General features: G+C 72.1%; 49 protein-coding genes, 2 pseudogenes and 1 riboswitch (2 of these 52 cut by a window edge). Of the genes and pseudogenes, 40 read left to right on the plus strand and 11 right to left on the minus strand.

All coding sequences use genetic code 11. The features are described 5' to 3' along the window. From GTY67_RS25145 to GTY67_RS25180, 8 genes and pseudogenes are all read left to right on the plus strand, one after another. Positions 1-2,441, plus strand: partial view of a DUF11 domain-containing protein gene (locus tag GTY67_RS25145; RefSeq protein WP_202462343.1) — the 3' portion only. Its footprint begins 790 nt before the window's first position; 2,441 of the gene's 3,231 nt are visible here — the last part of the coding sequence; its start codon lies beyond the left edge, outside the window; it ends in the stop codon at positions 2,439-2,441. Beyond that, positions 2,438-3,145: a DUF4255 domain-containing protein gene (locus tag GTY67_RS25150; RefSeq protein ID WP_161280377.1), complete on the plus strand. Its 708-nt coding sequence runs from the start codon at positions 2,438-2,440 to the stop codon at positions 3,143-3,145. Before GTY67_RS25145 ends, GTY67_RS25150 begins: the two co-directional genes overlap by 4 nt. Next, the gene (locus GTY67_RS25155) at positions 3,142-5,262 is read left to right on the plus strand and encodes an ATP-binding protein (protein ID WP_161280378.1); all 2,121 of its coding nucleotides are present in this window, start codon (positions 3,142-3,144) and stop codon (positions 5,260-5,262) included. Before GTY67_RS25150 ends, GTY67_RS25155 begins: the two co-directional genes overlap by 4 nt. Before the next feature lie 385 nt (positions 5,263-5,647). After that, positions 5,648-5,938 (plus strand): annotated as a pseudogene (locus GTY67_RS25160) (SDR family oxidoreductase); the annotation flags it as partial. Positions 5,939-6,069: 131 nt separating this feature from the next. Beyond that, positions 6,070-6,375, plus strand: a pseudogene (locus GTY67_RS25165) (helix-turn-helix domain-containing protein); the annotation flags it as partial. A gap of 160 nt (positions 6,376-6,535) precedes the next feature. Next, complete coding sequence (locus tag GTY67_RS25170) at positions 6,536-6,955, plus strand: TOBE domain-containing protein (protein ID WP_161280379.1); 420 nt, start codon at positions 6,536-6,538, stop codon at positions 6,953-6,955. Positions 6,956-7,128: 173 nt separating this feature from the next. Further along, positions 7,129-7,953: a hypothetical protein gene (locus GTY67_RS25175; protein ID WP_161280380.1), complete on the plus strand. Its 825-nt coding sequence runs from the start codon at positions 7,129-7,131 to the stop codon at positions 7,951-7,953. 67 nt (positions 7,954-8,020) lie between these two features. Continuing rightward, positions 8,021-8,701 carry a class F sortase gene (locus GTY67_RS25180; protein WP_161280381.1) on the plus strand — a complete coding sequence of 227 codons (681 nt, stop codon included), beginning with the start codon at positions 8,021-8,023 and terminating at the stop codon, positions 8,699-8,701. An 18-nt stretch (positions 8,702-8,719) separates the two neighbouring features. Here the strand turns inward: GTY67_RS25180 and GTY67_RS25185 are convergent, their stop codons facing one another. The 4 genes from GTY67_RS25185 to gcvT form a co-directional block, all read right to left on the minus strand. Next, the gene (locus GTY67_RS25185) at positions 8,720-10,105 is read right to left on the minus strand and encodes an L-serine ammonia-lyase (protein ID WP_093692526.1); all 1,386 of its coding nucleotides are present in this window, start codon (positions 10,103-10,105) and stop codon (positions 8,720-8,722) included. Between the two features lie 173 nt (positions 10,106-10,278). Next, positions 10,279-11,538 (minus strand): serine hydroxymethyltransferase, encoded by a 1,260-nt coding sequence (glyA, locus tag GTY67_RS25190; protein WP_093692527.1) that lies wholly within the window; start codon positions 11,536-11,538, stop codon positions 10,279-10,281. A gap of 19 nt (positions 11,539-11,557) precedes the next feature. After that, positions 11,558-11,935 (minus strand): glycine cleavage system protein GcvH, encoded by a 378-nt coding sequence (gene gcvH, locus GTY67_RS25195; RefSeq protein WP_018509777.1) that lies wholly within the window; start codon positions 11,933-11,935, stop codon positions 11,558-11,560. 133 nt (positions 11,936-12,068) lie between these two features. After that, the gene (gcvT, locus tag GTY67_RS25200) at positions 12,069-13,184 is read right to left on the minus strand and encodes a glycine cleavage system aminomethyltransferase GcvT (RefSeq protein WP_161280382.1); all 1,116 of its coding nucleotides are present in this window, start codon (positions 13,182-13,184) and stop codon (positions 12,069-12,071) included. Between the two features lie 163 nt (positions 13,185-13,347). Then, positions 13,348-13,445: riboswitch (glycine riboswitch) on the minus strand. Positions 13,446-13,608: 163 nt separating this feature from the next. Here gcvT and GTY67_RS25205 point away from each other — a divergent pair. The 10 genes from GTY67_RS25205 (at position 13,609) to GTY67_RS25250 (ending at position 23,982) form a co-directional block, all read left to right on the plus strand. After that, positions 13,609-14,307 (plus strand): AAA family ATPase, encoded by a 699-nt coding sequence (locus GTY67_RS25205; protein ID WP_161280383.1) that lies wholly within the window; start codon positions 13,609-13,611, stop codon positions 14,305-14,307. 44 nt (positions 14,308-14,351) lie between these two features. Next, positions 14,352-15,122 (plus strand): enhanced serine sensitivity protein SseB, encoded by a 771-nt coding sequence (locus GTY67_RS25210; RefSeq protein ID WP_093692530.1) that lies wholly within the window; start codon positions 14,352-14,354, stop codon positions 15,120-15,122. A gap of 204 nt (positions 15,123-15,326) precedes the next feature. Next, on the plus strand, positions 15,327-16,118 hold the full coding sequence (locus GTY67_RS25215; protein ID WP_161280384.1) for an enhanced serine sensitivity protein SseB C-terminal domain-containing protein: 792 nt from the start codon (positions 15,327-15,329) through the stop codon (positions 16,116-16,118). A 277-nt stretch (positions 16,119-16,395) separates the two neighbouring features. Next, positions 16,396-18,066, plus strand: coding sequence for an ABC transporter substrate-binding protein (locus GTY67_RS25220; RefSeq protein ID WP_093692532.1), 1,671 nt, complete (start codon positions 16,396-16,398; stop codon positions 18,064-18,066). An 85-nt stretch (positions 18,067-18,151) separates the two neighbouring features. After that, a complete protein-coding gene (locus tag GTY67_RS25225) occupies positions 18,152-19,156 on the plus strand; it encodes an ABC transporter permease (protein WP_093692533.1) in 1,005 nt (334 codons plus the stop codon). A gap of 1 nt (position 19,157) precedes the next feature. Further along, positions 19,158-20,120 (plus strand): ABC transporter permease, encoded by a 963-nt coding sequence (locus GTY67_RS25230; protein WP_093692534.1) that lies wholly within the window; start codon positions 19,158-19,160, stop codon positions 20,118-20,120. A gap of 6 nt (positions 20,121-20,126) precedes the next feature. After that, the gene (locus GTY67_RS25235) at positions 20,127-21,119 is read left to right on the plus strand and encodes an ABC transporter ATP-binding protein (RefSeq protein WP_093692535.1); all 993 of its coding nucleotides are present in this window, start codon (positions 20,127-20,129) and stop codon (positions 21,117-21,119) included. After that, complete coding sequence (locus GTY67_RS25240) at positions 21,116-22,369, plus strand: oligopeptide/dipeptide ABC transporter ATP-binding protein (protein ID WP_161280385.1); 1,254 nt, start codon at positions 21,116-21,118, stop codon at positions 22,367-22,369. The genes GTY67_RS25235 and GTY67_RS25240 overlap by 4 nt, the downstream gene beginning before the upstream one ends. Before the next feature lie 18 nt (positions 22,370-22,387). Then, the gene (locus GTY67_RS25245; RefSeq protein WP_093692537.1) at positions 22,388-23,047 is read left to right on the plus strand and encodes a trimeric intracellular cation channel family protein; all 660 of its coding nucleotides are present in this window, start codon (positions 22,388-22,390) and stop codon (positions 23,045-23,047) included. Positions 23,048-23,109: 62 nt separating this feature from the next. Continuing rightward, the gene (locus GTY67_RS25250) at positions 23,110-23,982 is read left to right on the plus strand and encodes a thioesterase family protein (RefSeq protein ID WP_202462345.1); all 873 of its coding nucleotides are present in this window, start codon (positions 23,110-23,112) and stop codon (positions 23,980-23,982) included. Between the two features lie 99 nt (positions 23,983-24,081). Here GTY67_RS25250 and GTY67_RS25255 read toward each other — a convergent pair whose 3' ends face one another. Then, complete coding sequence (locus GTY67_RS25255) at positions 24,082-24,717, minus strand: TetR family transcriptional regulator (protein ID WP_161280387.1); 636 nt, start codon at positions 24,715-24,717, stop codon at positions 24,082-24,084. A 122-nt stretch (positions 24,718-24,839) separates the two neighbouring features. Between GTY67_RS25255 and GTY67_RS34680 the strand changes: the two genes are divergently transcribed. From GTY67_RS34680 to GTY67_RS25265, 3 genes are all read left to right on the plus strand, one after another. Next, positions 24,840-24,995 (plus strand): hypothetical protein, encoded by a 156-nt coding sequence (locus GTY67_RS34680; protein ID WP_093692540.1) that lies wholly within the window; start codon positions 24,840-24,842, stop codon positions 24,993-24,995. A gap of 102 nt (positions 24,996-25,097) precedes the next feature. Next, entirely contained in the window at positions 25,098-25,463 is a 366-nt protein-coding gene (locus GTY67_RS25260) for a hypothetical protein (protein WP_161280388.1), read from the plus strand. Between the two features lie 153 nt (positions 25,464-25,616). Beyond that, positions 25,617-26,786, plus strand: a complete 1,170-nt coding sequence (locus GTY67_RS25265; protein ID WP_093692542.1) for a cysteine desulfurase family protein — start codon at positions 25,617-25,619, stop codon at positions 26,784-26,786. Positions 26,787-26,795: 9 nt separating this feature from the next. Here the strand turns inward: GTY67_RS25265 and GTY67_RS25270 are convergent, their stop codons facing one another. Beyond that, positions 26,796-27,539 (minus strand): peptidoglycan recognition family protein, encoded by a 744-nt coding sequence (locus tag GTY67_RS25270; RefSeq protein ID WP_161280389.1) that lies wholly within the window; start codon positions 27,537-27,539, stop codon positions 26,796-26,798. Positions 27,540-27,600: 61 nt separating this feature from the next. Between GTY67_RS25270 and mnmA the strand changes: the two genes are divergently transcribed. Continuing rightward, the gene (gene mnmA, locus GTY67_RS25275; protein WP_093692544.1) at positions 27,601-28,734 is read left to right on the plus strand and encodes a tRNA 2-thiouridine(34) synthase MnmA; all 1,134 of its coding nucleotides are present in this window, start codon (positions 27,601-27,603) and stop codon (positions 28,732-28,734) included. 9 nt (positions 28,735-28,743) lie between these two features. Here mnmA and GTY67_RS25280 read toward each other — a convergent pair whose 3' ends face one another. After that, positions 28,744-29,553, minus strand: a complete 810-nt coding sequence (locus GTY67_RS25280; protein WP_161280390.1) for an alpha/beta fold hydrolase — start codon at positions 29,551-29,553, stop codon at positions 28,744-28,746. 77 nt (positions 29,554-29,630) lie between these two features. Continuing rightward, entirely contained in the window at positions 29,631-29,966 is a 336-nt protein-coding gene (locus tag GTY67_RS25285; RefSeq protein ID WP_161280391.1) for a DUF427 domain-containing protein, read from the minus strand. Between the two features lie 106 nt (positions 29,967-30,072). Between GTY67_RS25285 and GTY67_RS25290 the strand changes: the two genes are divergently transcribed. The 15 genes from GTY67_RS25290 to GTY67_RS25360 all read left to right on the plus strand — a co-directional run bounded on the left by GTY67_RS25290 (position 30,073) and on the right by GTY67_RS25360 (position 48,794). Further along, positions 30,073-30,612 (plus strand): TIGR00730 family Rossman fold protein, encoded by a 540-nt coding sequence (locus GTY67_RS25290; RefSeq protein WP_093692547.1) that lies wholly within the window; start codon positions 30,073-30,075, stop codon positions 30,610-30,612. 134 nt (positions 30,613-30,746) lie between these two features. Next, positions 30,747-31,436: an SDR family oxidoreductase gene (locus GTY67_RS25295; protein WP_161280392.1), complete on the plus strand. Its 690-nt coding sequence runs from the start codon at positions 30,747-30,749 to the stop codon at positions 31,434-31,436. A 117-nt stretch (positions 31,437-31,553) separates the two neighbouring features. Then, positions 31,554-32,582: a methionine synthase gene (locus GTY67_RS25300; RefSeq protein WP_161280393.1), complete on the plus strand. Its 1,029-nt coding sequence runs from the start codon at positions 31,554-31,556 to the stop codon at positions 32,580-32,582. A 32-nt stretch (positions 32,583-32,614) separates the two neighbouring features. Further along, the gene (ligA, locus tag GTY67_RS25305; RefSeq protein ID WP_161280394.1) at positions 32,615-34,840 is read left to right on the plus strand and encodes an NAD-dependent DNA ligase LigA; all 2,226 of its coding nucleotides are present in this window, start codon (positions 32,615-32,617) and stop codon (positions 34,838-34,840) included. A 415-nt stretch (positions 34,841-35,255) separates the two neighbouring features. Beyond that, positions 35,256-37,409 (plus strand): bifunctional diguanylate cyclase/phosphodiesterase, encoded by a 2,154-nt coding sequence (locus GTY67_RS25310; RefSeq protein ID WP_161280395.1) that lies wholly within the window; start codon positions 35,256-35,258, stop codon positions 37,407-37,409. A 188-nt stretch (positions 37,410-37,597) separates the two neighbouring features. Then, on the plus strand, positions 37,598-37,894 hold the full coding sequence (gene gatC / locus GTY67_RS25315) for an Asp-tRNA(Asn)/Glu-tRNA(Gln) amidotransferase subunit GatC (protein ID WP_003966094.1): 297 nt from the start codon (positions 37,598-37,600) through the stop codon (positions 37,892-37,894). 5 nt (positions 37,895-37,899) lie between these two features. After that, positions 37,900-39,402 (plus strand): Asp-tRNA(Asn)/Glu-tRNA(Gln) amidotransferase subunit GatA, encoded by a 1,503-nt coding sequence (gene gatA / locus GTY67_RS25320; RefSeq protein WP_093692552.1) that lies wholly within the window; start codon positions 37,900-37,902, stop codon positions 39,400-39,402. Positions 39,403-39,407: 5 nt separating this feature from the next. Further along, complete coding sequence (locus GTY67_RS25325) at positions 39,408-39,641, plus strand: hypothetical protein (protein WP_176727541.1); 234 nt, start codon at positions 39,408-39,410, stop codon at positions 39,639-39,641. 16 nt (positions 39,642-39,657) lie between these two features. After that, positions 39,658-41,166: an Asp-tRNA(Asn)/Glu-tRNA(Gln) amidotransferase subunit GatB gene (gene gatB, locus GTY67_RS25330; RefSeq protein WP_093692554.1), complete on the plus strand. Its 1,509-nt coding sequence runs from the start codon at positions 39,658-39,660 to the stop codon at positions 41,164-41,166. 78 nt (positions 41,167-41,244) lie between these two features. After that, positions 41,245-42,504 carry an arsenic transporter gene (locus GTY67_RS25335; RefSeq protein ID WP_161281596.1) on the plus strand — a complete coding sequence of 420 codons (1,260 nt, stop codon included), beginning with the start codon at positions 41,245-41,247 and terminating at the stop codon, positions 42,502-42,504. A gap of 122 nt (positions 42,505-42,626) precedes the next feature. Further along, complete coding sequence (locus GTY67_RS25340) at positions 42,627-44,738, plus strand: phospholipase C, phosphocholine-specific (protein ID WP_161280396.1); 2,112 nt, start codon at positions 42,627-42,629, stop codon at positions 44,736-44,738. A gap of 189 nt (positions 44,739-44,927) precedes the next feature. After that, positions 44,928-47,168: an MMPL family transporter gene (locus GTY67_RS25345; RefSeq protein ID WP_161280397.1), complete on the plus strand. Its 2,241-nt coding sequence runs from the start codon at positions 44,928-44,930 to the stop codon at positions 47,166-47,168. Further along, the gene (locus tag GTY67_RS25350) at positions 47,146-47,715 is read left to right on the plus strand and encodes a GNAT family protein (protein WP_093692558.1); all 570 of its coding nucleotides are present in this window, start codon (positions 47,146-47,148) and stop codon (positions 47,713-47,715) included. The genes GTY67_RS25345 and GTY67_RS25350 overlap by 23 nt, the downstream gene beginning before the upstream one ends. A 72-nt stretch (positions 47,716-47,787) precedes the next feature. Continuing rightward, positions 47,788-48,420, plus strand: coding sequence for a hypothetical protein (locus GTY67_RS25355; RefSeq protein ID WP_161280398.1), 633 nt, complete (start codon positions 47,788-47,790; stop codon positions 48,418-48,420). 191 nt (positions 48,421-48,611) lie between these two features. Beyond that, positions 48,612-48,794, plus strand: a complete 183-nt coding sequence (locus GTY67_RS25360) for a hypothetical protein (RefSeq protein ID WP_093692560.1) — start codon at positions 48,612-48,614, stop codon at positions 48,792-48,794. Between the two features lie 41 nt (positions 48,795-48,835). On the opposite strand, the gene GTY67_RS25365 is transcribed toward GTY67_RS25360, so the two are convergent. From GTY67_RS25365 to GTY67_RS25375, 3 genes are all read right to left on the minus strand, one after another. Next, the gene (locus tag GTY67_RS25365) at positions 48,836-49,153 is read right to left on the minus strand and encodes a DUF6191 domain-containing protein (protein ID WP_161280399.1); all 318 of its coding nucleotides are present in this window, start codon (positions 49,151-49,153) and stop codon (positions 48,836-48,838) included. Between the two features lie 46 nt (positions 49,154-49,199). Further along, positions 49,200-50,408, minus strand: coding sequence for a PQQ-dependent sugar dehydrogenase (locus GTY67_RS25370; protein ID WP_161280400.1), 1,209 nt, complete (start codon positions 50,406-50,408; stop codon positions 49,200-49,202). Positions 50,409-50,530: 122 nt separating this feature from the next. Then, on the minus strand, positions 50,531-51,487 hold the full coding sequence (locus GTY67_RS25375; RefSeq protein ID WP_176727543.1) for an aldo/keto reductase: 957 nt from the start codon (positions 51,485-51,487) through the stop codon (positions 50,531-50,533). 238 nt (positions 51,488-51,725) lie between these two features. Between GTY67_RS25375 and GTY67_RS25380 the strand changes: the two genes are divergently transcribed. The 3 genes from GTY67_RS25380 to GTY67_RS25390 form a co-directional block, all read left to right on the plus strand. Beyond that, positions 51,726-52,688 (plus strand): 2-hydroxyacid dehydrogenase, encoded by a 963-nt coding sequence (locus GTY67_RS25380; protein ID WP_161280401.1) that lies wholly within the window; start codon positions 51,726-51,728, stop codon positions 52,686-52,688. Positions 52,689-53,012: 324 nt separating this feature from the next. Beyond that, positions 53,013-55,832 (plus strand): EAL domain-containing protein, encoded by a 2,820-nt coding sequence (locus tag GTY67_RS25385; RefSeq protein WP_161280402.1) that lies wholly within the window; start codon positions 53,013-53,015, stop codon positions 55,830-55,832. A 232-nt stretch (positions 55,833-56,064) separates the two neighbouring features. After that, positions 56,065-57,671 carry the 5' portion of an acetolactate synthase large subunit gene (locus GTY67_RS25390; RefSeq protein ID WP_161280403.1) on the plus strand. Its footprint extends 250 nt past the window's final position, so the window shows 1,607 of its 1,857 coding nt (coding positions 1-1,607); it begins with the start codon at positions 56,065-56,067; its stop codon lies beyond the right edge, outside the window.

Here is a 57,671-nt window from a genome sequence, read left to right on the forward strand (position 1 = left end):
ACTCGGTCTCCTGGCTGCCCGACGGCGACGACGTCCTCTTCCTCAGCCCCTTCCACGTCTGCGGCTGCGACGACTTCGACCACGTCTACCGGGGGCCCGCGTTCAGCGAGGAGTCCCCGCAGCAGCTGCTCACCGAGAACCGCGGCGTCGCCTCGCCCACCTGGACCGGCACCGACAGCGGCTCCGGGGACGTCATCGTCTCCCGGATCAGCTCCTCGGCGGCGAACGTCGTGACGCTCCAGGACGTACGGCAGGACGGCTCCGACCCCCGCGACCTCGGGTTCACCATCCTCGACGAGGACCCGGCGGCCCGCACCAACACCGACCCGGCGATCGACCCGCTGTTCAACCCGGCGGCCGGGTACGACCCGTGGACCGAGCGGCAGAACTACACCCCCGACGGGCGGCGCATCGTCGTGACCCGCTTCGAGGGCCCCGCCGACGCCCGCATCCAGCGCATCTGGATGGTCGACGCCGACGGCACCAACGGCGCCGCCCTGCCGCTCGCCGGACGCGGCGACCGCGACTGGGACACCGACCCCACCTTCTCGCCCGACGGCACCAAGCTGGCCTTCACCCGGACCTCGCCCGGCGGCGTCGGCGAGGCGGCGGGGCCGGGCCGCATCCTCATCGCCGACGTGGCCACCGGCGCCATCCTCGACGAGATCCGCCCGCCCGAGGGCCAGCAGCAGGGCGGCGACGCCCAGCCGACCTGGTCCTCCGACGGCATCAACCTCGCCTTCACCCGCAACCACACGATCAACGGCCACGGCGGCAACAAGCACATCTGGACCGTCCCGGTCAGCAGCCTCGACCAGCAGCGGGACCTCAGCGCCACCATCTGCCCCGGCGACTGCGAAGTCATCGACGACAGCCCGGCGTTCTCCCCCGACGGTACGAGGGTGGCCTTCAACCGCAAGGACGGCGGCGGCCGGATCAACGAGCGCAACGGCATCATCGTCAAGCCGCTCAGCGGCGGCGGCTGCCGGGTCGTGCTCCCCTCCTCCGAGCGGGACAACCCCGACGGCTGCGACCAGGAGATCCCCGACACCGCCGGCACCGGCCCCTTCCAGCCCCGCGACGCGGCCTGGTCGCCGGACGGCAGCCGGATCGTGCTGACCTCCCGCCGCGAGGTGGCCCCCAACTCGATGGAGCAGCTCTCCGTCCTCGACCTCGCCTCCGGTGAGCTGACGCCCCTGGACAACGACCACGCCGGACGCCAGAAGGAGCCCAGCTACCAGCAGTCGGTCGACCTCGCCGTGACGGCCCCGCCCACCGGGCCCGCCGTGGAGGTCGGCTCCTCGGCCGAGGTGAAGGTCACCGTGGTCAACCGCGGCCCCTCGCCCTCGCCCGGCACCACGTTCACGGCCGACCCCCCGCCCGGCGTACGGCTGGAGGAGCTGACCACCGACGCGGGTAGCTGCGGAGCCGGCTCGCCGCAGTGCGACCTCGGCGTGGTCCCGCCCGGCACGAGCGTGGAGGTCACCGCCCGGCTGACCGGCGTCACCCGGGGCGACCAGCCGGTCGGCTGGTCCGTCACCGGCGCCGTGCTGGACCCGAACCCGACGGACAACGCCACGGGCACCCTCGTACCCGTCCAGGACGTGCCCCCGCCGACCCCGACGCCCACACCGCCGACCCCCACCCCCACGCCTCCCACCCCGACCCCGACGCCTCCCACGCCTACGCCTCCCACCCCGACGCCCACGACCACCGCACCCACCCCGCCGCGCCCCGCACCCCCGGCCCCGCGCCCGCCTGCCGCCCGCCCCCCGGCCCCGCTGCCGCCCGCACCCCTGGCCGGCCCAGGCGTCGTCGTACGGGCCCAGCCCAGCCCCGGCTACGTCGGCGGCAAGGTGGTCGTCACGTACACCGTGCGCAACGGCCGCAACGCCTCCGCCACCGGACTGCGGCTCCAGCTCGGCCTGCCCGGGAACATCCCGTCCGGCCCGCTCCCGGCAGGCTGCACGGCCGGCCTGTGCACGCTGCCCGACCTGGGACCGGGTGCCTCCACCGTCGTACGCGTCGTCCTCTCCCCGGACCGCGCGCTGCGTACGAGCATCACCGCGACGCTCACCACGACCGGCACGGACGCGAACCGGAACGACAACCGCTCCCGCATCCCGCTGCGCATCCTCCAGCCCAAGATCGTCGCGGTGCCCGCCGTCGGCAAGCCCGGCTTCGTCACCTCGGTGCGCGGCAAGGACTTCCCGCCCGGCGCGCCCGTGAAGCTCAGCTGGGACCCGGGGATCACGGCGGCTGCCGCGCCGACCCTGCCCAACCCGGACGGCACGTTCATCGCCCAGCTGCTCATCCTGGCGAAGGACCGGACCGGGCCGCGCACCATCACGGCGAAGGGCCCCGGCTTCTCCCCGGTCACGACGGACTTCCTCGTGGTGCTCGGCACCATCACCCCGCCGGACGAGGTGATCCGCCGATGATCCACGAAGTCGACGAAGGACTCCGGCTGTTGCTGGTCGACGCCGGACTCCAGGAGAGCGGGGTCGACCTGGTCTTCGACGCCCCGACGAAGGACTGGTCGGCCCGGCGCAACGCGCCCACCATCAGCGTCTTCCTGCACGGCATCCGCGAGGACGCGGGCAGGCGGCGCACCGGCACGGCCGAGGAGCACGACGAGAACGGCGTGATCGTGGGCTGGCGGACCCCGCCGCGCTGGTTCGAGCTGACCTATCTGGTCACCGCTTGGACCAACCGCCCGCAGGACGAACACCGCCTGCTCTCCGAGGTGTTGCGCTGCCTGATGCGCCACGACACGCTGCCCGCACCGATGCTCACCGGCAGCCTCGCCGAACTCGGCCTCACCGTGGAGCTGGAGGCGGCGGGCCCGCGCACCGAGGGCCCGTCCGCCTCCGACGTGTGGTCCGCGCTCGGCGGCGAGCTGAAGGCCGCGATCGACCTGCGCGTCCTCGCCCCGCTCGCCGGTGAACGGGCCCCGGCCGGGCCTCCGGTCACCGAAGGACTCGTGATGAAGGCCGCCCCCGCCGTGGACGGCACGGCCGCCGACGACCCGGGCCGCCGCCTGCGGTACGAGGGCGCGGCCGACCTGGACGCGGAGGGCTTCGCCGCCGAACGGGAACGGCGGCTGCCGCCCGGCCGGCGCCGACGGGGGAGTGCGGCACGATGACGGTGACGGAGAGCGCACCCGGCCTCCCGGCGGTGGTGGACGTCGAGGTGCTGTGGGAGCGGCTGGCCCGCGTGGAGGAGCGGGTCCGGCACGCGGTGGCGGCCCGCCGCGCCACCGACCCGGAGCCGGACGACCCGTACCGGGGGCAGTACCTCACCCCCGAGGCGGTGGAACGAATCCTGGAGACGCGGGACGCGTTCGCCCCCGCACCCGCGTACGGTCCTTCGTACGGTGCGGAGTACGCGCCCCCGGGCAGCAGACTGCACCGACTGGCCGACAGCTTCGGCCTCGTCCCTCTCGACGTGGAACTCCTCCTGGTCGCGATGGCGCCGGACATCGACGCCCGGTTCGAGCGCCTCTACGGCTACCTCAACGACGACCTCACCCGCCGCCGCCCCGCCATCGGCCTGGCGCTGGAACTCTGCGGACTCCCCGCCGCAGGCTCCGGCCGCTTCCGCTTCCAGCCGTCCGCCCCGCTCGTCGCGGGCGGCCTCCTGGAGATCGGCGACCCCGAACGCCCGCTGCTCTCCCGGGCCTTGAGAGTCCCGGACCGGGTCACCGCCCACCTCCTCGGTGACGACGCGCCGGACGGGCGGCTGCGCGGCTTCGTGCACGTGCCCGCCCCGGGCGCTGAGCCCGACGACCACCTGGAGGCCCACCGGATCGCCGCCGCCCTCGCCACCGGCAGCGGCCTGGTGCACCTGCTGGACCGAGGCGGCGACCCCGCCGGGCTGGCCGTCGACGCGCTCACCGCCGCAGGTCGCCGCCCCCTCGTGGTGGACATCGCGGCCCTCGCCGCCGCCGCCGGTGACCGGACGGCCGAGCTGGTACGGACCCTGGCGGCCGAGGCCCGCCTCTCCCACGGCGGTGTCGTGCTCGGCCCGCTCGAAGTGCTCGCACCCGAACGCCCGGAGGGGGCCCGCCTGCTGGCCTCCCTCTGTGCGGCGGTGAGCGGCACGCCCCTGATCGCGTACGGGAAGAAGAACTGGGACCCGCTGTGGACCCGGGACAGCCCGGTGCCGGTCGCCGTTCCGCCCCCGGGCCCGACGGGCGCGGCGCGCCGGTGGCGGCAGGCGCTCGCCGAGGCGGCCGGTTCGGTCGGGCTGCCGGACGCACAGGCACCGGCCGACGACCGGCTGATCGAGGCCACCGCCTCCTACCGCCTCGACTCCGACCAGCTGCGGAAGGCCGCCACCGTCGCCTCCCGCCTCGCCCTCCTGGAGCAGCGCCCGGTCCACCCGGACGACCTGCGCGCGGCGGTCCGCGCCCAGAACGGCGCCGGGCTGGAGCGGCTCGCCCGCCGCATCGAACCCGCCGTCGGCTGGGACGACCTGGTGCTGCCCCCGGCCACCCGCACCCAGCTCACCGAACTCGCCCTCCGCGCCCGCCACCGCGAACAGGTGCTGGGGGAGTGGGGGATGCGGCCGGGCGGCGGCCGGGGCCGTGGGGTCATCGCCATGTTCGCGGGCGAGTCCGGCACCGGGAAGACCATGTCGGCCGAGGTGATCGCCCGCGAACTGGGCATGGAGCTCTACGTGGTGGACCTCTCCACCGTGGTCGACAAGTACATCGGCGAGACCGAGAAGAACCTGGAGCGGATCTTCGTCGAGGCCTCCGACGTCAACGGCATCCTGCTCTTCGACGAGGCCGACGCGATCTTCGGCAAGCGCTCGCAGGTCAAGGACGCCCACGACAAGCACGCCAACGTGGAGTCCGCGTACCTCCTCCAGCGCATGGAGTCCTTCGACGGGATCGCCGTGCTCACCACCAACCTCCGGGCCAACCTGGACGAGGCGTTCACCCGCCGCCTGGACGTGATCGCGGAGTTCCCGATGCCGGACGCCGAGCAGCGCCTCGCCCTCTGGGACCGCTGCCTGGGCACCTCGATCCCGCGCGATCCGGCGCTGGACCTGGAGTTCTGCGCGGCCCGCTTCGAGCTGGCGGGCGGATCGATCCGGGCCTGCGCGGTGACCGCCGCCTACCTCGCGGCGGAGTCGGAAGCGCCGCTGACCATGGACCAGCTCGTCACGGCGGTGCTCCAGGAGTACCGCAAACTGGGGCGGCTGGTGCTGGAGAGCGAGTTCGGGCCCTGGCTGGCGAAGGAGCGGGGCAGGTAGGCCGCGGCCTCGCATGGCCCGCAACCACCCGGACCGGCGGCGATGTGGGGGCGGACGCCATCGCCGTGCACCGTCCTCCGTTCCTGGTCTCGTGCGCGGTCGATGCGGCGGGAGGGCTGACGGATGAGTGGGGACAAGGTGGCCGCCGACCCGGCGGACGCGGTCGCGGACGTGGCGGGCGGGGCGGACCCGGCGAAGCTGCTCACGTACTGCCCGCCGAACGGTTAGACAGTGGTGGCGGCCACCACACCGGCCGCCCCCACTGCGGCGATCCGTCCCATGGGATGTCCGACCGGGTGTCTCTGGCGTTTCCGGCCATGACGAGCCAATTTCACGCAGCGCCCGGCCCCTCGGCGGCGCAGGGTGCCGGAGCCGTGGACCTCAACTGAGCAAGGTGGCCGCCCTGGAGGGCGCCCCGCACGGGGTGACCAGCAACTGCGTCAGCCCCGGTTACGTACGGACACCGCTCGTCGAGGGCCAGATCGCCGCCCAGGCCGCCGCGCACGGCATCCCGTCCGACGAGGTTGTCGCCGATGTCCTGCTGAACCGGTCCGCGATCAAGCGGCTGATCGAACCCGAGGAGGTGGCCGCCGTCTGCGTCTGGCTCCGCGGCCCCCACACCTCGTACATCACCGGGGCCTCCCTCCCGGTCGACGGAGGCTGGGGCGCCCGCTGACCCCATGCCCCCACCCACCCGTCTCCGGCCCCACCGAAACCGGGCGCACGACCCGCACCACCCCCGTACCACCGCACGACCCCCGTACGACCGCACCATCCCCGTACCACCGCCCCACCCCGTACCTCCGCCTGGGGTTCATCGGCGTACTCCTGGGCGACCAGGCCGACCTGGGCGGTTACGTACGCAGGACACTCGGCCCGGTCCTGGACTACGACACGGCGCGCTCCATGGACCTGATCACCACCCTGGACACGTACTTCGCCCAGGGCGCGAGCCTCACCCGCACCAAGACCCTGCTCCACGTCCACGTGAACACGGTGGTGCAGCGCCTGGAACGCATCGGCCGCCTCCTCGGCCCGGACTGGAACGAACCGCCGCGCACGCCGGAGATCCAGTTGGCGCTGCGCCTGCACCGGCTGACGCGGGGCCTGTGAGGGAGAGGGCGGCTCCGCTTCTGCGATGCCGTACCGGTGATCGCCCTGGCAGACGCGATGCGGTCACAACGGTGTGTTTCATGACGTATTAGCCTCGGGGCGACCGCCGCGACGGCGGTCCGGTCCATCCGCACCTTCCGTACACCTGTGAGGCACCTCCATGGCTCTGAGCATCCGCAACCAGCTCTCCGGCAGCGTCACTTCCGTCACCCCGGGGGAGGCCATGGCCACCGTCCAGGTCCGCCTCGCGGGCGGCCAGGACATCACCGCCGCGATCACCCTGGAGGCGGTGAAGGACCTCGGGCTCGGGGAGGGCAGCGAGGTGGGGATCCTGGTGAAGTCGACCGAGGTGTCGCTGGCGACCGGTCCGGTGGAGGGCCTGTCCATCCGCAACCGCCTGCCCGGCACGGTCACGGACATCGCGACGGGCGGGGCGATGGCCTCGGTCAAGGTCGCGGTGGAGTGCGGACAGCTGACGGCCGCGATCACGAAGGACGCGGTGGACGACCTGGGCCTCGCGGCGGGCACGCCCGTAACCGCGCTGGTCAAGTCCACGGAGGTCTCGCTGACCACCGGCTGAGTCCCCCTCGTACGGCACGAAGGCGGGGACGGCGGGCCTCGCGGGAACGCACGGTCGACGAACTTTGTCGTGCCACGACCAATCAATCCCGCGACCGGCTCCGAATAGACGACATCAGCAACCGAATGAAGTTCCGGCTCCGCGCCGGAACTTCCGGAAGGGGATGCGTCTTCGTGATAGCCCGCCGTACAACCCGCCTCGCCGCACTGCTCGTCCTGCCCGCCGCCCTCACCCTCGGGGTGGCCGTGCCGGCCCTGGCCCACGAGGGGCACCCCGCCGGCACCACCAAGGCGGTCGACGGCGACACGTACCAGATCGACCTGGAGCAGCTGAACGACTCCGGTGCCAGCGGCGCCGCCCTGGTCAGCCTGGAGGGCGACCAGCTGACCGTGAAGATCGACGCGCAGGGCCTGGTCCCCGGCCAGCCGCACGCCCAGCACATACACGGCTCCACCGACGGCCACGACTTCCGCTGCCCGGACAAGAGCGCCGACAAGGACGGCGACGGCATCGTCACCACCGCCGAGGGCCTGCCCATGTACGGGGACATCAACATCTCCCTGACCACCAAGGGTGACACGTCCAAGGACAGCGGCCTCGCGGTGGACCGGATGCCCGTCGCGGACAAGGACGGCAAGCTGACCTACTCCCGCACGATCACCGTCTCCAAGGACGTGGCGGACCACATCAAGGACCTCCACGTCGTGCAGCACGGCATCGACCGGAACGGCGACGGCAAGTACGACTTCGGCGCGGGCAAGAGCGAACTCGACCCGAAGCTGCCCCAGGAGGCCACCGCCCCCGCCAACTGCGGCATGGTCAAGGGCGCCGCGGTCGGCTCCGTACCTGCGGGCGGCGTCGAGACCGGCGGCGGGACCACCCAGGGCGTGGAGTCCTCGGGCCTGCTCGCCGCCGGAGGCGCGGCCGTCCTCGCGGCAGGCGGACTGTTCGCCGTACGCCGCCGGACCCGGACCTCGGACACCGGTCACAACGCCTGACCCCAGGCTCCGCACCTGATCGACGACCCGTCACGGCCGAGCACAGGGAACAGGGAAAGGTGAAGCGATGGACAGGGCACCCGACGAGGACCCGCCCCGCAGTTCGCCCTGGCGGCGTCGGGCCCCTCTCGCCGCCATCGTCGCCCTGCTCCTGACGGGCGGGCTGCTGCTGGCGCTGGGAACCACCCGGCAACAGCCCGCCCCGCCCCCCGCGGCCGACCAGGGCGCCCCACCCGCCACCGCCCCACGCTCACCCACCCCTTCCGCCGAGCCGCGGACGACAGCCCTCCCGCCCTCCCGCCCGGTCAGCATCACGATCCCGTCCCTCAAGGTCACCTCGGACCTCGAACAGCTCGGGCTGGGCAAGAACCGTGCGATGGACACACCGAAGGACCCGGCGAAGGCCGGCTGGTACCGCCCCGGAGCCACCCCCGGCGCGATCGGCCCCTCCGTGATCGCCGGACACGTCACGTGGGACGGAGTGCCGGCCGTCTTCTTCAAGCTCACCGAACTGAAACCGGGTGACCGCATAGACGTCAGCCGAGCGGACGGCACGACGGCGATCTTCACGGTCGACCGGACCGCCTCGTACCCCAAGGACGACTTCCCCACGGTCGAGGTCTACCGCAACCTCGACCACGCCGGCCTCCGCCTGATCACCTGCGGCGGCGACTACTCCCGGGAGGACAGCCGCTACGCGGACAACGTGGTGGTCTACGCGAGCCTGACGGGACGCGGGGGCGGCTGACAGGGCCCCTGCCCCCCCTCAGCACTCGATGATGTTCACCGCAAGCCCGCCCCGAGCCGTCTCCTTGTACTTGACGCTCATGTCGGCCCCCGTCTCCTTCATGGTCTTGATGACCTTGTCCAGGGAGACCTTGTGGCTGCCGTCCCCCCGCAGCGCCATCTTCGCCGCCGTGACCGCCTTCACCGCCGCCATGCCGTTGCGCTCGATGCAGGGGATCTGGACGAGGCCGCCGACCGGGTCGCAGGTGAGGCCCAGGTTGTGTTCCATGCCGATCTCGGCGGCGTTCTCCACCTGCTCGGGGGAGCCGCCCAAGACCTCGGCGAGGGCGCCGGCCGCCATGGAGCAGGCGGAGCCGACCTCGCCCTGGCAGCCGACCTCGGCGCCGGAGATGGAGGCGTTCTCCTTGAAGAGGAGGCCGATGGCGCCGGCGGCGAGGAGGAAGCGGACGACGCTGTCCTCCTTCTCCGTCTCGGTGCAGCCGCCGGACGCGAAGTTCATGTAGTAGTGCAGGACGGCCGGGATGATGCCCGCCGCGCCGTTGGTGGGGGCGGTGACCACGCGGCCGCCCGCCGCGTTCTCCTCGTTGACCGCCATCGCGTAGAGCGTGATCCACTCCATCGCGTGGGCCTGCGGGTCGCCCTCGGCGCGCAGCTGGCGGGCCGAGTTGGCGGCGCGGCGGCGGACCTTGAGGCCGCCGGGGAGGATGCCCTCGCGGGACATGCCGCGTGAGACGCAGGCCTGCATGACCCGCCAGATGTCCAGGAGGCCGGAGCGGATCTCCGCTTCGGTGCGCCAGGCCAGCTCGTTCTCCAGCATCATCTGGGAGATGGAGAGGCCGGTCTCGCGGGCCAGGCGCAGCAGCTCGTCGCCGGTGCGGAAGGGGTGCCGCAGGGCCGTGTCGTCGGGGACGATCGGGTTCTCGCCCGCCACCGCGTCCTCGTCCACGACGAAGCCGCCGCCGACCGAGTAGTACGTCTTCTCCAGGACCGGGGCGCCCTCGGTGTCGTACGCGAAGATCGTCATGCCGTTGGCGTGGTACGGGAGCGCCTTGCGGCGGTGCAGGACCAGGTCGTCGTCGAAGGCGAACGCGATCTCGTGCATGCCGAGCAGGTTGATCCGGCCCGAGGAGCGGATCTCGTCGACCCGGGCGTCGGCGCTCTCCACGTCGACCGTCTGGGGGGACTCGCCCTCCAGGCCGAGCAGGACCGCTTTCGGGGTGCCGTGGCCGTGGCCGGTCGCGCCGAGGGAGCCGTACAGCTCGGCCCGTATCGAGGTCGTGTGCGCGAGCAGGCCCTCGTTCTTCAGGCGGCGCGCGAACATCCGGGCGGCCCGCATCGGGCCCACCGTGTGGGAGCTGGACGGGCCGATGCCGACCGAGAAGAGGTCGAAGACCGAGATGGCCACGGGAGGACTCCTTGGGGGGTTGGAAGACGCCGTTGTCTGCCTGGGCGGTGCGGGGACAAGCGGGATGAGCGGGGACGATACGGATCACCAGGGGCAAGGAACGGGGCACCGCGCTCACTTTCGTCCAGTGTGCGCGGTGCCCCGTCCGGATGCGCGGAACCGCAGGCCAGGTGCTACTTCAGGCCGGGGTACAGCGGGAACTTCTCGGCCAGCGCCACCACGCGGGCCTTGAGGTCGTCCGCGTCGTAGGACGGCTTGAGGGCGGAGGCGATGATCTCCGCGACCTCGGTGAAGTCCTCGGTGCCGAAGCCGCGGGTGGCCAGGGCCGGGGTGCCGATCCGCAGGCCCGAGGTGACCATCGGGGGGCGCGGGTCGTTCGGGACGGCGTTGCGGTTGACCGTGATGCCCAGCTCGTGCAGCCGGTCCTCGGCCTGCTGGCCGTCCAGCTCGGAGTTGCGCAGGTCGACCAGGACCAGGTGCACGTCGGTGCCGCCGGAGAGGACGGAAACGCCCACCTCGGTGACGTCCGGCTGGACCAGGCGCTCGGCCAGGATGCGGGCGCCGTCCAGGGTGCGCTGCTGGCGCTCCTTGAACTCCTCGCCCGCCGCGATCTTGAACGAGACCGCCTTGGCCGCGATCACGTGCTCCAGCGGGCCGCCCTGCTGGCCCGGGAAGACCGCCGAGTTGATCTTCTTGGCCAGCTCCTGGGTGGAGAGGATCACGCCACCGCGCGGACCGCCGAGGGTCTTGTGCGTGGTGGTGGTGACGACGTGGGCGTGCGGCACCGGGTTGGGGTGCAGCCCGGCCGCGACCAGGCCCGCGAAGTGCGCCATGTCGACCATCAGGTACGCGCCGACCTCGTCCGCGATGCGGCGGAAGGCGGCGAAGTCCAGCTGGCGCGGGTAGGCGGACCAGCCGGCCACGATCAGCTTCGGCTGGGACTCCTTGGCGAGGCGCTCGACCTCCTCCATGTCCACCAGGCCGCTCTCGTCGACGTGGTAGGGGACCACGTTGTAGAGCTTGCCGGAGAAGTTGATCTTCATGCCGTGGGTCAGGTGACCGCCGTGGGCCAGGTTCAGGCCCATGATCGTGTCGCCCGGCTTCAGCAGCGCGAACATCGCGGCGGCGTTCGCCTGCGCACCGGAGTGCGGCTGGACGTTCGCGGCCTCGGCGCCGAACAGGGCCTTGATCCGGTCGATCGCGATCTGCTCGACCACGTCGACGTGCTCACAGCCGCCGTAGTAGCGGCGGCCGGGGTAGCCCTCGGCGTACTTGTTGGTGAGGACGGAGCCCTGCGCCTCCATGACCGCGACCGGAGCGAAGTTCTCCGAGGCGATCATTTCGAGGGTGGACTGCTGACGGTGGAGCTCGGCGTCGACGGCGGCGGCGACGTCCGGGTCCAGCTCGTGGAGGGAGGAGTTCAGAAGCGACATCAGGGGGTCCCTTAAGGTCTCAGTTGCCGGAGAACGCGGTGTACTCGTCGGCGGAGAGCAGGTCGGCCGGCTCCTCCGTGACGCGCACCTTGAACAGCCAGCCGCCCTCGAAGGGAGCGGAGTTCACCAGCGAGGGGTCGTCCACGACGTCCTGGTTGGCCGCCGTCACCTCACCGGTCACCGGCGAGTACAGATCGCTGACGGACTTGGTCGACTCCAGCTCACCGCAGGTCTCGCCCGCGGTCACCGTGTCACCGACCTCCGGAAGCTGGGCGTAGACGACGTCACCGAGCGCGTTGGCCGCGTACTCCGTGATGCCGATCGTGGCCACGCCGTCCTCGACGGCCGACAGCCACTCGTGCTCCTTGCTGTACCGCAGCTGCTGGGGGTTGCTCATGACCTGAATTCTCCTGTACGCGGGGGAGTGCTGATGAACGGTGGTCTTACGGTGTGAGACGGAGGTACGTCACTTCCGTGGCGCCTGCGTGCCGATGCCGGAGGGTCCGGAATGCGCCGGTCCCTCCGGGATATCACTTCTGGCGCTTGTAGAACGGCAGCGCGACGACCTCGTACGGCTCGTGCGTGCCCCGGATGTCCACGCCCACGCCCTCGGTGCCCGGGGCGGCGAAGGCCGCGTCCACGTACGCCATGGCGATCGGCTTGCCCAGGGTGGGGGAGGGTGCGCCCGAGGTGACCTCGCCGATCACCTTGCCGTCGGCGACCACGGAGAAGCCCGCGCGCGGGACCCGGCGGCCCTCGGCGATCAGGCCGACCAGCTTGCGCGGCGGGGCGGTCTCGGCGCGCTCGGCGGCTGCCTTCAGCGCCTCGCGGCCCACGAAGTCGCCCTCCTTCTCGAACTTCACGACCCGGCCGAGGCCCGCGTCGAACGGGGTGAGCGCCGTCGTCAGCTCGTGCCCGTACAGCGGCATGCCCGCCTCCAGGCGCAGCGTGTCCCGGCAGGAGAGGCCGCAGGGGATCAGCCCGTGGGCCTCACCGGCCTCCGTCAGCGCCCGCCACAGGGCCTCGGCGTGCTCGGGTGCGACGAAGAGTTCGAAGCCGTCCTCGCCGGTGTAGCCGGTACGGGCGATGAGCGCGGGGACCCCGGCGACCGTGCCCGGCAGGCCCGCGTAGTACTTCAGCCCGTCCAGGTCGGCGTCGGTGACGGCCTTCATGATGGCGGGGGACTCGGGGCCCTGGACCGCGAGCAGCGCGTACGCGTCCCGGTCGTCGCGCACCTCGGCGTCGAAGCCCGCCACGCGCTCGGTCAGCGCGTCCAGCACGATCTGGGCGTTGCCCGCGTTGGCGACGACCATATATTCGGTCTCGCCCAGCCGGTAGACGATCAGGTCGTCCACGATCCCGCCGTCCTCCTGGACGATCATCGTGTAGCGGGCCCGGCCGTTGCCGACGGTGGCGATGTTGCCCACCAGCGCGTAGCTCAGGAAGGCCGCGGCCTCGGGGCCGGTGACGGTGATCTCGCCCATGTGCGACAGGTCGAAGAGACCGGCCCGGGTGCGTACGGCGTTGTGCTCGTCGCGCTCACTCGCGTACCGCAGGGGCATGTCCCAGCCCGCGAAGTCGGTCATGGTGGCGCCGAGCGAGCGGTGCAACGCGTCGAGGGCGGTGAGACGGGGGGCAGTGCTCATGGGCATGGCTCCAGGGCATGACGACGTCAGGACGGAAATCCTCCCCATCTGTCATCGGAACCTGAGAGGTTCGCCGATAGCCCCCTGAGGGGGATGCCCCTGTTCACAGGGCTCGGCTTGCACCTTGGGTGGAGCCGCGGGACGGCTCGCTTTTCAGATCTGCCTCATCCACGCGGTACGGGGCCTGAGAGATTCAAGGGAGGGTCTTGCTCCTTCGGCGCCCGGCTCACACTGTGGCCGGAACTCTCCCGCGCGGATTCGAACGGCCGGTATGCAGTTGGCGGGGTCATCATCGCACGCCTTGCGGCAGAGTGGGGCGGCCGGTCGGCAACGCTTGTGCGAACAGCGAGTGCGGTTGTGGAGCCTTGCCATTTCTTTACACTTCAGAAGCAGGCGTGGGCGGCCGACAGCAGGGGGATGGGCGATGGCGTTGCAGCGGTCGGTACCGGCCGCGGGGATCGCGCACGGCGCGATGCCCGCACAGCCCGGCGCACCTGTACAGGAGCTGATCGCCGAGCCTGCGCCGGTGGTACGCGACCTGCGCGGGCGCATGGGCCACGCCCCGTACGGCCTCGACTTCGCCCCCGGCGACATCGTGGTCGTCTCCGGGCTCCCCGGCGGGGGCAAGTCCACCCTGATCCGGCGGGCCGTGAGCGGCCGCGCCATCGACTCGCAGAACACCCGCGACCGCTGGGCCGCCGCCCTGCCCCGGTTACTTCCCTACGCCCTCTACCGCCCCCTGGTCCGCGCCGCCCACTACCTCGGGCTCTGGGCCGTCCTGCGCTCCGGCGACTCCGTGGTCGTCCACGACTGCGGTACGCAGACCTGGGTACGCCGCTGGCTCGCCCTGCACGCCGCCCGCCGGGGCCGCACCCTGCACCTGCTCCTCCTCGACGTGGACCCCGCGACCGCCCGCCGGGGGCAGCGCGAGCGCGGCCGGGGCGTCTCCGGGTACGCCTTCGCCCGCCACCGGCACGCGGTGGCCCGGCTGATCCGCGACACCGAACGCGGCGCGCTGCCCGTCGGCTGTGCCTCGGCGGTGCTGCTGGACCGGGAGGCCGCGAGCGCGCTCAGCCGGATCTCCTTCACCGACGGGGAGGCCCCGGCCGCGTGCGCCGGTTAGGGTTCTGGCCGAGCGACGAGACGGCTGAGAGAGGCACAGAGGCAGTGGACATTCCGGCACCGGTCCAGGCACAACCCCAGCACGGGTGGCCCGCCAACGAGCTCGAAGAGGTGCTGACCGCCTCCCTCGGCGTCGCCGACGCGGGCGGCCGCCTGGTCGAGGTGCTCGGCCGCAGCTCGGTCTGGGTGCCGCTGCCCAACGGCGGCTCGCCCGCCAGCGCCGACCTCGACCTGCCGATGATGGACATCGACGGCGCCGCGTACGTCCCCGTCTTCAGCTCCGAGGGCCAGTTCCTCAGCTGCGTCGGCAGCCACATGTCCTTCGCCGTGGCGCCCGCCCGCGACTTCGCCCGGGGGCTGCCCCCGCAGGTCGGCATCGCGGTGAACCCGGGCGGCGCGGTCGGCATACCGCTGCCGCCGCCCGCCGTCGCCGAGCTCTGCCGGGCCGGGCGCACCGCCCTGGACGGGCCCGCCAGCGGCGGCCGGGTGAAGCTGTACGAGCCGGACTGGCAGCACGACCCGGTCGACTTCCTCACCGCCGTCTCCGCCGAGTTCGAGGCCACCGGCGTTGTCTCCACCGCCCGCCGCGCCCTCGCCAGCATCGAGGGCGGCGACCCCGTCCTCTTCGTCGGCGTCGAGTTCGCCACCTGGGACGGCGCGGGCCAGAGCGCGCCCATGGACGCCCTGGGCCGGGCGCTCGGCCGGGTCGAGGTGCCCTGGCCGGTGAACCTGGTCCTGCTGGACGTGGCCCAGGACCTGGTCGGCGACTGGATGAGGGAGAAAGTACGGCCGTTCTACCGGCGCGAGGGCCACTGAACGTACGGCGCGCAAGCCACCGGACGTACCCGCGCGGGGGCCGGCGGACGTACGGCGCGAAGGCCGCTGTCCCGCCAGGGATCGGGGCGCCGGCCGACCGTGGCGTCAAGTCGGTGTCAGAAGTGGCGCATAAGCTGGTTTGATGGCGAGGCCGCTCCCGTGTGCCCGGGAGCGTCGACGGAACGATGAGGGGCGGGACCCAGGGTGAGTGCGTCAGGCACTGCGGCGGCCGGTCAGGTCGAGCACATGCTGCGCCAGGTCAGCCCCGGGCGTTACGACGCCTACGAGGCGCTGCTCGCGGCCCTCGCCGACGGCCGGGTCTGGATGCTGCTCTGGCACGGCACGGCCGGCTCACCGGACGCGCAGTACGGCTCCATGGAGGTCGACGGCCTCGGATACGCCCCGTGCGTCACCTCCGCCCAGGAGCTCTCCGCCAGCGGCTGGAGCCGCGCCCACGAGCTGGTCTCCGGCCGGGACATCGCCCGCGCCCTCTTCCCCGACCGCTGGGGCATCTGGCTCAACCCGCACGCCCCCGGCGGCGGCGTCGGCATCCCCTGGCTGGACCTGCGCCGGATCTCCACCGGCCTGGACCGGCTGCCCGCGGGCCCGCTCCGGCTGACCGAGCCCGCCGTGGAGCTCCCGCAGTTCTACGCCCAGCTCACCCAGAACGCCCACCGCACCCCCGCTGTCCGCTCGCTGCGCCGCGCCTGGGTGCACCCCGCCGTCGGCGTCCCGTACCTCGCGATCGGCCTCGACCTGTACGACACCGGGCGGGCCTCCGTCGACGCGGTGCGCGCCATGATGGGGCAGTCGATCGGCGCGGTCCCCGACGGGCTGCCCGTCTCCACCGTCGCCATGTCCGACGAGTACGACCCGGTCGCGATGTGGCTGCGCGCCAACACCCGCCCGTTCTACGACCGCGAGGCGCACGCCCCGGCAGGCCCCCCGCCCGCCGCCGCTCCCGGCTACGGCTACCCGCCCCAGCAGCACCGCTGACCCGCCCCGGCGGCACCGCCGAACCGGCCGCCCGCCGCCCCTGAACTGCGGCTCGTCCCGCCGCCGCCGGTTTGTGCGACGGGACAGGTCCCGCCGAACACCCCCAGATGTCCGGCTTGTTAAGCGGGCCCGGAGGGATGTCCCGGAACTGGACGGTTTGTTAACTGTCCGGGTCTCGACTAGGTCTCACCGCTATCCGGACTGTTCTCTTGCGGTGCACCCCGTCTGTAGTGTGCGGCCATCAAACCTCACCACATGGCGAACCAGGGGTGGACCCATGCGCATATTCAAGTCCCGGGCCGTCCGGGCGATCACGACAGCGGTCGCTGTCGGTCTGATCGCCACGGGCTGTTCCAGCGAGCGGGACGAGGGCGGCTCCAAGGGGGGCGACAAGGACACCTTCGTCTTCGCCGGATCCGGTGACCCCGGCTCCCTCGACCCGGCCCTCGCGAGCGACGGCGAGACGTTCCGCGTCACCCGTCAGGCCTTCGAGGCGCTGCTGGAGCACGAGCCCGGCGGCAGCAAGCTGGTCGGCGGCCTCGCCGAGAGTTGGGAAGGCGACGCGGCCGGCAAGGTCTGGACGTTCAACCTGCGCCAGGGTGTGAAGTTCCACGACGGCGAGGCGTTCAACGCCGCCGCGGTCTGCGCGAACTACGACCACTGGTTCAACTGGAAGGGCACGTACCAGTCCAGCGCGGTCTCCTACTACTGGCAGACCATCATGGGCGGGTTCGCGAAGAACGAGGACGCCGAGGCGCCCAAGCCGAACTACAAGTCCTGCACCGCCAAGGACGAGAACACGGCCGTCATCGAGGTGAACGAGCCCTCGGCGAACCTGCCGGGCGGATTCTCCCTCCAGGCGCTCGCGATCCACTCGCCGAAGGCCATCAAGGAGTACGAGAAGCAGGACGCGACCGCCAAGGGCGACGCGATCACGTACCCCAAGTACAGCCAGGAGGCCGGCACGGTCGCCGGCACCGGCCCGTACAAGATCGTGAAGTGGAACAAGGGGAACAAGGAAGTCTCCCTGGAGCGCTTCGACGACTACTGGGGCGACAAGGCCAAGGTGAAGAACCTGGTCTTCCGCACCATCTCCACCGAGGAGACCCGCCGCCAGGCGCTCCAGGCGGGTGACATCGACGGCTACGACCTGGTCGCCCCCGCCGATGTGACGACGCTGGAGAAGCAGGGTTACGAGGTCCCGACCCGTGACGTCTTCAACATCTTCTACGTGGGCATGAGCCAGGCGGCCAACCCCGCGCTGAAGAAGCTCGAGGTCCGTCAGGCGATCACGCACGCCATCGACCGCGAGAACCTCGTCAACACCCAGCTGCCCGAGGGCGGCAAGGCCGCGACCCAGTTCATGCCCGACACGGTCGCCGGCTTCTCGGACAAGGTGAAGACGTACCCGTTCGACACCGCCAAGGCCAAGGACCTCCTCAAGCAGGCCGGCGAGGAGAAGCTGTCCATCGACTTCTGCTACCCGACCGAGGTCACCCGCCCGTACATGCCTGCCCCGCAGGACATGTTCGAGCTGATGAAGGCCGACCTGGAGAAGGCCGGCATCACCGTCAAGCCGAAGGCCATGAAGTGGGCCCCGGACTACCTGGACGCCACCGAGGCCGGCTCCTGCGCCCTGCACCTGCTCGGCTGGACCGGTGACTTCAACGACGGCTACAACTTCATCGGCACCTGGTTCGCCGGGCCCGACAAGCAGTGGGGCTTCAAGGACCAGAAGGTCTTCGACGCCGTGAACGCGGCCTCCAAGGTCACCGACACCGCCGGTCGCACCGAGGCGTACAAGAAGGCCAACGAGGCGATCATGGAGTACGTCCCGGGCGTGCCGATCTCGTCGTCGCCGCCGGCGATCGCGTTCGCCAAGAACGTCAACCCGCCGAAGGTCTCCCCGCTGACGCAGGAGAACTTCGCCGAGGTCTCCTTCAAGTAATCGCACACCAGCGGGTCCGCCCGGCCACAGCAACCAGGTGGCCGGGCGGACCCGCATCGACGCACGTGAGAAAGGGGCATGCGGGGTGCTGCGACTCGTCGTAAGAAGACTTCTCCAGCTCATTCCCACCCTGCTCGGCCTGTCGGTCCTGCTGTTCCTCTGGCTGAACCGACTGCCCGGCGGACCCGCCTCAGCGATCCTGGGCGAGCGGGCCACCGAAGCCGAAGTGGCGAGAATCAACCGTGCACTCGGGCTGGATGAGCCGGTGCACGTCCAATACTGGCGCTTCCTCAAGCGCATCTTCGAGCTGGACCTCGGAACCTCCACCCAGACCGGGCAGCCGGTGTGGGACGAATTCGCCCTGCGCTTCCCGGCCACCGTGGAGCTCAGCGTCGCCGCGATCCTGATCGCCGTGGTCGTGGGCATCCCGATGGGCTATCTGGCGGCCAAGCACCGCGGCGGCTGGCTGGACGTCGCGTCCGTCTCCGGATCGCTGCTCGGCATCTGCATCCCGGTCTTCTTCCTGGCCATGCTGCTGCGCGGGATCTTCTCCGTCCAGCTGGGCTGGTTCCCGAGCCAGGGCAGGCTCACCACCGGGCTCAACGCCACCGACATCACCGGATTCTCCGTCCTGGACGGGTTGTTGACCGGTGAGTTCGACGCGAGCTGGGACGCGGTCATGCACCTGATCCTGCCCGCCGTCGCACTGGCCTCGATCCCGCTCGCCGTCATCGTCCGGATGACCCGCGCCAGCGTCCTGGAGGTGCTCGGCGAGGACTACATCCGCACCGCCGAGTCCAAGGGCCTGGACAAGCGCGTCGTCCGCGGACGCCATGTGCTGCGCAACGCGCTGCTGCCGGTGATCACCGCGGTCGGCCTGCTGACCGGCAGCCTGCTCTCCGGTGCGGTGCTCACCGAGTCCGTCTTCGACTTCGGCGGCATCGGCTCGTTCATCCGTACCGCGATCGACGGCCGCGACTACCCGGTCCTCGTCGGGTTCATTCTCTTCATCGCGATGGTGTACGTGCTCATCAACCTCCTGGTCGACCTCGCGTACAGCATCATCGACCCGAGAGTGCGGGTGCACTGACGTGACGATCATGACCAACAAGGCAGACAAGATCGACCGTCTCGCCGAGCTGACCCAGAGCTCCGAGTCCGTCGCGGGCACCAGCCTGTGGCGCGAGGCGTTCCGCCGGATGCGCTCCAGCAAGATGGCGATCATCGGAGCGGCGATCATCGCGGCGTTCATCCTCGTCGCCATCGTCGGGCCGATGCTCGCCCCGCACGGCCCCACCGCGCAGAACTGGCGCAGCGAGGTCTTCCCCAACCAGGGCAAGTTCGTCGGCATGCGCGGCGAGAACTGGTTCGGCCTGGACCACCTGGGCCGCGACATGTTCTCCCGCTGGCTCGTCGGGGCCCGGCAGACCCTCCTCGTCGGTGTGGTCTCCATGCTCATCGGCCTGATCATCGGCGCCGCGGTCGGCATCCTCTCCGGCGCCGCCGCCACCCTCGGCGGGAAGATCGGCCAGCGCATCGACACCGTCGTCATGCGGTTCACCGACATCATGCTGTCGCTGCCGTCCCTGCTGCTGGCCGTCTCCATCGCCGCGGTGCTCGGCCAGTCGCTGACCACCGTGATGATCGCCGTCGGTGTCGTCCAGATCCCCATCTTCGCCCGCCTGCTGCGCGGTTCGATGCTGGTCCAGGGCGGCGCGGACTATGTGCTCGCCGCGAAGGCGGTCGGCATCCGGCGCAAGCGGATCGTGCTGACGCAGATCCTGCCGAACTCGCTGAGCCCGGTGATCGTCCAGGCGACGCTGAGCCTGGCCACCGCGATCATCGAGGCGGCGGCCCTGTCCTACCTGGGGCTCGGCAACCCCGACCCGGCCGTTCCCGAGTGGGGCGTGATGCTCTCGCAGGCACAGCGCTTCTTCGACAACGAGCCGATGATGGCCGCCTATCCGGCCATCGGGATCATCATCACGGCGCTCGGCTTCACCCTGCTCGGCGAGTCCATGCGTGAAGCCCTCGACCCGAAGCTGCGAGGCTGAAGTCCTATGCCACTGCTCTCAGTTGAAGAACTCAGCGTCACCTTCACCGCGCGCGGCCGCAAGGACGCCACGGCCGTGGACGGCGTCTCCTTCGACGTCGACCAGGGCCAGGTCGTCGGCCTGGTGGGCGAGTCGGGGTGCGGCAAGTCCGTCACCTCGCTCGCCCTGATGGGGCTGCTGCCCCGCAAGGGTGTACGGATCGGCGGACGGGCCGAGTTCGACGGCCAGAACCTGCTGGGCATCAGCGAGCGCAAGCTGCGCGACATGCGCGGCAGTCAGCTGGCGATGATCTTCCAGGACCCGCTCTCCTCGCTGAACCCGGTCGTCCCCATCGGCATCCAGGTCACCGAGATCCTCCAGCGCCACCGCGGCCTCAAGGGCGAGAAGGCCCGCAAGGAAGCGGCGTCGCTCCTGGACCGGGTCGGCATCCCCGACCCGGACCGGCGGCTCAAGGAGTACCCGCACCAGCTCTCCGGCGGTATGCGCCAGCGTGCGCTGATCGCCATGGCGGTGGCCTGCGCGCCCCGCCTGCTGATCGCCGACGAGCCGACCACGGCACTGGACGTCACCATCCAGGCGCAGATCCTGGAGCTGCTCAAGGAGCTGGTCGACCAGGAGGGCACCGCCCTGCTGATGATCACCCACGACCTCGGTGTGGTGGCCGGGCTCTGCGACGAGGTCAACGTCCTCTACGCGGGCCGGGCGGTGGAATCGGCGGGCCGCCGCGAGCTGTTCGCCCACCCCACCCACCCGTACGCGCACGGGCTGCTCGGCTCCATCCCGCGCCTGGACGCCCCGCGCGGCGAGCCGCTCAACCCGATCCGCGGCTCCATCAACGACAAGATCGCCTGGGCCGACGGCTGCGCCTTCGCACCCCGTTGCGACCACTACACGATGGAGTGCCTCACCGGCACCCCCGAACTGACCGAACCACGCGCCGCCGGACACCAGGTGCGCTGCGTCAACCCGGTCCTGCCCAAGGCGGAGGTCCCGGCATGAGCCTGCTCGAACTGGACGGCGTCAAAGTTCACTTCCCGGTCAAGAAGGGCCTCTTCTTCGACCGTACGGTGGGCCATGTCTACGCCGTCGACGGCGTCTCGCTCAGCGTGGAGGCGGGCCAGACGTACGGCCTGGTCGGCGAGTCCGGGTGCGGCAAGACGACGCTCGGCCGCGCGGTGCTGCGGCTGAACGACATCACCGACGGGGCGGTCGTCTTCGACGGCACCGACCTCGCCAAGCTGCCCTCGGAGGAGATGCGGTCCTTCCGCCGCCGCCTCCAGATGGTCTTCCAGGACCCGCTGGGCAGCCTCAACCCCCGGCAGAACATCGAGTCGATCCTCGCCGAGGGCATGGCCGCCCACAACATCGGCAAGGACCAGGCCGAGCGCCGCGAGAAGATCAAGGCGATCCTCGCCAAGGTCGGCCTGCCGTCCAACGCGATGTCCCGCTACCCGCACGAGTTCTCCGGCGGCCAGCGCCAGCGCATCGGCATCGCCCGCGCGCTGGTCCTGGAGCCGGACGTGATCATCTGCGACGAGCCGGTCTCCGCGCTGGACGTCTCGGTGCAGGCGCAGGTCATCAACCTGCTGGAGGAGCTCCAGGAGTCCCTCGGCCTGACCTACCTGGTCATCGCCCACGACCTCGCCGTGGTCCGGCACATCTCGGACGTCATCGGGGTGATGTACCTGGGCGGCCTGGTCGAGGAGGCGCCGAGCGACGCGCTGTACGCGGGGCCCCGGCACCCGTACACCAAGGCGCTGATGTCGGCCGTCCCCGTGCCGGACCCGGAGGTCGAGGACCGCCGCGAGCGCATCCTGCTCCACGGCGACCTGCCCTCCCCGGCCAACCCGCCGGCCGGCTGCCGCTTCCACACCCGCTGCCCGTGGGTGCAGGAGACCAAGTGCGCCACGGAGCGCCCGCCGCTGCTGGACACCGGCGACGGGCACAAGGTGGCCTGCCACTTCACGGCCGAGATCGAGGCCGGGACGGTGAAGCAGACCCTGGCCACCGGGATCGAGGCCGTCATCTCCACGGAGGCGGTGGCGACCGAGGCGGTGGAGGTGTCGGAGGGGGAGCCCGCCGAGGAGCCCGAGGCCGCGGGGACTCCCGAGACCGCGGGGACTCCCGAGACCGTCGGGACTTCACGGGCCGACGCGGCCGTGAAGACCGCCGCCGAGCTGCCCGCGAGCGTGCCGGGCCAGGCCGACGCATCCGACTCCGTACCGGCGGAGGGCGGAGCCAAGGAGTAGGACCGGCACAATTGCCCGGTGCTCCTCGAACTGTTCACGCCCTCCGTCCAGCATGCACTCGACCTCGTCGGGATCTTCGTCTTCGCGATCTCGGGTGCCCTGCTCGCCGTACGCAAGAACTTCGATGTCTTCGGCATCGCGGTCCTCGCCGAGGTGACAGCGCTGGGCGGAGGGCTGTTCCGTGACGTGATGATCGGCGCGATCCCGCCCGCCGCCTTCACCGACCTCGGCTACTTCATCACCCCGCTCTTCGCCGCCGGGCTCGTCTTCTTCCTCCATCCGCACGTGGAGCGCATCCAGGTCGGCGTCAACGTCTTCGACGCGGCGGGGCTCGGCCTGTTCTGTGTGACCGGCACGGTCAAGGCGTACGAGTACGGCCTCGGGCTGACCGCCTCGGCGGCGCTCGGGCTGGCCACCGCGGTCGGCGGCGGTGTGCTGCGGGACGTACTGGCCAACGAGGTGCCCTCGCTGCTGCGCTGGGACCGGGACCTGTACGCGGTGCCCGCGATCGTGGGCGCCACCATGGTCGTCCTGTGCATCCGCTTCGACACCCTCAACGCCTTCACCAGCGGGATGGCGGTCATCGCCGCGTTCACCCTGCGGCTGCTGGCGCTGCGCTTCCACTGGCGGGCGCCGCGCGCGTACAACCGTTCCTCGGCGCGGGCCGAGGAGGCCTAGGACCGCAGAAGGGAATCCAAAAAGCTACCGCTCAGTAATGCAGTCCATGTACCGTGCATGCCATGGCACAGGCAGCGACAGAGGCGGCGGCGCAGACCGCCCGCGCAACCATCGGCGACAGCGAGTTCGACCGCGACACCGCGGTCACCCTGCGCGAGGAAGGCGTCTACGACGCCGAACTCTCCGCGGGTTGGACCATCATCCACGCCGTCAACGGCGGCTACCTGCTGGCCCTCCTCGGCCGCGCGCTCGGCGAGGCGCTGCCGCACTCCGACCCGTTCTCGGTCTCCGCGCACTACCTCACCGCCTCGGTCCCCGGCCCCGCGGTGATCCGGACCCAGACCGTCCGCACCGGCCGCACCCTCTCCACCGGCCAGGCGTCGCTCTTCCAGTACGCCGACGACGGCAGCGAGATCGAACGCATCCGGGTCCTCGCCACCTACGGCGACCTGGACGCGCTCCCCGACGACGTACGCACCACCGCCCTGCCGCCCGCCATGCCCGACCGGGACCACTGCCTCGGCCCGAGCGACGGCGCGCCCAGGATCCCCGGCAGCTCCGCCATCACCGAGCGCCTCGACGTCAAGCTGGACCCGGCGACCGTCGGCTGGGCCGTCGGCGCCCCGTCCGGCAAGGGCGAGATGCGCGGCTGGTTCGGCCTCGCGGACGGCCGCGACCCCGACCCGCTCTCCCTGCTGCTCACCGTGGACGCCCTGCCGCCGACCTCCTTCGAGCTGGGCCTCACCGGCTGGACCCCCACCGTGGAGCTCACCACCCACATCCGCTGCCGCCCCGCGCCGGGCCCGCTGCGCGTCTCCATCACCACCCGCAACCTCGCGGGCGGCTTCCTGGAGGAGGACGCCGAGGTCTGGGACAGCGCCGACCGCCTCGTCGCCCAGTCCCGCCAGCTGGCGAAGGCCCCGCGCACCAAGTAGGGCCGCGTGCACGCCCGGTGAGGCGTGCGAGCGCGCCGAGCCGTTCCCGTGCGCGTACGGGAACGGCTCCTGCCCGTCCGGTGCGCGTACGGGAACGGCTCATTCCCGGGCTGGTGCCTCGTCCAGCCAGTGGGCGCGGCCGATGGACACCAGCCGCAGCCGCCGCCGGGCCTGCCGGACCACGGCCCGCTCGTTCCCGGGGCCCGCGTCCAGCAGCGCCGACGCGGTCATGACCATGTGGTCCACGTAGAACCCGCCCAGCATCAGCAGGTCCTCCTCGCTCCACCCGGCCGACCCCGGCTCCCGGCCGAGCGCGTACGCCACCTCCTCCGCGAAGCGGAACAGCTGCGCCGCGATGGCCTCGCGCACCGGGCCCACCCCGCCGTGCTGCTCCCGGGCGATGAACCGGAAGTGCGCGGGCTGCGCGCCGACGTGCCGCGCTATCACCTCCACGCTGCGGTCCAGCCGCTCCTCGCTGTCGCCCGTCTCCGCGAGCACCGCCGCGATCAGCCCGTGCAGGCTGCCCAGCGTCTCCTCCACCAGGGCCACCCCGAGCGCGGCGGTGTCCTCGAAGTGCCGGTAGAAGGCGGTGGGGGTGACCCCGGCCGCCCGCGTCACCTCGCGTAGCCCCAGGCTGCTCAGGCTCTGGTGCTCCAGCAGCAGGAGCGCGGCGTCCAGCAGGGCCTGGCGGGTCTTCAGCTTCTGGGTCTGGCGGATTCCGACGGTGTGACTCATGCCATTCAGTAAACAACCGTTCTCCGAGTCAAGGAAGGGGTCGGGGGTTTAGGCTGGCAAGTCAGTGAACACTCGTACTCTGAACGGCTTTCGTCCTTGTCGTCGCACAGAGAGGTTCCGCCGTGCTCGTCCTCGTCGCCGCGCTGCTGCTGCTGGGAATCGCCCTCGGGGCGGTGGCCCAGCTCCCGCTCCCGGTCTCCCTGGCCGCCGCGACCGTGATCGGCTGCTGGCTGCTGATCTTCGCCGCCCGTGAGCGCCGCGCACGCCGCACCCGCTGACCCGCGTCCACCCCGCCGTACGCGCACCAGCAGCAGCGTCCACCCGCGCACCCGCACCCGCCGAGCCTGCCGCACCCGGACCGATCCGAAGGAGCTCGCACCATGACCCTCACCCTCATCGACCGAACCCGCCGTACGGACGACGCCACCGACCGGGGCGCGGCCCCCGAGGCGGCGGCCCCTGAGCCGGCCCCCGCCCAGGCCCCCGAAGCCGCTCCGCGCCGGGCCGCCGGCCGGGAGGCGGACGGGCTCGCCGTCGCCTCCTTCGTCCTCAGCCTCGTCGGCCTGCTGGCGTTCAACCTGCTGCTGGGCCCCACCGCGATCGTGATGGCGCTGCTCTCCCTGGCCCGTCGCACCCGCCGCCCCGGCCGCGCCTACCTCGGCCTCGCACTCGGTGTCGCCGACCTCGTCGTGCTGGCCGTCCTGGTCACCGTCAACGGCACGGTCGCCTGGAACTTCGGCGCCTGACACGGGCACAGCCGAGCCGCTCACCCCGCTCCGGATCGGGCTCCGGACCGGGTTCCGGGCGGGTCCGCGCACCCCCGTGCGAGCGTGCGCGGCCACCGCACCGTGACGCGCCCGCCATGCGCCCCGCCCCGGACTCGTAGAATCGGCCCCACCATGGCCTACCTCGACCACGCCGCGACCACGCCGATGCTTCCCGAAGCGATCGAGGCGATGACCGCCCAGCTCTCCGTCACCGGCAACGCGTCCTCCCTGCACGCGGCCGGGCGCAGGGCCCGCCGCACCGTCGAGGAGTCCAGAGAAACCCTCGCCGACGCCCTCGGCGCACGCCCCAGCGAGGTGGTCCTCACCTCCGGCGGCACGGAGGCCGACAACCTCGCCGTCAAGGGCCTGTACTGGTCCCGCCGCGACGCCGATCCCCGCCGCACCCGGGTCCTCACCGGCCCCGTGGAGCACCACGCCGTCCTGGACGCCGTCGACTGGCTCGCCGAGCACGAGGGCGCGACCGTCGACCACCTCCCGGTCGACCGCTACGGCCGGGTCCACCCCGAGGACCTGCGCGAGGCGGTCCTCCGCAACCCCGACGACGTCGCGATGATCACCGTGATGTGGGCCAACAACGAGATCGGCACGATCATGCCGGTACGGGAACTGGCCGCGGTCGCTGCCGAGTTCGGGATCCCGATGCACGCCGACGCGGTCCAGGCCTTCGGCCAGCTGGAGGTCGGCTTCGCCGCCTCCGGGCTGGCCGCGATGACGGTCAGCGGCCACAAGATCGGCGGCCCGTTCGGCATCGGCGCGCTGCTGCTGGGCCGCGACCACACCCCCGTACCCGTGCTGCACGGCGGCGGCCAGGAGCGGCATGTGCGCTCCGGCACCCTGGACGTGCCCGCCGTCGCCTCCTTCGCGGTCGCGGGACGGCTGGCCGCCGAGCGGCGCGAGCACTTCGCCCGGCGCGTCGGCGGACTGCGCGACGACCTGATCGCCGCCGTGCGCCACGCCGTCCCGGACGCCGTCCTCGGCGGCGACCCGGACCCGGCCGGGCGGCTCCCGGCCAACGCCCACTTCAGCTTCCCCGGCTGCGAGGGTGACTCGCTCCTCCTCCTGCTGGACGCCCAGGGCATCGAGTGCTCCACCGGCTCCGCCTGCACCGCCGGGATCGCCCAGCCCAGCCACGTACTCCTGGCCACCGGCACCGACCCGGACCTGGCCCGGGGCACCCTGCGCTTCTCGCTCGGCCACACCTCCACCGAGGAGGACGTCAAGGCGCTGGCCCAGGCGATCGGCCCGGCGGTGGAGCGGGCGCGGACGGCCGGGCTCAGCTGAGAGGGGCCGCTACTCCGCGCGCGTGACGGAAGGCGAGGGGGCCGGGGTGGGCGGTGCCGTAGCCGCCCGCTGCACCAGCTTCAGATAGCGGTCCCAGTCCCAGTGCGGCCCCGGGTCGGTGTGGTCGGTGCCCGGGACCTCCACATGCCCGATGATGTGCTCCCGGTCGATGGGTATGTCGTACCGTGCGCAGATAGACGCCGTGAGCCGCGCCGACGACTCGTACATCGCCTTCGTGAGGTCCTTGGGCCGGTCGACGAACCCCTCGTGCTCGATGCCGACGGCGCGCTCGTTGAAGGAGCGGTTGCCCGCCTGGTACGCCACGTCCAGCTCGCGGATCATCTGCACCACCCGCCCGTCCTGGCCCACGATGTAGTGCGTCGCGGCCCGGTGGGCGGGGTCCTGGAAGACCCGCACGGCGCTGTCGAAGCTGCCCTGGGTGACATGGATGATCACGCGGTCGATCCGGAAGTCGTCCGGGCGGTCCGCCCGCCGCCAGTTCGCCTCGGACGCGGCGACCCAGGTGGCGGCCGCGTAGTCCAGCTCACCGGCCTTGCGGGGCTTCTCCACGCCGGGCACCCGCCACCACGCCCGCCGCACATCGTCGCGCGCGAGCACGGCGGCGGTGCCGGCCGCCACCACCGCACCGCCGCCGACCAGCAGCGCACGCCGGCTGACGCCGCCCGCGGCCTTCTTCCGCGACGACCCGCCCGAGGGCTTCTCCGACGCCCGGGTACTCCCGTTGTTCCCCATGTGATCGTCAACGCATATCCGCGAGCGTTCGGTTCCCGGCGACCCGTACCCTGGAGGGGCTATGACTCAGACTTCCCAGCGCCCCCTGCGTGTCCTCGCCGCGATGTCGGGCGGCGTGGACTCCGCCGTCGCCGCGGCCCGTGCCGCCGAGGCGGGCCACGACGTGACCGGTGTCCACCTCGCCCTCTCCGCGAACCCCCAGTCCTTCCGGACCGGGGCGCGCGGCTGTTGCACCATCGAGGACTCCCGGGACGCCCGCCGCGCGGCCGACGTCATCGGTATCCCGTTCTACGTCTGGGACCTCGCGGAACGTTTCCGCGAGGACGTCGTGGACGACTTCGTCGCGGAGTACGAGGCCGGGCGCACGCCCAACCCCTGCCTGCGCTGCAACGAGAAGATCAAGTTCGCCGCCCTGCTGGACAAGGCCCTCGCCCTCGGCTTCGACGCCGTCTGCACCGGCCACTACGCCACGGTCGTGCTCGCCGAGGACGGGAGCCGCGAGCTGCACCGCGCCTCCGACATGGCCAAGGACCAGAGCTATGTGCTGGGCGTCCTGGACGAGAAGCAGCTCGCCCACGCCATGTTCCCGCTCGGCGACACCCTCACCACCAAGGACGAGATCCGCGCCGAGGCCGAGCGCCGGGGCCTGGCCGTCGCCAAGAAGCCCGACAGCCACGACATCTGCTTCATCGCCGACGGCGACACCCAGGGCTTCCTGGCGAACCGCCTCGGCGGCCCGGCCGAGGGCGACATCCTCGACGAGTCCGGTACGAAGCTGGGCACCCACGACGGTGCGTTCGGCTTCACCATCGGCCAGCGCAAGGGCCTGAAGATCGGCCACCCCGCCCCCGACGGCAAGCCGCGCTACGTGCTGGACATCTCCCCGGTGAACAACACGGTCACCGTCGGCCCGGTCGAGGCCCTCGACGTGACCTCGCTGACCGCCATCAAGCCGCGCTGGTGCGGAACGCCCCCGTCCGGCCCGGGGACGTACACCGCGCAGCTCCGCGCCCACGGCGGCGAGACCGAGGTGACGGCCGAGCTGGTGGACGGCGAGCTGAACGTCACGTTCACCGAGCCGGTACGGGGCGTGGCCCCCGGCCAGGCGGTCGTCCTGTACGACGGCACGCGCGTGGTCGGCTCGGCCACCATCGCGACGACGGTGCGGCGCGAGCGGGTGCCGACGGGGGCCTGACGCCCCGGTTCACGACGCCTGGCGTACGTATACGTCCCGGGCGAAGAAGTCCGCCAGCACCGGGGCCAGCACCTGGGGCGCCACCTCGCGCATCTGGCCCGTCAGCGTACGGTGCCGGGCGCGCGGCAGGGCGTCGGCGAGAGTCCGGGTGGCGGCCCGGGCCCGGGCCGAGCTGAAGCCGCCGCAGACCACCAGCGTGCGGGCGGAGACGGCGGCGAACCGCTCGGCCGGGACCGCCCCGTCGCCCAGCACCGCGTCGTCGTACGCCAGCGTGTGCGCCAGCGCCTCCAGGCCCGGCCACAGGGGCGCGCGCCGCATCCGGTCCACCGTCGCCGCGTCGACGCCCGTCGCCGTGAGGAACAGCTCCACCGCCCCGGCCCGGTCCCCGGCCGCCAGCAGCCGGTGCAGCCGCTCGGTGCAGCGGGCCTTGAAGCGGAGGCCGGAGGCGCCGGGGGTGTACGGCGGTTCGTAGACGGCGAGCAGATCGACGGGGAGCCCGGCGGCGGCCGCTTCCAGGGCCAGCGCCCCGCCGGAGGACATCCCGAAGACCGAGGCGCCCGGCCCCGCCGCCCGCACGACCGCGCTCAGGTCCTCGATCTCCCGGCGCACGCCCTCCGCCCCACCGCCCCCGGCTTCACCGCTGGCGCCGCGCCCCCGGCGGTCGTAGGTGACCACGGTGAAGCGCGGCGCCAGCAGGGCGGCCAGGGGCGCGTCGGTGGCCGCGGTGCTCAGTGCCCCGCCGACCAGCACCAGCGGTGGCCCCTCGCCCTGGCGGCGGCAGGCGATCGGCGTGGAGTCGGCGGAGAGAATCCTGTCCATGGGAGGGGAGACCGGGGCGGCCCGGCAAACTCATCGCTCCGGCGGGAAAAACCTCCCGGGACGGTGCGGGCCGCGGGTCAGTCGGCCACCGGCTCCGTCTCGTAGAAGCAGAAGTGGTCCCGGATCGCGGCGACTTCGGGCTTCGGGTCCGGGTAGGCCCAGACGAGATCGGCGGCGCCGGGGAGCGACCAGTAGGAGGCGTCGCCCTTGAACGGGCAGTGGGTGGTGGTGTCCGACGGGGTGAGCAGGTCGGTACGGACGTCCTCGGGCGGCAGGTAGTAGCGGTCCGGACAGCCCGTCTCGCGCAGGACGAGGGGGCGGCGGCTCTCGGCCAGCACCTGGCCCTCGTGGACCGCCCTGACGTGCACGGTGCCCGGTTCGACGGTGATGTGGTGTCCTCGGGTGGAAGTCATGCTTCTCTCAGCGGCGTACGGGCCGGGAAACTTCCCCGCCCACCGTCGTTGACCGGAATCCTCACCGGAACGGGGGAGTGTCCGAGGCGGGTCGTACGGTGGCTGCATGAACATCTGCGTCTTCCTCTCCGCCGCCGACCTCGACGACCGCTACACCGTCCCCGCCCGCGAGTTCGCCGAGCTGCTCGGCAGAGGCGGGCACACCCTGGTCTGGGGCGGTTCGGAGAGTGGCCTGATGAAGGTCGTCGCGGACGGGGTGCAGGAGGCGGGCGGGCGGCTGGTCGGGGTCTCGGTCGACTTCCTCGCCGCGAAGGCCCGGGAGAACGCCGACGAGATGGTGATCGCCCGCGACCTCGCCGAGCGCAAGGCCCTCCTCCTGGCGAAGTCCGACGCGATCGTGATCATGGTCGGCGGGACCGGGACGCTGGACGAGGCCACCGAGATCCTGGAGCTGAAGAAGCACGGCAAGCACACCAAGCCGGTCGTTCTGCTCAACACGGCGGGCTTCTACGACGGGCTGCGCGAGCAGTTCCAGCGGATGGAGGACGAGGGGTTCCTGCCGCTGCCCCTGACGGACCTGGTCTTCTTCGCCAAGGACGGGGTGGGGGCGCTGGCATATCTGGAGGAGTCCGCCGGGGTGCAGTGACACCCGGGCCACCGGACGAGTCCGCCGGTCCGCGCCGAGGAGCCGGGCCCGGGCTTCAGCGATCCCGCCTCCGCCCAGGGTCGCCTGAGCCGGGCCCGGACTCCGGTGATCACGCCTCCGCCTAGGATCGCCCCATGCCTACCCACCTCATCACCGGCGCCGGTTCCGGCATCGGGGCCGCTGTCGCCCGCCGTCTCCTGGAGCGCGGCGACGACCTCGTCCTGCTCGCCCGCGACGCCGGCCGCGCCAAGGAGTTCGCCGACCGCTACCCGGGCGCGCGGACCCTTGTCGGCGACCTCTCCAACCCCGACCGGCTCTCCTGGGCGTTCGGCCAGCAGCCCATGCCCGAGCGGGTCGACACCCTGCTGCACATCGCGGGCGTCGTCGAACTCGGCACGGTCGGCGAGCTCACCCCCAAGGCGTGGCACTCCCAGCTCAACGCCAACCTCATCGCCCCCGCCGAGATCACCCGCCTCCTCATCCCGCAGCTCCGCGCCGCCCAGGGCCACGTCCTGTTCGTGAACTCCGGTGCCGGGCTCAACGCCCACGCCGGGTGGAGCGCGTACGCCGCGAGCAAGCACGGCCTGAAGGCGCTCGCCGACTCGCTGCGCCACGAGGAGCACGGCAACGGGGTGCGCGTCACCAGCGTCTACCCCGGGCGCACCGCCAGCCCCATGCAGGCCAAGGTGCACCAGCAGGAGGGCAAGGAGTACGACGCCGCCCGCTGGATCGACCCCGAGTCGGTGGCCACCACGATCCTGATGGCGATCGACCTGCCGCGCGACGCCGAGGTCAACGACCTCACGGTCCGCCCGGGGCGCTGAAGCTCACGGTCCGCCCGGGCCGCTGAACCCGGAAGCCGTCCCGGTCGCCGAAGCCCGGCCGCTGACCCCGGCGCCCCGCGTACGCCGAGCGCACGCGGGGGACCGTAGGCTTCCGGCGTGAGCGAGAAGAGCAAGTTGAGCGGGTGCCCGGCGACCGGGATCGGGTCGATGCCCGGGGGAGACGCGAGGGAGGCGGCGAAGACCGTCACCGGCTCCTTCGCCGACGGCCAGGGCATGCCGTACCTGGCGGAGCTGCCGGCGCGCGGACCGGGCGCGGACATGATCGGCCGGACCATCGGCATGCTCGTCGAGATGTACGGGCACGTGGAGCCGAGCGGCTGGCGGATCAGCGACCGGCCAGGCCGCGACACCCGCCGCGCCCGCTCCTGGCTGGGGGAGGACCTGGACGCCCTGGAGGAGTTCACCCAGGGGTACGAGGGCCTGCTCAAGGTCCAGGCCGTCGGCCCGTGGACGCTGGCCGCCGGACTGGAACTGCGCGGCGGCGAGGCCATGCTGGGCGACCCCGGGGCCTGCCGCGACCTGGCCGGGTCGCTGGCCGAGGGGCTTAGCGCCCACCTCGCCGAGGTGCGGCGCCGGATGCCCGGGGCCGAGGTGGTCCTCCAGCTGGACGAGCCCTCCCTGACCGCCGTCCTGCTGGGCCGGGTCCGCTCCGCCAGCGGCTACCGCACCTACCGGGCCGTCGACCGCCAGGCCGTCGAGTCGGCCCTGCGCGACGTCCTCGCCGCCGCGGGCGAGGACGGCACGACGATCGTCCACTCCTGCGCCCCCGAAGTGCCGTTCGCGCTGCTGCGCCGGGCCGGGGCGGACGGAATCTCGTTCGACTTCTCCCTCCTCACGGAGCGTGAGGAGGAGACGATCGGGGAAGCGGTCGAAAGCGGCACCCAGTTGTTCCTGGGCGTGGTGCCGTCCACCGACGCGGCAACGACGGCATTGTCAGACCCGGGCGGTAGCGTCATGGGGGTCAGGACGCTGTGGAGCAGGCTGGGGCTGAATCCGGGGACTCTCGCCGAGTCCGTCGCGATCACCCCGTCGTGCGGTCTCGCGGGTGCGTCGCCCGCGTACGCCCGTACCGCGCTCGCCCACAGTGCCCGGGCGGCGAGGTCGCTCGCAGACAACCCTGAGTGACGGGGACGACGGGTAAACAGGAGGACGGGACGATGGCCGGCGAACAGCGGGTGGAGCAGGAGAGCTCGGTTCCGGCGGACGTGCGGGAGGAGCACGCGCTGCTGGCCGAGAAGGTCGAGGAGAACCGCTTCCGGTATTACGTGAAGGACCAGCCGGTCGTCAGCGACGCCGAGTTCGACCGGCAGATGCGTGCGCTGGAGGCGCTGGAGGAGGAGTACCCGGCGCTGCGCACCCCGGACTCCCCGACCCAGAAGGTGGCCGGGCCCTACCGCACGGAGTTCACCTCCGTGGTCCACCGCGAGCGGATGCTCTCCCTGGACAACGCCTTCGACGACGAGGAGCTGGCCGCCTGGGCCGAGCGCGTCGCCAAGGACGTCGGCACGCCCGACCACCACTTCCTGTGCGAGCTGAAGGTGGACGGGCTCGCGGTCAACCTCACCTACGAGCACGGCCGGCTGACCCGGGCGGCGACCCGGGGGGACGGCCGCACCGGCGAGGACATCACGCCCAACGTCCGCACCATCGCCGAGATCCCGCACCGCCTCAAGGGCGAGGACATCCCCGCCCTGGTCGAGATCCGGGGCGAGGTCTTCTTCCCGATGGAGGCCTTCGAGGAGCTGAACGCCCGGCTGGTGGCCGCCGACGACAAGCCCTTCGCCAACCCGCGCAACGCGGCGGCCGGTTCGCTGCGCCAGAAGGACCCCAAAGTCACCGCCACCCGCCCGCTGCACATGGTGGTGCACGGCATCGGCGCCCACGAGGGCCTCACCATCGACCGCCTCTCCCAGGCCTACGAGCTCCTCCACTCCTGGGGCCTGCCCACGGCCAAGCACAACAAGGTCGTCGACTCCCTCGCAGGTGTACGGGAGTTCATCGCCTACTTCGGCGAGCACCGGCACTCCGTGGAGCACGAGATCGACGGGGTCGTCGTCAAACTCGACGAGATCCCGCTCCAGGGCCGCCTGGGCTCCACCTCGCGCGCCCCGCGCTGGGCCATCGCCTGGAAGTACGCTCCGGAAGAGGTCAACACCAAGCTGGTCAACATCCGCGTCGGCGTCGGCCGCACCGGCCGCGTCACGCCGTACGCCCAGGTGGAGCCGGTCGAAGTGGCCGGTTCCGAGGTCGAGTTCGCCACCCTCCACAACCAGGAGGTGGTCAAGGCCAAGGGCGTCCTCATCGGCGACACCGTGGTCATCCGCAAGGCGGGCGACGTCATCCCGGAGATCCTCGGCCCGGTCGTCGACCTGCGCGACGGCACCGAGAAGGCGTTCGAGATGCCGACGCACTGCCCCGAGTGCGGTACGGAGCTGCGCCCGATGAAGGAGGCCGACATCGACCTCCGCTGCCCCAACGCCCGCACCTGCCCCGCCCAGTTGCGCGAGCGGGTCTTCTATCTCGCCGGGCGCAAGAGCCTGGACATCGACCACTTCGGCTATGTGGCCGCCGCCGCCCTGACCCGGCCCCTGGAGCCCGCCGAGCCGGTTCTGAAGGACGAGGGCGGCCTGTTCGACCTCACCATCGACCAGTTGCTGCCGATCCGGGCGTACGTCCTGGACCAGGACAGCGGGCTGCCCAAGCGCGACCCGAAGACGGGCGAGGAGAAGATCGCGACGGTCTTCGCCAACAAGCAGGGCGAGGCGAAGAAGAACGCCGTGGCCATGCTGGAGGGCATCGCCGCCGCGAAGGAGGCGCCGCTGGCCCGGATCCTCACCGGGCTCTCCATCCGCCATGTCGGGCCGGTCGCCGCGCAGGAGCTGGCCCGCCAGTTCCGTTCCATCGACCGGATCGACGAGGCCACCGAGCAGGAGCTGGCCGACGCCGACGGGGTCGGCCCCATCATCGCCGCCTCCGTCAAGCAGTGGTTCGCCGAGGACTGGCACCGCGAGATCCTGCGCAAATGGCGCGAGGCCGGAGTCCGGATGGCCGACGAGGGCTCGGACGAGGAGCAGGGCCCCCGCCCCCTCGAAGGGCTCACCGTCGTCGTCACCGGCACCCTCACCGCCTACACCCGCGACGGCGCCAAGGAGGCGCTCCAGAGCCTCGGGGCGAAGGTCACCGGCTCGGTGTCGAAGAAGACCGCGTTCGTGGTGGTCGGCGACAACCCCGGCTCCAAGTACGACAAGGCCATGCAGCTGAAGGTCCCCGTGCTGGACGAGGCCGGGTTCGCCGTCCTTCTCGAACAGGGCCCCGACGCCGCCCTGGAGGCCGCCCTGCCGGTGCCGGAGGCCGCACCCGAGCCGGAAGCCGCGCCGGAGTAGACCGCCCGTCCCGTTCTCGGAGCCCACGCCGGACGCGGCTTCGGAGCGGGCCGCCGCCTCCCGCGACCCGCGCGCCACTCCCGGACACCCTCTGTTCGCCGGATCGAGACGACTTCGAGACGCGGCCCCGGCGTGGCGCGCCCCCGGTGGGGAAGAAACGGGACAGAGGGGCGAAGAAGGGTCGGCCGGACCCCGAACGGCCCACCGGCATCACCCGTTCGGCGCATAGCAGATGGTGACGGGTCGTCGGTTCGCCTTCGGCAAGAGCTGTAGAGCGCTGCCCCTGGAAGCTCTTCGCGGCCTACTGTTGAGGGGTAGCGCCTGCCGTGGCACCGGCCGCCCGTCCGGGGCCGTGCGAGCAAGGGAGCGGGGGCCACCGAGGGACTTCGGCACCGCCGGCTGTGAGAGGGACGGAATGAAACCGACCGAGAGCGCCGCCCCGGTGTCGCGGCTGCAAGGTTTCGTCGGCCTCACCTCCCCCGTGGGCGCCGCCGTCATAGGGATCGCGGCGTTACTGCTGGCGGCCGGCTTCTACCGCACGGTGCAGGACGGCCAGGCCCTCTTCCCGGACGGTGCCGTGGGCTGGTCGCTCGCCGTGCTCACCGGGATCATCGTCGGCCACCTGGTCGCGCTCGGCCGCGACCGCTGGTGGGGCGGCACCGGCTCCGGTGCCGCCCTCACCCTCGCCGTGCTGCTCCTCTACGGCTGGCTGCCCGCCGGGCTGGTCAGCCTGGTCGTCGTCGTGCTCGTCGGGAGCGCCCGCAGACACCGCTGGTGGCAGGGGCTCCTGCACGGTGCGGTGGACATCCTCGGCATCGGGGCGGCGGCGCTCGTGCTGGCCGCGTTCGGCGTGGTCCCGACGGTGGAGCAGCCCTGGCTGCCACTCGACTGGTCCATCGCCGCCGTACCGGAACTGCTCCTGACGGCGTCCACGTACCTCCTCGTCACCCGGGTCCTGCTGTGGTACGCGGGAGCCCCGCAGAACGGCGGGCTGCCGACCATCGCCCGCACCGCCCTGCTGCGCCAAGGGCTCGTCGCCGTCGCCCTGCTCGGCCTCGCCCCGCTGATCTGCGTCGTGGCGATGTCCATGCCCGTCGTGCTGCCGCTCTTCGCGGTCCCGCTGATCGCCCTGGACTCCACGCTGTGGATCGCCCGCGCCCGCGCCGAGGAGCAGCTGCGGGACCCCCTGACCGGCCTGCCCAACCGCCAGTGGCTGCTGGAGCGGACCTGGTCGGCGCTGGAGGACGCCGAGAGCGTGGGCACCAGGTCGGGCCTCGTCCTGATCGACCTGGACCGCTTCCGCGCCGTCAACGACACCCTCGGCCACCTCGCCGGGGACCGGCTGCTCCTCCAGATAGCGGAACGCCTGCGCCTGGCCCTGCCGCCCGGCGCGGAGGCGGCCCGGCTCGGCGGCGACGAGTTCGCCGTACTGCTGCCCCAGGCCGACTCGACCACCAGCGCCCAGCGGGTCGCCCGCCACCTGGTCGCCGAGCTCTCCTCGCCCCTCGACCTGGACGGGCTGGTCCTCGTGCTGGAGGCCAGCGCCGGGGTCGCCGTCTACCCGGACCACGCGCTGGACGCCGAGGGGCTGCTGCGCCGCGCGGACGTCGCGATGTACCAGGCCAAGCGCGACCGTACGGGCGTGGAGGTCTACGAGTCGAAGCGGGACAGCAACACCCCCGACCGGCTCGGGCTGCTGGGCGATCTGCGCCGGGCGCTGGACGCGGGCGACGTGGAGCTGCACTACCAGCCCAAGGTCCGCTTCGACGGGCAGGTCGCCGGTCTGGAGGCGCTGGTGCGCTGGGTGCACCCGGAGCGCGGCCGGGTCCCCCCGGACGAGTTCATCGCCATCGCGGAGTCCTCCGGCCTGATGCCGCACCTCACGGAGTACGTCCTGGAGACGGCGCTCGCGCAGGTCGCCCGGTGGCGGGCGCAGGGCCTGTTCGTGCCGGTCGCGGTCAACGTCTCGCCCCGCGATGTGCACACCCCCGGCTTCGCGGGCGGGGTCGCCGCCCGGCTCGCCCGGCACGGCGTCCCGGCCTCGGCGCTCCAGCTGGAGATCACCGAGCACGTCCTGCTGGAGGACCCGCAGCGGGCCGCCGACACCCTGGCCGGGCTGACCGCGCACGGCGTGAAGATGTCCCTGGACGACTTCGGTACGGGGTACTCCTCCCTCGTACATCTGCGCAGGCTGCCGGTGAGCGAGCTGAAGATCGACCGGTCGTTCGTGGCCCGGCTCGCCGTCGACCACGAGGACGCGGAGATCGTCCGCTGCACGATCGACCTGGCCCACTCGCTCGGCCTGGTCGTCGTCGCCGAGGGCGTCGAGGACGACGAGACCTGGGAGCGGCTGCGGGACCTGCGGTGCGACGCGGTGCAGGGCTGGCTGGTGGCGGCCGCGATGCCGCCCCAGGAGACGACGGCCTGGCTCCGGGCGCGCGGCGAGCACGGCTGGCGGCGCCCCGCCGAGCTGGAGGCCCAGGCGGCGGCCGCGGCGGCGAACGGCAAGCCGGACACCGAGCAGCACCAGCCCCAGGGGCGTACGGTCTCAGGCCCGGCGACGGCCTGAGGCGCGGCCCCGGGCCCGTACCGAAAACGTCCGAAAGGGGCGGGCCGATCGGGGCGGGGTACCCGGCCCGATCAGACCCCATAGGATTGGGGGTCGGTGGCACATTTCCACCGTCCGTCCGGACGGACGGTGGAAATGTGCCACCGACCCCCAGCCAAAACCACACACCAACCCCTGAGGATCGCTGCATGCCTGGCATCACGCGCGAGGAGGTCGCCCACCTCGCCCGGCTGGCGCGTCTGGAGCTGAAGGGCGAAGAGCTCGACCACTTCGCCGGTCAACTCGACGACATCATCGGCGCGGTCGCCCGCGTCTCCGAGGTCGCCGACCAAGACGTACCGCCGACCTCCCACCCGCTGCCGCTGACCAACGTCATGCGCGCGGACGAGGTCCGTCCGTCGCTCACCCCCGCGCAGGCGCTCTCCGGCGCCCCGGCCCAGGAGCAGCAGCGTTTCAAGGTGCCGCAGATCCTGGGGGAGGACTAACCGCCATGACGGACATCAGCACCATCATCAAGCTCACCGCGGCCGAGATCGCCGCGAAGATCGCCTCCGGCGAGCTCACCGCCGTCGAGGTCACCGAGGCCCACCTGGCCCGGATCGACGCCGTCGACGAGAAGGTCCACGCCTTCCTGCACATCGACCGCGAGGGCGCGCTCGCCCAGGCCCGTGCCGTGGACGCCAAGCGCGAGGCGGGCGAGAAGCTGGGCCCGCTGGCCGGCGTCCCGCTCGCGCTGAAGGACATCTTCACCACCAAGGACATGCCGACCACCGTCGGTTCCAAGATCCTTGAGGGCTGGGTGCCGCCGTACGACGCCACGCTGACGCAGAAGCTGCGCGCAGCCGACGTCGTCATCCTCGGCAAGACCAACATGGACGAGTTCGCCATGGGGTCCTCCACCGAGAACAGCGCCTACGGCCCCACCGGCAACCCGTGGGACCTCACCCGCATCCCCGGCGGCTCCGGCGGCGGCTCCTCCGCCGCCCTCGCCTCCTACGAGGCCCCCCTCGCCATCGGCACGGACACCGGCGGCTCCATCCGCCAGCCCGCCGCCGTCACCGGCACGGTCGGCGTCAAGCCCACCTACGGCGGCGTCTCCCGCTACGGCATGGTCGCCTTCTCGTCCTCCCTCGACCAGGGCGGGCCCTGCGCCCGTACGGTCCTGGACGCGGCGCTGCTCCACGAGGCCATCGCCGGGCACGACCCGCTGGACTCGACCTCCATCGACGCCCCGGTCCCGCCGGTCGTCGAGGCCGCGCGCAACGGCTCGGTCCAGGGCATGCGCGTCGGCGTCGTCAAGCAGTTCCGCGGCGAGGGCTACCAGGCCGGCGTCCTCCAGCGCTTCGACGAGTCGGTCGAACTGCTGAAGTCGCTCGGCGCGGACATCGTCGAGTTGGACTGCCCGTCCTTCGACCTGGCGCTCTCGGCGTACTACCTGATCGCGCCCTCCGAGTGCTCCTCCAACCTGGCCCGCTTCGACGCCATGCGCTACGGCCTGCGGGTCGGCGACGACGGCACGAAGTCGGCCGAGGAGGTCACCGCGCTCACCCGCGAGGCCGGTTTCGGCGACGAGGTCAAGCGCCGCATCATCCTGGGTACGTACGCGCTCAGCTCCGGCTACTACGACGCGTACTACGGCTCGGCCCAGAAGGTCCGCACCCTCATCACCCAGGACTTCGAGAAGGCCTTCGAGCAGGTCGATGTGATCGTCTCCCCGACGACCCCGACCACCGCCTTCCCGATCGGCGAGCGCGCCGACGACCCGATGGCGATGTACCTCGCGGACCTGTGCACCATCCCCACCAACCTGGCAGGCAACTCCGCCATGTCGCTCCCCTGCGGCCTGGCCCCGGAGGACGGGCTGCCGGTCGGACTGCAGATCATCGCCCCCGCCATGAAGGACGACCGGCTGTACAAGGTCGGAGCGGCCGTCGAGGCCGCCTTCGTGGAAAAGTGGGGGCACCCGCTGCTTGAGGAGGCTCCGTCGCTGTGAGTGCCATGGCAAAGAAGGCCAGTAACTTCAAGAAGTCCAAGACCGGGCTGTACGTCTCGCTCGGCAGTACCGCGTTCGGCGCGATCAGCATCGCCAAGCAGGCGAAGCTCGCCCGCCAGGACAACGACGTGCTGCGCCTCATCGACGCGGCGGTCTCCGCGGCCGCCATCGTCACCGGACTCGCGATCCTCTATCGCGAACTGAAGCGTCTCGGCGACGACGACGTCCTGCTGGGCTGAGAGGGAAAGTTTCACCGTGACTGTCACCGACCTGGTGTCGTACGAGGACGCGCTCGCGTCCTACGACCCCGTCATGGGCCTCGAAGTCCATGTCGAACTCGGCACCAAGACCAAGATGTTCTGCGGCTGCTCCACGGAGCTGAAGCAGGACGCCAACTCCCAGACCTGTCCGGTCTGTCTCGGACTGCCCGGCGCGCTGCCGGTCGTCAACGAGATCGGCGTGGAGTCGGCCATCAAGATCGGCCTCGCGCTCAACTGCGAGATCGCCGAGTGGTGCCGCTTCGCCCGGAAGAACTACTTCTATCCGGACATGCCGAAGAACTTCCAGACCTCCCAGTACGACGAGCCGATCGCCTTCGACGGCTATCTGGACGTCCAGCTGGAGGACGGCGAGATCTTCCGGGTGCAGATCGAACGCGCCCACATGGAGGAGGACACCGGCAAGTCGACGCACGTCGGCGGCGCCACCGGCCGTATCCACGGCGCGTCCCACTCGCTGCTGGACTACAACCGGGCCGGCATCCCGCTCATCGAGATCGTCACCAAGCCGATCGAGGGAGCGGGCGCCCGTGCCCCCGAGGTCGCCAAGGCGTACGTCGCCGAGCTCCGCGAGCTGATCAAGGCCCTCGGGGTCTCCGAGGCCCGCATGGAGATGGGCCAGATGCGCTGCGACGTCAACCTGTCGCTGCGCCCCAACGGCACCGAGACGTTCGGTACGCGCTCCGAGACGAAGAACGTGAACTCGCTGCGTTCCGTCGAGAGGGCCGCGCGCTTCGAGATCCAGCGGCACGCCGCCGTGCTGTCCTCGGGCGGCACGATCGTGCAGGAGACCCGGCACTTCCACGAGGAGGACGGCTCCACCACGGCCGGCCGCATCAAGGACAACGCCGAGGACTACCGCTACTTCCCCGAGCCGGACCTGGTGCCCGTGGCACCCGCCCGCGACTGGGTCGAGGAGCTCCGCAAGGGCCTCCCCGAGCTGCCCCGGCTGCGGCGCGCCCGGCTCAAGGAGGAGTGGGGCGTCTCCGAGCACGACATGCAGTCCATCCTCAACGCGGGCGCGGTCGACCTGATCGTCGCCACGACCGAGGCGGGCGCCCCGTCGGACCAGGCCCGCAAGTGGTGGATGGGCGAGCTGGCCCGTAACGCCAACGAGACCGGCCGCGGTCTGGACGAGCTGCCGATCACCCCGGCGCAGGTCGCCCGGGTCGCCGCGCTCGTCGCGGCGGGCGACCTCAACGACAAGCTGGCCCGCCAGGTCATCGAGGGCGTCCTCGCGGGCGAGGGCGACCCGGACACCGTCGTCGAGAAGCGCGGCCTGAAGGTCGTCTCGGACGAGGGCGCGCTCTCCACGGCCGTGGACGAGGCCATCGCGGGCAACGCGGCCATCGCGGACAAGATCCGCGGCGGCAAGGTCGCGGCGGCGGGCGCGCTCGTCGGCGCGGTCATGAAGGCCACCCGAGGCCAGGCGGACGCGGCGCGCGTGCGCGAGCTGATCCTGGAGAAGCTCGGCGTCGAGGGCTGACCACCTGATCGTCCCCGGAGGGGCGGTGCACCCGTATCGACGGGCGCACCGCCCCTTCACCCGTCCTGAGAGAGCCCCCTGAACACCGTCACCGCCGAGCTGGTCTCCTTCGCCCTCCTTTTGGGCGTCCTCGCCTTCGCCGTCGTACGCCCGAAGGGCCTGCCGGAGGCGGCCGTCGCCGTGCCCGCCGCCGTGCTCGTGGTGGCCGTCGGCGCGGTGTCCTGGCCCGAGGCGCGGGAACAGGTCGGCGAGCTGCTCCCCGTCGTCGGGTTCCTCGCCGCGATCCTGGTGCTGGCCCAGCTCTGCGCCGACGAAGGGCTGTTCCGGGCCGCCGGGGACCTGGTGGCCCGCGCCTGCCGGGGGCGGACCCGGCCCCTCCTCGGCGGGGTCTTCGTCGTCGCCTCGCTCATCACCGCCGTCCTGAGCCTCGACGCCACCGTGGTCCTGCTCACCCCGGTCGTCCTCGCCACCGCCGCCCGGGTCGGTGCGCGGCCGCGCCCGTACGTCTACGCCTGCGCGCACCTCGCCAACTCCGCCTCGCTCCTGCTCCCCGTCTCCAACCTCACCAACCTCTTGGCGTTCACCGCGAGCGGCCTCTCCTTCACCCGGTTCGCCGCGCTGATGGCGCTGCCGTGGCTGGCCGCGATCGCCGTGGAGTACGTGGTGTTCCGCCGCGCGTTCAGGGACGACCTGGCCGCCGGGGCGCACGCGCCGGATCCCGAGGCCGAGCGCACGCCCGTGCCCGTCTTCACGCTCGTCGTGCTGGCGCTGACGCTGGCCGGGTTCGTCGTGACCTCGTTCGCGGGCGCCGAGCCGTTGTGGGCCGCGCTCGCGGGCGCGGCCGTGCTCGCCGTACGGGCCCTCGTCAAGCGCGAGACCACGCCCGTCGGGCTCGTCCGCTCGGCCAACCCGCTCTTCTGCCTCTTCGTCCTCGCGCTCGGCGTCGTCGTCAAGGCCGTCGTCGACAACGGCCTCGGTGACGGGATCGCCGCGCTCCTGCCCGACGGCGACACGCTCCCCGTCCTGCTCGGCGTCGCCGTGGTCGCCGCGCTCCTGGCCAACCTGATCAACAACCTGCCCGCGATCCTCGCCCTGCTCCCGATCGTCGCGGCGGCCGGCCCCGGACCGCTGCTCGCCGCCCTGATCGGGGTCAACATCGGCCCCAACCTCACGTACGTCGGCTCCCTCGCCACCCTCCTGTGGCGCCGCATCCTGCACGCCCACGGGGACGCGCCGGAGCTGGGCCACTTCACCCGGCTGGGACTCGCGACCGTACCGGCGACGCTCCTCGCCTCCACCCTCGCGCTCTGGGGGTCGCTGCACCTCATCGGGGTGTAGGCCGCCGGTTGGACTTCTCGTACGGCCTCTTGGACGTTCACCACCGGGCCGTACGCAGTCCTTCCCGCCGCCACCTGACCTGACTAGCTTCCCGGCTGTAACCACCGAAACGGGAGGCTCCTTTGACCACGGACATGTCACGGCGGCGGCTCTTCGCCCTCGGCGGGGGCGCGCTCGGCGCCGCTGCGGCCGGATCGTTCCTGCCGCCGTCGCTCCAGGCAGCCATCGCCGCGCAGCCCGCCCACGCGGGGTCCGGGGGCGGAGGGCTCGGAGCCATCAAGCATGTGGTGATCCTCATGCAGGAGAACCGTTCCTTCGACCACTACTTCGGCTCCCTGCGCGGCGTACGCGGCTTCGGCGACCGCAACGCCATCGACCTGCCCACCGGCGGGACCGTCTTCGAGCAGCCCGGCCCCTCCGGCACCACCGTGCTGCCGTTCCCGGTGCGCGGCGCGGCCGAGGAGCAGCAGAAGGACCTCCAGTACATCGGCGCCCTCGACCACTCCTGGAACGGCGGCGCGCAGGCCTGGGGCGGCGGCTGGATGAACGGCTGGATCAGCGCGAAGACCGCGGCGACCATGGCGTACTACGACCGCCGTGACATCCCGCTCCACTACGAGCTGGCCGACACCTTCACCGTCTGCGACGCCTACCACTCCTCGATCCACACCTCCACCAGCCCCAACCGCAACCACCTGTGGAGCGGCAAGACCGGCTTCGAGCCGAACGGGAAGCGGGCCGTCGGCAACGACGCGTACAGCGAGGGCAGCCACCCCGGCTACGACTGGTCGACCTACGCCGAGCGGCTGGAGAAGGCGGGCCGCAGCTGGCGGACGTACACGGAGTGGGAGAACTTCACCGACAACCAGATCGAGTTCTACGCCACCTTCAAGGCGATTGCCCGCAAGGCCCTGGCCAAGACCGGCGGCCCCACGTACATGGAAGCGTTCTACGCCAAGGTCCGCGGCGCCTCCGAGGCCGAGCGCACCCGGCTCCTCGGGCTGCTGGACGAGGGCGTCGCCACGCTCACCAAGCAGGAGCGGAGCCTGTTCGAGCGGGGGCTGCGCCGGGTGCCGACCGGGACGCTGGCCGACGAGTTCGCCAAGGACGTGGCGGCAGGGACGCTGCCGGAGGTCTCCTACCTGGTGCCCTCCGCGATCGACTCCGAGCACCCGAGCGTCTCCTCGCCGGTGCACAGCGCCACCATCGTCTACAAGGTCCTGGACGCGCTCGGCAAGCACCCGGACGTCTGGCGCCACACCGCCGTACTGATCAACTACGACGAGAACGACGGCTTCTTCGACCATGTCCCGCCGCCCGTCGCACCCCCCGAGGTGACCGACGAGCAGTGGGACGGCCGCCCGACCGGCCTCGGCATCCGGGTGCCGATGCTCGTCGTCTCGCCGTGGACCGTCGGCGGATACGTCTGCTCCGAGGTCTTCGACCACACCTCGGTCATCCGCTTCCTGGAGCGCTGGACCGGGGTGAAAGAGCCCAACATCAGCGACTGGCGGCGCCGCGTCACCGGCGACCTCACCTCCGCCTTCGACTTCACCCGGGCCCGGCGGCAGCCCGCCGTCCAGGTGCCCGGGGCCATCCCGCCGCTCAGCGGCCGCTGGCAGCCGAGGCCCCCGTCCATCCAGCACCTCCCCGAGCAGGAGCCCGGCGTACGCCCGGCGCGCCCGCTCCCGTACCAGCCGGACGCGCAGGCCAGGCGGGCAGCCAGCGGCGCGCTGCGGGTGGAGCTGACCAACAGCGGCCGGTCCTCGGCGCACTTCACGCTCTATCCGTACGCCGGTGAGTTCGCGGCCCCGCTCCACCAGGACGTCCGGGGCGCGGCCCACTGGACCGTGCCGACGGCGGGGGACACCTACCGCTTCACGGTCACCGGCCCGAACGGCTTCCGGCGCGAGTTCGCCGGGCCGGTCCAGGGCGGTGCCGAGGTCGCCACCCGTATCGACACCCGCGACCGCGACCTCCACCTCACCCTGCGCAACACCGGCCGCCGCCCGCTGACCTTCCTGGTCCGGCCGCTCGGCTACGTCGACGAGGACGACCTGCGGGACTGGACTCGCCGCGTCACGGTCAAGCCGGGCCGCAGCCGTACGGTCGTGCACTCGGCGGCCGACGCCCACGGCTGGTACGACCTCGCCGTCACGGCCGACGGGGAGGACGGCTTCCGGCGGCGGCTCATGGGACACATCGAGAACGGCCGGGCGAGCGTCTCCGGCTGAGGCCCCGCCCATCGGTCCGGGGCCGGTCTGCCCCATGTAGGGAGGAGATCAACCCCTGTGACCATGGCCACGAAACGGACAAAGGATCAGTTTCTGCTGAGAGAGTGGCGGTCTCAGGTCATGTGACGTTTACGGGCAGATCCAGCCATCTGCGGGTAAAGGTCCACGAACCCGCAGGGAGCCCGTCCGTTGGCCGCCATCGCCCGCTGGTGCATCAAGCACCGTCTGCTCGCCGTCCTCTTCTGGCTCGCCGCCCTCGGCGGTACAGCCGCTGCGGCGGGGTTCGCGGGTTCCGCGTACTCCAACGACTACGAGGTGCCCGGTACGGAGTCCGGCCGGGCCACCGAGCTCCTCTCGCGCGGCTTCACCCACCTCGGCGGCGACACCGACACCGTCGTCTGGCACACCACCGGCTCCACGGTCCGGGCCGCCGACGTCGAACAGACGATGACCCGCACCCTCCACGCGATCGACGCCCTGCCCGGCGTCGGCGCGGTCACCGGCCCGTACGGCGCCGAGGGCACCGGCCAGATCAGCGAGGACGGCCGCACCGCCTACGCCACGGTCACCTTCGACCGCCCCGCCGACGAGATCCCCGTCTCCCAGGCCCAGGCCCTCGTGGATACCGCGAAGGGAGCCGAGGCCGACGGGCTCCAGGTCGAACTGGGCGGCACCGCCGTCGCCCTCACCGAAGCGCCCTCCGCCCATGTCGCCGAGGCGATCGGCGTGGTCGTCGCGGCCGTGGTCCTCTTCCTCGCCTTCGGCTCGCTCGCCGCCAGCCTGCTGCCCATCGCCACCGCCCTGGTCTCCGTGGGCACCGCCTACGCGGGCATCGTCCTGCTCGGCCATGTGATGACCGTGGCGGACTTCGCCCCGATGCTCGGCATGCTCATCGGGCTCGGCGTCGGCATCGACTACGCCCTCTTCATCGTCACCCGGCACCGCAGAGGGCTCCGGCGCGGGATGCCGGTCGACGAAGCGGCCCAGAACGCGGTCACCACCACCGGCCGCGCGGTCGTCTTCGCCGGGGCCACCGTCTGTATCGCGCTGCTCGGCATGCTGATCCTGCGGCTCAGCTTCCTCAACGGCGTCGCCATCGCCGCCTCGCTCACCGTCGTCCTCACCGTGGCCGCCTCCGTCACCCTGCTGCCCGCCCTGCTCTCCCGGATCGGGATGCGGGCCCTCAGCCGCCGCGAACGCCGGCAGCTCGCCGAACACGGACCGCGCCCCGAACTGCCCACCGGCTTCGCCGCCCGCTGGTCCGCCTTCGTGGAGCGCCACCCCAAGCTGCTCGGCGGCATCGCGGCCGTCGTCATGGCCGTCCTCGCCCTGCCCGCCCTCGGCCTCCACCTCGGCACCTCCGACCAGGGCAACAACCCGGCCTCCGCCACCACCCGGCAGGCCTACGACCTGCTCTCGGACGGCTTCGGCCCCGGGGTCAACGGCCCCCTCACCATCGCCGCCCAGCTGGACGGCGCCGACGACCGGCTCGCGCTGGACTCGCTGCCGGAGAAGCTGCGTACCACCGAAGGCGTCGCCTCGGTCGGCCCGGTCACGTACAACAGCAGCGGCGACACCGCCTTCCTCACCGTCGTCCCCGACTCCTCGCCCCAGTCGCAGCAGACCAGCGAGCTGGTCGACCGCATCCGGGACGGCGTGCTGCCGCCGGTGAAGGACACCAGCTCGCTGGAGACGTACGTCGGCGGGGTGACCGCGAGCTACGACGACTTCGCCGAGATCATCGTCGGCAAGCTGCCCCTCTTCGTCGGGGTGGTCATCGGCCTCGGCTGCCTGCTCCTCCTGCTCGCCTTCCGCTCCATCGGCATCCCGCTCAAGGCCGCCGTCATGAACGTGGCCGCCGTCGCCTCCTCCTTCGGCGTCGTCGTCGCCGTCTTCCAGTGGGGCTGGGGGAGCGAGCTGCTCGGCCTCGGCAGCGCCGGGCCCATCGAACCCTTCCTCCCCGTGATCATGGTCTCGGTCCTCTTCGGCCTCTCCATGGACTACCAGGTCTTCCTGGTCGGCCGGATGTACGAGGAGTGGCTGGAGACCGGCGACAACCGGCGCTCGGTCCGGGTCGGCCTCGCCGAGACCAGCCGCGTGATCAACTCCGCCGCCGTGATCATGATCTCCGTCTTCCTCGCCTTCGTGCTCAGCGGCGACCGGGTGATCGCCATGTTCGGCATCGCGCTCGCCACCGCCGTAGCCCTGGACGCCTTCGTCCTGCGCACCCTGCTGGTGCCCGCCCTGATGCACATGCTCGGCGGCGCCAACTGGTGGCTGCCGGGCTGGCTGGAGCGCCGGCTGCCCCGGATCAGCATCGAACCGCCCGACGGTGCGGTGGATCATGCGAAGATCCCGGGTGCGCGCGTCACGGAGGAGGGCGCCGCGTCGGCAGAGGAGGAGCACGATGTTCGCCATATCCCTGGGTGACGACTTGGGCGGGGGCCGGGCGGAGCTGCGCCCGCTGGAGGTCTGGCGGGCCGAGGAGTTCCTCGCCCATATGGACCGGGCCCGGGAGCTGGTCGACCCGTGGATCCCGTTCGCCTCCGCCGCCACCGACCTGGACTCGGCGCGCGCCCTGCTCCAGCGGTACGCGGACAAGCAGGCGGCCGACACCGGACGGCTCTACGGCATCTGGCTGGAGGGCACGCTCGTCGGCGGGGTCCTGTTCCGGATCTTCGACGCGGCGTCCGGCAACTGCGAGATCGGTGTCTGGCTGGAGCCCGCGGCCCAGGGCCGGGGCCTGATCACCCGGGCCGCCGAGCACCTGATCGACTGGGCGGTGTACGAGCGCGGCATGCACCGCGTCGAGTGGGACGCCTCCGCCGCCAACACCCGCTCCATCGCGGTGGCCAAGCGGCTCGGCATGACCCGCGACGGGGTGCTGCGGCAGAACTACCTCTACAAGGGCGTACGCCACGACTCGGAGATCTGGTCCGTGCTGGCCCCGGAATGGCGGGCCCGTACGGGGCGCTGAGCCCCGGCGCCGAGAAGGTTCCCGTCCCCGGCGTTAAGAGGGTTCTCATCCGGGACCCCTAGCGTGCGGCACATGAACACCACCCCCTCCAAGACGACCGACCTCTCCAAGACGGACACGCCCGCCGACGACCCCGCGAAGAGCACCGCCGAGACCGCCGTCACGGAGGACACCATCGCGACCGCCACGCCGTCGGAGTCCACCGCCGCCACGGAGACCGAGGCCGCCGACGACGCCGAGGCCTTCGACGAGGCCGAAGACGACGACCTGGAGCCCGACCCCTTCACCGAGGCCCGCCACGGCGTCGGCGCGGGCGCCACGGCCGTCGTCTCCGCCGCCCTCGGCATCGTCGCCCTCACCGGTGCCTGGTCCGGCCGGGTCGCCGCCGAGCGCGAGACCCTGATGGGCCAGATCCAGACCGCCGGCGGCTCCAGCGCGGCCCAGCAGATCTCCGAGATCTACGGGGACGCCTGGCACACCACCGCCCTGGTCAACGGTCTCTTCGCGGTGCTGGCCCTGCTCGTCGGCGTCTTCGTCCTGGTCCGCCCCGCCTTCGGCGCACCTGCCACGCGGCCGCAGCCCGCCTGGATCCGGGCGGTCGCGCTGGCCGGGGTCGCGCTCGGCACCCTCGGCGTACTGATCTCCGTCGGCATGTACTTCGACCTGTTCCTCTCCCTGCCGGTCGCGGGCACACCGGCGGGCTGAGCCCCGGACAACAGGCGCTGAGGCACCCGGCCCCCGCGCCTAAGGCCCCCCGCCCGGCGAAGATGCGGCACTCGCCCGATGTGGCCGTACCCCCTGGCCCACGACAGTGGAGGCACAGCGCGGGCAGAGCCCCGGCCGACCGGCCGACCGGCTTCCCCGCCCCCGCTGCGACCGGCACCAGGGAGCACCTCATGTACGCGTACGAGCTGTACCGCACCACCTCCGCCGAGCTCATCCGCCGGGCCGACGCCGAGCGCGAGGTCCGCCGGGCCCGCCTCGCCCGCCGGGCCGCCCGCCGTACCGGGCGCGGCGACCCCGGAGGGCGGGTGAGCGCGGGCCGGAGCCGCCTGGCCGACTTCGTCCGCGCCGCCTGAGAAGTGGCACACGCGCTGCGGTCCGGGTCCGCCTCGGCTCATCAGCGCTCGGGCGGCCCGTCGCGGCCGTCGTCCCCGCCGCCCCGGGCCTCGCGGCCGCCCACCGGCTCTGTGACCAGGCGGGTGCGCGGGGCGAGCACGGCGTCCTGCTCCAAGGGCGCCTGCCGCATGTGCCGCTCGCCGTCGCCGTCGGGCTCCGCCTCGGGCGCCCGGACGGTCACCTTGCCGGAGGTGAGGTCTATCGGGCCACGGCCCGGATCACCGGCGGCGACGTCCACCCGGCTCAGCTCCAGCCGCTTCTGCTCGTCGGCGCCGTGCTTGCGCCCCGGGGCGAAGAGCTCCTCGAAGAAATTGAACACGGTCGTGCTCCCTCCGGCGTGGTGCGCGGGTGGTGCGACGGGGCGTCTACTCCACTTCGACCAGCAGGATCCGGTCGTCGCCGGGCTTCGGCTCGCCCCGGCCGTCCGTGTTGCTGGTGACCAGCCAGAGCCGGTCGCCGCCCGCGCCCACCACGGTGCGCAGCCGGCCGTGCTTCTCGTCGAGGAACGACTGGGGGTCGGCCAATGGTTCCTTCGCCGAGTCGCCGGAGAGCGGGATGCGCCAGAGCCGCTCGCCGCGCAGCCCGGCCATCCAGATGGAGCCCTGCGCGTACGCGATACCGCTGGGCGAGGCCTCGGAGGTCCTCCACTGGGCCACCGGGTCGATGAACCCGTCCTTGCCCTCCTCGCCCTCCACCTCGGGCCACCCGTAGTTGCCGCCGGGCTCGATCAGGTTCAGCTCGTCCCAGGTGTTCTGGCCGAACTCGGCCGCCCACAGCCGCTTCCGCGCGTCCCAGGCGAGCCCCTGCACATTGCGGTGCCCGTACGAATACACCACCGAGTCCGCCTCCGGGTTGCCGTGGACCGGCTCCCCGTCCGGGGTCATCCGCAGGATCTTGCCCGCCAGCGACTCCTTGTCCTGGGCGAGCCCGGTGTCCCCGGTCTCGCCGGTGCCCGCGTACAGCATCTTGTCCGGTCCGAAGGCGATCCGGCCGCCGTTGTGGATGTTCCCCTTGGGGATGCCGCGCAGGATGGTGTCCGGGGCGCCCAGCTGCTGCCCGGCCGGGCGCTTCTCGTCGTAGCTCATGCGGACGATCCGGTTGTCGGACGTGGTGGTGAAGTAGGCGTACACCCACCCGTCCGCCGCGAACGTCGAGGGGACCGCGAGCCCCAGCAGACCGCCCTCGCCCGCCGGGGAGACCCCGGGCACCGAGCCGAGCAGCGTCTGCTTCCCGCTCTCGCCGTCGATGCGGTGGATCGTCCCCTCGTCACGCGAGGCGACCAGCAGATCACCGCCCGGCAGCGCGGTCAGCCCCCAGGGCGACTTCAGCCCCTCGGTCAGCGTCGAGACGACCTTCGCCGAGCCCTTGGCGGGCGGCAGCTCGGCCGAGGCGCCCGGCGACGGGGAGCCGGAGCTCCGCGAGGCGGTCGGCGAGGCGGCGCCCGTACCGGACGTGCCCTCCTGTCCGCCCGTGGAGCACGCGGCGGATAGGACCAGCGAGGCCGTCGCCAGCGCGGCCACCACCCCCCTGCGCACCGCGGGGGACTGAACTGACCCGAACACAGCACCGCGCACTGGACCGATCCTTTCGACGGCTGCCCGACTGCTCTTTCGCACTACCTGTTCCTACCTCGCGGCCCCGCTCAAAGTTCCCGGTGCGGCCCATTCTCCCGCCACCCTCCGCCGGGCGCGCGGCCTCAGTCCCAGGATCCGCGCGCCCGGGGCAGCCCGGCGATCTCCGCCAGGTCCGCCTCGTCCAGCTCCACCTCCGCCGCCAGTGCGTTCTCCACGGCCCACTTCTCCCGCTTCGTCCCCGGCACCGCCACCACGTGCGGCCCCTGCCGCAGCACCCACGCCAGCGCCACCTGGGCCACGCTCGCCCCGCGCCGCTCCGCGATCCGCCGCAGACCGGCCACCACCGGCTGGTTCGCCGCCATCATCTCGGCCGTGAACCGGGGGTGCCGGGCCCGCAGGTCCTCGGGCTCGAACCCCTGCCCCGGCTTCAGCGTCCCGGTCAGATAGCCGCTGCCGAGCGGCATCGCGGCGAGTACCCCGACCCCGCGCGCCGCACACCAGGGCAGCAGCTCCGCCAGCGCCTCGGGGGACCACACCGACAGCTCCGCCTCGACCGCGCTGACCGGGAAGACCTGCTGGATCCGCTCCAGCTGCCGGACCGTTCCCCCATGCGTCCCGGCCCCGGATCTGCGCGGGGCGCGCGCTCCCACCGCGCACAGCCCCAGGGAGCGCACCTTGCCCGCCGTCACCAGCTCCGCCATCGCGCCCCAGGTCTCCTCGACCGGCACCTCGGGGTCGGCCCGGTGCAGCTGGTAGAGGTCGATCACATCGGTCTGGAGGCGCCGCAGCGAGGCGTCGCAGGCGCGGCGTACGTAACCGGGGCGGCCGTTGGCCACGATGTGCTGATCGCCCACCAGGAGCCCGCACTTGGTGGAGAGGAACGCCTCGGAGCGGCGCCCCTTCAGCGCCCGGCCCACCAGGAGCTCGTTGGTGAACGGCCCGTACATGTCCGCGGTGTCGAGAAGCCGGACACCGGCGTCGAGTGCCGCGTGCACCGTGCGCACCGACCGGTCACCGCGCTGCTGCGACGCGCTGTAGCCCCAGCTCATCGGCATACAGCCCAGACCGACCGCGCCCACGGCGAGCCCCGACGCCCCGATAGTCCTGCGCTCCAACTCCCCGAACCCTCCCTCGTTCCCGCGGTCACGGGGCCGTACCGCACCCCGAACCAGGGTCTCTCGTCCGGATCATGCCGGACTCGCGGGGTCCGGCATGATCCGGACGAGAGACCCTGGCCTCTGGCCCGGCCGTGACTTCGATCAGCCGTCGTGCAGCCGTCCTGGAGCACTCGCACACCCGTCGCATAGCCTCCTGACCATGACTGCGACGACTGCCGGCGCGACGCGTGCCGATGTATGGCTGCCTTTTCCGGCCGAGGAGATCGACGGGCTCCCCGAAGGCCTCAACCACCTCTTCTGGGACGGGGGTGCGGAGTATCCCGGCGACCCCGCGAACTGTGTGTACTACGTCGTCCCCTATATGAAGGGTTCCGAGATCGCCGTCCGGCCGATGGACGCCATGAGCTCCGTCCAGGTCGTACAGACGCTCTCGGCGGGCATCGACCATGTGGAGCCGGGACTCGGCCTGCTGCCCGCCGGCGTACGCCTCTGCAACGCCAAGGGGGTCCACGAGGCCTCCACGGCGGAGCTGACGCTCGCCCTGATCCTGGCCTCCCTGCGCGACATCCCCGGCTTCGTCCACGGCCAGGACAACGAGGAGTGGCGGTCCGGGTTCTACCCGGCGCTCGCCGACAAGTCCGTCCTCATCGTGGGGTACGGCTCCATCGGCGCGGCCATCGAGGACCGGCTCGCGCCCTTCGAGTGCGCGCGGGTCGCACGCGTCGCGCGCTCCACCCGGACCACCGGGCGCGGCCCCGTACACACACTCGACGACCTCCCGGCCCTGCTGCCCGCCGCCGACGTCGTCGTCCTCTCCACCCCGCTGAACCCCTCCACACAAGGGCTGGTGGACGCCGACTTCCTCGCGGCGATGCCGGACGGGGCCCTCCTCGTCAACGTCGCCCGGGGCGGAGTCGTGGACACCAAGGCCCTGTTGGCCGAACTGGAATCCGGACGGCTGCGGGCCGCACTCGACGTGACCGACCCGGAACCGCTGCCGGCCGGCCATCCTCTCTGGCATGCTCCGAATGTCTTGATCACGCCTCATGTGGGCGGCAGCACCTCGGCGTTCGAACCGCGCGCCAAGCGGCTGCTGGCCGCACAGCTCACCCGGTTCGCCGCCGGGGAGCCGCTCGTGAACGTCGTCAGCACCACCGGCTGACGCCCCGGAGCGGTCACGCCGAGGCGTGATCCGCATGCGCACAGTGCCGCCCACCTCGTGTTTCGTCACGGAGCGTAGAGAATCTATGGCCCTGAGTGACGAACCTGGTGTATCGTCCGCACCGGAGGGCTGCGCCGTGGCAGGGGCGGCGCGGGGGGAGCATCGGAACGCGAGGGGGCGACGGGCGATGTGCTGGCCATGGAGAGACGATCCGAGGCCGCGGGGCGGGGCGCGGCGGCCATCGGCGCTGCCCGCGCGCGGTGCTCACGGGTGGCCGGAATTCCCCCCGGGGCGGCGGCCGGGACCGGGCCGGGGAGCCCTCCGGTGAGCGCCCTGGGGGCCTGGCTCTCGCCGCACTCCGCCGCGGGCTCCTCGGGGCTGCGGGCCCGGATCCTGCTCGGCACCGTCTGCGCCGGATACAGCGTCGGGGCGGCCGTCGGCTGGGGATCGCCGCAACTGGCCCGCTTCATGGGCGATTTCGGCCTCGCCGCGGCGGCGCTGGTCGCCGCCGTCTCCTGCTTCCTCTACGCCCGGGTGAGCGCCGGGCGGCTGCGGCCCGCCTGGCTGCTGTTCTCGCTCTCCTCGCTGATGGCGGCCTGCGGCAACGCCGTCTGGGGGTGGTACGAGGTGGTGCTCGGCGTCCCCGTGCCCACCCCGTCGGCGGCCGACGCCTTCTTCCTCTGCTTCGCGCCACCCGCCATCGTCGGGCTCCTCGTGCTCGCCAAGCGCCCCGTCACCCGGGCCGGCTGGGTCTGCCTGGCGCTGGACGCCTGGCTGATCGGCGGCTCCCTGCTGACCCTCGCCTGGAGCCTCGCCCTCGCGCACGCCGCGCACATGGCGGGCGTCCAGGACACCAGCGTCGGCCCTGCGGCGCTCTCGCTGGCCTACCCGCTGCTGGACATCGTGCTCGTCTCCATGGTGCTCGCGCTGCACTTCCGCCGCTCGGGGGCCAACCGCTCCGCGGTCAACACCGCGATCGCCGCCCTGGCGCTGACCGTCCTGTGCGACGCGGTGTTCACCTCGCCGCTGCTGCGCTCCACCTACCACTCGGGCCAGTTGCTGGACGCCGGCTGGTTCGCCGGCTCCCTGCTCCTCGCCTACGCCCCCTGGGGGGTACGGAGCCGGGCGGCCGGCACCGACCGCCCCGGGCCCCCGCGCGCCATGAGCCGCCCGATCGCCGGGTCACTGGCCGCGCTCACCCCGTATCTCGCCGCCGCCGTCTGCACGCTGGGCATCCTGTACAACGTGGTCGAGGGCCGGCGGGTGGACCGGGTGGTCATCTTCACCGGCTGCACGGTCGTCCTCGCGCTGGTCGTCCGGCAGGGGATCATGCTGCTGGACAACATCTCCCTCACCCAGGAGCTGGCCCAGAAGGAGAACCACTTCCGCTCCCTGGTGCAGGGCTCCAGCGACGTCATCATGATCGCCGCCCCCAGCGGCACCCTGCGCTACGTCAGCCCCGCCGCCGCCGGGGTCTACGGGCGCGACGCGGAGGACCTCGTCGGCGCCGAGCTCTCCTCGATCATCCACCCCGACGACCTCGGCCGGGTCGTCCACGAGGTGCGGCGCTTCCTCGCCGCCCCGCCCCACGAGGAGCCCACCACCCGCATCGAGTGCCGCTTCCGCTCCGGCACCGGCGACTGGCTGCACGCCGAGTCCACCGTCAACCGCCACCAGGGCGGGCTGCTGCTCAACAGCCGGGACGTCACCGAACGCGTCAGGCTCCAGGCCCAGTTGCAGCACAACGCCGAGCACGACCCGCTCACCGACCTGCCCAACCGGGCCCTGTTCACCTCCCGGGTCCGCCAGGCGCTCACCGGCCGCCGCGCCGGGGACTCCGGCACCGCCGTGCTCTTCATCGACCTCGACGGCTTCAAGGCCGTCAACGACACCATCGGCCACCAGGCGGGCGACGAGCTGCTCATCCAGGCCGCCCGCCGCCTCCAGGAGTCCGTCAGGGCCGGGGACACCGCGGCCCGCCTCGGCGGCGACGAGTTCGCCGCGCTCATCATGGGCGACGGCACCCGCGACCAGGGCGCCCGGGAGTACCAGGTCCACGAGATCGCCGACCGGCTCCGCCTCACGCTCTCCCAGCCCTACCGGATCGGCCCCAGCGAGGTCCGGGTGGCCGCCTCCATCGGCGTCGCCTTCGCCGAGCCCGGCATCACCCCCACCGACCTCATGCGCAACGCGGACCTCGCGATGTACCGCGCCAAGGCGGGCGGCAAGGACCGGGTCGAGTTGTACGCCCCCCAGATGCAGGCCGACGTCGTACGCCGCTCCGAGCTGGCCACCCGGCTGCGCACCGCCCTGAGCGAGGGCGAGTTCGCCCTGCTGCACCAGCCGGTCGTCCACCTCGCCAGCGGCTCCGTCGCCGCCGTCGCCGCCCAGGCCCGCTGGCGCTCCGCCCAGGGCATCCTCTTCACCCCCGCCGAGTTCCTCCGGGTCACCGGCGACGACGACCGCACCGCCGAGCTCGGCCGCTGGCTCCTGGAGGAGGCCGTGAAGCAGGCCGCCGACCGGGCCAGGGCCGGACACCCCGTCGCCGTCTCCGTACGCCTCTCCGCCACCCGGCTGCTGGACAAGGCGCTGCCCTTCGGCTCCATCGAGGCGCTGCTGACCCGCCACGGGCTGCCCTCGGGGGCCCTGATGATCGAGGTCGCCGACAGCGACCCCCGGATCTCCTTCGACGAGCTGGAGCGGCGCCTCGTGGCCCTGCGCCGCCTCGGCGTCCGGATCGCCCTCGACGGCTTCGGCAGCGGTTTCGCCGCGATCAACGCGCTGCGCCGCCTCCCCATCGACGTACTGAAACTCGACCGGAACCTGGTCGAAGGGGTGGTGGAATCGGCCAGACTGCACAAGATCACCAGCGGGCTGCTCCGGATCGCCTGCGACCTCGGCCTCCAGTCCGTCGCCGACGGGGTCGACGTCCCCGAGCAGGTCCTCGCGCTCCGCGCCATGGGGTGCACCCACGGCCAGGGGATGGCCTTCTCCGGCCCGCTGGACGAGTACCGGCTGCGACGCGCCCTGGTGCGTGGCCAGTTCCCCGTGCCCGGCGTCCCCGGCCCCCGTACGGTGATGGCGGGCGGCTCCGTTCCACTGCTCACCGGATCACATGCTGAGACGCCCGTCCCACCCACTTGACACGTCATGCGTGCCGGAGAGAGGGTCAATGCCATGCGCACCCGAATTCTCGTACTTGGAAAGCGCGTCGGCTGAAGCAGAGTCACTCCACGACACTCTGCGGACCGCACCCGGCGCGCTCCCCTCGCTTGCCTCACGGCACGAGGGGTTTTTTGTTGCACTGACACCTCTCAAAACGCTGCAAACCACCCGCGAAAAACCACCCGCGAAAACCCTCAGCTTCGAGAAGAGAATGCCGATGACCGAGCAGGCCACCGGGGCCCACCACCCGCAGCCGCGCGCCCGTACCGGCGGACAGCCGTCCGTCACCGTTGAGCACGTCACGGGCGCGCAGTCCCTCATCCGTTCTCTCGAGGAAGTCGGCGCCGAAACGGTATTCGGCCTCCCCGGCGGCTGCATCCTCCCCGCCTACGACCCGCTGATGGACTCCACCAAGGTCCGCCACGTCCTGGTCCGCCACGAGCAGGGCGCGGGCCACGCGGCCACCGGCTACGCACAGGCCACCGGCAAGGTCGGCGTCTGCATGGTCACCTCGGGCCCCGGCGCCACCAACCTGGTCACCCCGATCGCCGACGCGCACATGGACTCCGTCCCGCTCGTCGCGATCACCGGCCAGGTCGCCTCCAAGGCCATCGGCACCGACGCCTTCCAGGAAGCCGACATCTGCGGCATCACGATGCCGATCACCAAGCACAACTTCCTGGTCACCAAGGCCGAGGACATCGCGCACACCATCGCCGAGGCCTTCCACATCGCCTCCACCGGCCGCCCCGGCCCCGTCCTCGTCGACATCGCCAAGGACGCCCTCCAGGCGCAGACCACCTTCAGCTGGCCGCCCACCCAGGACCTGCCCGGCTACCGGCCCGTCACCAAGCCGCACGCCAAGCAGATCCGCGAAGCGGCCAAGCTGATCACCCAGTCCAAGCGCCCCGTGCTCTACGTCGGCGGCGGTGTCCTCAAGGCCGGGGCCACCGCCGAGCTGAAGGTCCTCGCGGAGCTGACCGGAGCGCCCGTCACCACCACCCTGATGGCGCTCGGCGCCTTCCCCGACAGCCACCCGCTGCACGTGGGAATGCCGGGCATGCACGGTTCGGTCACCGCCGTCACCGCGTTGCAGAAGGCCGACCTGATCGTCGCCCTCGGCGCCCGCTTCGACGACCGCGTCACCGGCAAACTGGACAGCTTCGCCCCGTACGCCAAGATCGTCCACGCCGACATCGACCCGGCCGAGATCGGCAAGAACCGCACGGCCGACGTCCCGATCGTGGGCGACGCCCGCGAGGTCCTGGCCGACCTGGTCCAGGCCGTCCAGGCCGAGCACACCGAGGGCAACACCGGCGACTACAGCGCCTGGTGGAAGGACCTCAACCGGTGGCGCGACACCTACCCCCTGGGCTACGACCTGCCCGAGGACGGCAGCCTCTCCCCGCAGCAGGTCATCCAGCGCATCGGCAAGCTCGCCCCCGAGGGCACGATCTTCACGGCGGGCGTCGGCCAGCACCAGATGTGGGCCGCCCACTTCATCGACTACGAGCAGCCCGCCACCTGGCTCAACAGCGGCGGCGCCGGGACGATGGGGTACGCGGTCCCGGCCGCGATGGGCGCCAAGGCCGGCGCACCCGACCGCACCGTCTGGGCGATCGACGGCGACGGCTGCTTCCAGATGACCAACCAGGAACTGACCACCTGCGCGCTCAACAACATCCCGATCAAGGTCGCCGTCATCAACAACGGCGCCCTCGGGATGGTCCGCCAGTGGCAGACCCTCTTCTACAACCAGCGCTACTCCAACACCGTGCTGCACTCCGGCGCGGACATCGACGGCCAGCCCGCCAAGGG

The organism is Streptomyces sp. SID8374, assembly GCF_009865135.1.
Taxonomy (GTDB): Bacteria; Actinomycetota; Actinomycetes; order Streptomycetales; family Streptomycetaceae; genus Streptomyces.

What these genes read in the sequence shown, in the direction of transcription:
- GTY67_RS25150 (WP_161280377.1), top strand. Translation starts at nt 2,438, where the DNA reads ATGATCCACGAAGTCGACGAAGGACTCCGGCTGTTGCTGGTCGACGCC.
- GTY67_RS25205 (WP_161280383.1), top strand. Translation starts at nt 13,609, where the DNA reads ATGGCGTTGCAGCGGTCGGTACCGGCCGCGGGGATCGCGCACGGCGCG.
- GTY67_RS25295 (WP_161280392.1), top strand. Translation starts at nt 30,747, where the DNA reads ATGCCTACCCACCTCATCACCGGCGCCGGTTCCGGCATCGGGGCCGCT.
- GTY67_RS25220 (WP_093692532.1), top strand. Translation starts at nt 16,396, where the DNA reads ATGCGCATATTCAAGTCCCGGGCCGTCCGGGCGATCACGACAGCGGTC.
- gcvT (WP_161280382.1), bottom strand. Translation starts at nt 13,184, where the DNA reads ATGAGCACTGCCCCCCGTCTCACCGCCCTCGACGCGTTGCACCGCTCG.
- GTY67_RS25170 (WP_161280379.1), top strand. Translation starts at nt 6,536, where the DNA reads ATGGCTCTGAGCATCCGCAACCAGCTCTCCGGCAGCGTCACTTCCGTC.
- GTY67_RS25285 (WP_161280391.1), bottom strand. Translation starts at nt 29,966, where the DNA reads ATGACTTCCACCCGAGGACACCACATCACCGTCGAACCGGGCACCGTG.
- GTY67_RS25155 (WP_161280378.1), top strand. Translation starts at nt 3,142, where the DNA reads ATGACGGTGACGGAGAGCGCACCCGGCCTCCCGGCGGTGGTGGACGTC.
- GTY67_RS25270 (WP_161280389.1), bottom strand. Translation starts at nt 27,539, where the DNA reads ATGGGGAACAACGGGAGTACCCGGGCGTCGGAGAAGCCCTCGGGCGGG.
- GTY67_RS25280 (WP_161280390.1), bottom strand. Translation starts at nt 29,553, where the DNA reads ATGGACAGGATTCTCTCCGCCGACTCCACGCCGATCGCCTGCCGCCGC.
- ligA (WP_161280394.1), top strand. Translation starts at nt 32,615, where the DNA reads ATGGCCGGCGAACAGCGGGTGGAGCAGGAGAGCTCGGTTCCGGCGGAC.
- GTY67_RS25260 (WP_161280388.1), top strand. Translation starts at nt 25,098, where the DNA reads ATGACCCTCACCCTCATCGACCGAACCCGCCGTACGGACGACGCCACC.
- GTY67_RS25290 (WP_093692547.1), top strand. Translation starts at nt 30,073, where the DNA reads ATGAACATCTGCGTCTTCCTCTCCGCCGCCGACCTCGACGACCGCTAC.
- gatC (WP_003966094.1), top strand. Translation starts at nt 37,598, where the DNA reads ATGCCTGGCATCACGCGCGAGGAGGTCGCCCACCTCGCCCGGCTGGCG.
- GTY67_RS25265 (WP_093692542.1), top strand. Translation starts at nt 25,617, where the DNA reads ATGGCCTACCTCGACCACGCCGCGACCACGCCGATGCTTCCCGAAGCG.
- gatA (WP_093692552.1), top strand. Translation starts at nt 37,900, where the DNA reads ATGACGGACATCAGCACCATCATCAAGCTCACCGCGGCCGAGATCGCC.
- GTY67_RS25325 (WP_176727541.1), top strand. Translation starts at nt 39,408, where the DNA reads ATGGCAAAGAAGGCCAGTAACTTCAAGAAGTCCAAGACCGGGCTGTAC.
- glyA (WP_093692527.1), bottom strand. Translation starts at nt 11,538, where the DNA reads ATGTCGCTTCTGAACTCCTCCCTCCACGAGCTGGACCCGGACGTCGCC.
- GTY67_RS25180 (WP_161280381.1), top strand. Translation starts at nt 8,021, where the DNA reads ATGGACAGGGCACCCGACGAGGACCCGCCCCGCAGTTCGCCCTGGCGG.
- mnmA (WP_093692544.1), top strand. Translation starts at nt 27,601, where the DNA reads ATGACTCAGACTTCCCAGCGCCCCCTGCGTGTCCTCGCCGCGATGTCG.
- GTY67_RS25255 (WP_161280387.1), bottom strand. Translation starts at nt 24,717, where the DNA reads ATGAGTCACACCGTCGGAATCCGCCAGACCCAGAAGCTGAAGACCCGC.
- GTY67_RS25360 (WP_093692560.1), top strand. Translation starts at nt 48,612, where the DNA reads ATGTACGCGTACGAGCTGTACCGCACCACCTCCGCCGAGCTCATCCGC.
- GTY67_RS25355 (WP_161280398.1), top strand. Translation starts at nt 47,788, where the DNA reads ATGAACACCACCCCCTCCAAGACGACCGACCTCTCCAAGACGGACACG.
- GTY67_RS25235 (WP_093692535.1), top strand. Translation starts at nt 20,127, where the DNA reads ATGCCACTGCTCTCAGTTGAAGAACTCAGCGTCACCTTCACCGCGCGC.
- GTY67_RS25350 (WP_093692558.1), top strand. Translation starts at nt 47,146, where the DNA reads ATGTTCGCCATATCCCTGGGTGACGACTTGGGCGGGGGCCGGGCGGAG.
- GTY67_RS25310 (WP_161280395.1), top strand. Translation starts at nt 35,256, where the DNA reads ATGAAACCGACCGAGAGCGCCGCCCCGGTGTCGCGGCTGCAAGGTTTC.
- GTY67_RS25250 (WP_202462345.1), top strand. Translation starts at nt 23,110, where the DNA reads ATGGCACAGGCAGCGACAGAGGCGGCGGCGCAGACCGCCCGCGCAACC.
- GTY67_RS25380 (WP_161280401.1), top strand. Translation starts at nt 51,726, where the DNA reads ATGACTGCGACGACTGCCGGCGCGACGCGTGCCGATGTATGGCTGCCT.
- gcvH (WP_018509777.1), bottom strand. Translation starts at nt 11,935, where the DNA reads ATGAGCAACCCCCAGCAGCTGCGGTACAGCAAGGAGCACGAGTGGCTG.
- GTY67_RS25240 (WP_161280385.1), top strand. Translation starts at nt 21,116, where the DNA reads ATGAGCCTGCTCGAACTGGACGGCGTCAAAGTTCACTTCCCGGTCAAG.